General features: G+C 64.3%; 38 protein-coding genes, 1 tRNA gene, 1 pseudogene and 1 riboswitch. Of the genes and pseudogenes, 20 read left to right on the top strand and 20 right to left on the bottom strand.

Features of this window, described 5'->3' with window-relative positions; genetic code table 11:
• Positions 1–231 precede the first annotated feature (231 nt).
• The 10 genes from FHS02_RS30680 (at position 232) to FHS02_RS30635 (ending at position 12747) form a co-directional block, all read left to right on the top strand.
• Positions 232–1503: an efflux RND transporter periplasmic adaptor subunit gene (locus FHS02_RS30680; protein WP_137315733.1), complete on the top strand. Its 1272-nt coding sequence runs from the start codon at positions 232–234 to the stop codon at positions 1501–1503.
• A 49-nt stretch (positions 1504–1552) separates the two neighbouring features.
• Positions 1553–2245, top strand: coding sequence for an ABC transporter ATP-binding protein (locus FHS02_RS30675; RefSeq protein WP_137315732.1), 693 nt, complete (start codon positions 1553–1555; stop codon positions 2243–2245).
• 11 nt (positions 2246–2256) lie between these two features.
• Entirely contained in the window at positions 2257–3567 is a 1311-nt protein-coding gene (locus FHS02_RS30670; protein ID WP_137315731.1) for an ABC transporter permease, read from the top strand.
• A gap of 10 nt (positions 3568–3577) precedes the next feature.
• Positions 3578–4819 (top strand): FtsX-like permease family protein, encoded by a 1242-nt coding sequence (locus tag FHS02_RS30665; protein WP_137315730.1) that lies wholly within the window; start codon positions 3578–3580, stop codon positions 4817–4819.
• A 44-nt stretch (positions 4820–4863) separates the two neighbouring features.
• A complete protein-coding gene (locus tag FHS02_RS30660) occupies positions 4864–6210 on the top strand; it encodes a sigma-54-dependent transcriptional regulator (protein ID WP_137315729.1) in 1347 nt (448 codons plus the stop codon).
• A 50-nt stretch (positions 6211–6260) separates the two neighbouring features.
• Positions 6261–7598 carry a sensor histidine kinase gene (locus FHS02_RS30655; protein ID WP_137315728.1) on the top strand — a complete coding sequence of 446 codons (1338 nt, stop codon included), beginning with the start codon at positions 6261–6263 and terminating at the stop codon, positions 7596–7598.
• Positions 7599–7723: 125 nt separating this feature from the next.
• Entirely contained in the window at positions 7724–8272 is a 549-nt protein-coding gene (locus tag FHS02_RS30650; RefSeq protein WP_137315727.1) for an FxDxF family PEP-CTERM protein, read from the top strand.
• 301 nt (positions 8273–8573) lie between these two features.
• Positions 8574–9059, top strand: coding sequence for an FxDxF family PEP-CTERM protein (locus FHS02_RS30645; RefSeq protein ID WP_137315726.1), 486 nt, complete (start codon positions 8574–8576; stop codon positions 9057–9059).
• Between the two features lie 72 nt (positions 9060–9131).
• Complete coding sequence (locus FHS02_RS30640) at positions 9132–9890, top strand: spermine/spermidine synthase domain-containing protein (RefSeq protein WP_137315725.1); 759 nt, start codon at positions 9132–9134, stop codon at positions 9888–9890.
• Between the two features lie 400 nt (positions 9891–10290).
• Positions 10291–12747 carry a TonB-dependent receptor plug domain-containing protein gene (locus FHS02_RS30635; RefSeq protein ID WP_137315724.1) on the top strand — a complete coding sequence of 819 codons (2457 nt, stop codon included), beginning with the start codon at positions 10291–10293 and terminating at the stop codon, positions 12745–12747.
• 24 nt (positions 12748–12771) lie between these two features.
• Here the strand turns inward: FHS02_RS30635 and pdxR are convergent, their stop codons facing one another.
• Positions 12772–14319 (bottom strand): MocR-like pyridoxine biosynthesis transcription factor PdxR, encoded by a 1548-nt coding sequence (gene pdxR / locus FHS02_RS30630; RefSeq protein WP_137315723.1) that lies wholly within the window; start codon positions 14317–14319, stop codon positions 12772–12774.
• Positions 14320–14409: 90 nt separating this feature from the next.
• Between pdxR and FHS02_RS30625 the strand changes: the two genes are divergently transcribed.
• The 3 genes from FHS02_RS30625 to FHS02_RS30615 all read left to right on the top strand — a co-directional run bounded on the left by FHS02_RS30625 (position 14410) and on the right by FHS02_RS30615 (position 17274).
• The gene (locus FHS02_RS30625; protein ID WP_137315722.1) at positions 14410–15093 is read left to right on the top strand and encodes a pyridoxamine 5'-phosphate oxidase family protein; all 684 of its coding nucleotides are present in this window, start codon (positions 14410–14412) and stop codon (positions 15091–15093) included.
• Between the two features lie 155 nt (positions 15094–15248).
• Positions 15249–16055, top strand: a complete 807-nt coding sequence (locus FHS02_RS30620) for a class I SAM-dependent methyltransferase (RefSeq protein ID WP_137315721.1) — start codon at positions 15249–15251, stop codon at positions 16053–16055.
• Between the two features lie 550 nt (positions 16056–16605).
• A complete protein-coding gene (locus FHS02_RS30615; RefSeq protein WP_229422311.1) occupies positions 16606–17274 on the top strand; it encodes a PEP-CTERM sorting domain-containing protein in 669 nt (222 codons plus the stop codon).
• A 106-nt stretch (positions 17275–17380) separates the two neighbouring features.
• Here the strand turns inward: FHS02_RS30615 and FHS02_RS30610 are convergent, their stop codons facing one another.
• Positions 17381–19021: a serine hydrolase gene (locus tag FHS02_RS30610; RefSeq protein WP_137315720.1), complete on the bottom strand. Its 1641-nt coding sequence runs from the start codon at positions 19019–19021 to the stop codon at positions 17381–17383.
• A 23-nt stretch (positions 19022–19044) separates the two neighbouring features.
• Positions 19045–20892: a M1 family metallopeptidase gene (locus FHS02_RS30605; RefSeq protein ID WP_137315719.1), complete on the bottom strand. Its 1848-nt coding sequence runs from the start codon at positions 20890–20892 to the stop codon at positions 19045–19047.
• A gap of 114 nt (positions 20893–21006) precedes the next feature.
• Positions 21007–21202: riboswitch (yybP-ykoY riboswitch) on the top strand.
• Positions 21203–21214: 12 nt separating this feature from the next.
• On the opposite strand from FHS02_RS30605, the gene FHS02_RS30600 reads away from it, so the two are divergent.
• Entirely contained in the window at positions 21215–21790 is a 576-nt protein-coding gene (locus tag FHS02_RS30600) for a TMEM165/GDT1 family protein (RefSeq protein ID WP_137315718.1), read from the top strand.
• Positions 21791–21850: 60 nt separating this feature from the next.
• On the opposite strand, the gene FHS02_RS30595 is transcribed toward FHS02_RS30600, so the two are convergent.
• Both FHS02_RS30595 and FHS02_RS30590 read right to left on the bottom strand, forming a co-directional pair.
• On the bottom strand, positions 21851–30523 hold the full coding sequence (locus tag FHS02_RS30595) for a GH36-type glycosyl hydrolase domain-containing protein (protein WP_371861429.1): 8673 nt from the start codon (positions 30521–30523) through the stop codon (positions 21851–21853).
• A 194-nt stretch (positions 30524–30717) separates the two neighbouring features.
• Complete coding sequence (locus tag FHS02_RS30590; RefSeq protein WP_137315717.1) at positions 30718–32634, bottom strand: aminotransferase class V-fold PLP-dependent enzyme; 1917 nt, start codon at positions 32632–32634, stop codon at positions 30718–30720.
• Positions 32635–32733: 99 nt separating this feature from the next.
• Here FHS02_RS30590 and FHS02_RS30585 point away from each other — a divergent pair, with 99 nt between their 5' ends.
• Both FHS02_RS30585 and FHS02_RS30580 read left to right on the top strand, forming a co-directional pair.
• Positions 32734–33222, top strand: a complete 489-nt coding sequence (locus FHS02_RS30585) for an Lrp/AsnC family transcriptional regulator (protein ID WP_137315716.1) — start codon at positions 32734–32736, stop codon at positions 33220–33222.
• Between the two features lie 7 nt (positions 33223–33229).
• Positions 33230–34408, top strand: coding sequence for an HPP family protein (locus FHS02_RS30580; protein ID WP_137315715.1), 1179 nt, complete (start codon positions 33230–33232; stop codon positions 34406–34408).
• A 6-nt stretch (positions 34409–34414) separates the two neighbouring features.
• Here the strand turns inward: FHS02_RS30580 and FHS02_RS30575 are convergent, their stop codons facing one another.
• Entirely contained in the window at positions 34415–35095 is a 681-nt protein-coding gene (locus tag FHS02_RS30575; RefSeq protein ID WP_137315714.1) for a PEP-CTERM sorting domain-containing protein, read from the bottom strand.
• 180 nt (positions 35096–35275) lie between these two features.
• Positions 35276–35944, bottom strand: coding sequence for a PEP-CTERM sorting domain-containing protein (locus tag FHS02_RS30570; RefSeq protein WP_137315713.1), 669 nt, complete (start codon positions 35942–35944; stop codon positions 35276–35278).
• Positions 35945–36201: 257 nt separating this feature from the next.
• Between FHS02_RS30570 and FHS02_RS30565 the strand changes: the two genes are divergently transcribed.
• The gene (locus FHS02_RS30565; RefSeq protein WP_137315712.1) at positions 36202–38016 is read left to right on the top strand and encodes a DUF885 domain-containing protein; all 1815 of its coding nucleotides are present in this window, start codon (positions 36202–36204) and stop codon (positions 38014–38016) included.
• Positions 38017–38139: 123 nt separating this feature from the next.
• On the opposite strand, the gene FHS02_RS30560 is transcribed toward FHS02_RS30565, so the two are convergent.
• Positions 38140–38598 (bottom strand): acyl-CoA thioesterase, encoded by a 459-nt coding sequence (locus FHS02_RS30560; RefSeq protein WP_137315711.1) that lies wholly within the window; start codon positions 38596–38598, stop codon positions 38140–38142.
• 202 nt (positions 38599–38800) lie between these two features.
• On the opposite strand from FHS02_RS30560, the gene FHS02_RS30555 reads away from it, so the two are divergent.
• On the top strand, positions 38801–40231 hold the full coding sequence (locus tag FHS02_RS30555) for a sensor histidine kinase (RefSeq protein ID WP_137315710.1): 1431 nt from the start codon (positions 38801–38803) through the stop codon (positions 40229–40231).
• A 60-nt stretch (positions 40232–40291) separates the two neighbouring features.
• On the opposite strand, the gene FHS02_RS30550 is transcribed toward FHS02_RS30555, so the two are convergent.
• Positions 40292–40900 carry a winged helix-turn-helix domain-containing protein gene (locus tag FHS02_RS30550; RefSeq protein ID WP_137315709.1) on the bottom strand — a complete coding sequence of 203 codons (609 nt, stop codon included), beginning with the start codon at positions 40898–40900 and terminating at the stop codon, positions 40292–40294.
• A 95-nt stretch (positions 40901–40995) separates the two neighbouring features.
• Between FHS02_RS30550 and FHS02_RS30545 the strand changes: the two genes are divergently transcribed.
• Both FHS02_RS30545 and FHS02_RS30540 read left to right on the top strand, forming a co-directional pair.
• Positions 40996–43773 carry a M16 family metallopeptidase gene (locus FHS02_RS30545; RefSeq protein WP_137315708.1) on the top strand — a complete coding sequence of 926 codons (2778 nt, stop codon included), beginning with the start codon at positions 40996–40998 and terminating at the stop codon, positions 43771–43773.
• Positions 43774–43910: 137 nt separating this feature from the next.
• Entirely contained in the window at positions 43911–44090 is a 180-nt protein-coding gene (locus FHS02_RS30540) for a hypothetical protein (protein WP_137315707.1), read from the top strand.
• 93 nt (positions 44091–44183) lie between these two features.
• On the opposite strand, the pseudogene FHS02_RS30535 reads toward FHS02_RS30540, so the two are convergent.
• From FHS02_RS30535 to FHS02_RS30485, 11 genes and pseudogenes are all read right to left on the bottom strand, one after another.
• Positions 44184–45028, bottom strand: a pseudogene (locus FHS02_RS30535) (DNA-directed RNA polymerase subunit beta'); the annotation flags it as partial.
• Positions 45029–45103: 75 nt separating this feature from the next.
• Positions 45104–49345 carry a DNA-directed RNA polymerase subunit beta' gene (gene rpoC / locus FHS02_RS30530; protein WP_137315706.1) on the bottom strand — a complete coding sequence of 1414 codons (4242 nt, stop codon included), beginning with the start codon at positions 49343–49345 and terminating at the stop codon, positions 45104–45106.
• A gap of 69 nt (positions 49346–49414) precedes the next feature.
• Positions 49415–53524 (bottom strand): DNA-directed RNA polymerase subunit beta, encoded by a 4110-nt coding sequence (gene rpoB, locus FHS02_RS30525; RefSeq protein WP_137315705.1) that lies wholly within the window; start codon positions 53522–53524, stop codon positions 49415–49417.
• Positions 53525–53880: 356 nt separating this feature from the next.
• Entirely contained in the window at positions 53881–54255 is a 375-nt protein-coding gene (gene rplL, locus FHS02_RS30520) for a 50S ribosomal protein L7/L12 (protein WP_130186596.1), read from the bottom strand.
• A gap of 60 nt (positions 54256–54315) precedes the next feature.
• Complete coding sequence (gene rplJ, locus FHS02_RS30515; protein WP_131149375.1) at positions 54316–54846, bottom strand: 50S ribosomal protein L10; 531 nt, start codon at positions 54844–54846, stop codon at positions 54316–54318.
• A 271-nt stretch (positions 54847–55117) separates the two neighbouring features.
• Positions 55118–55813 carry a 50S ribosomal protein L1 gene (gene rplA / locus FHS02_RS30510; protein WP_137315704.1) on the bottom strand — a complete coding sequence of 232 codons (696 nt, stop codon included), beginning with the start codon at positions 55811–55813 and terminating at the stop codon, positions 55118–55120.
• A 2-nt stretch (positions 55814–55815) separates the two neighbouring features.
• Complete coding sequence (rplK, locus tag FHS02_RS30505) at positions 55816–56247, bottom strand: 50S ribosomal protein L11 (RefSeq protein ID WP_130186598.1); 432 nt, start codon at positions 56245–56247, stop codon at positions 55816–55818.
• Between the two features lie 100 nt (positions 56248–56347).
• Positions 56348–56974 (bottom strand): transcription termination/antitermination protein NusG, encoded by a 627-nt coding sequence (gene nusG / locus FHS02_RS30500; protein ID WP_131148136.1) that lies wholly within the window; start codon positions 56972–56974, stop codon positions 56348–56350.
• Complete coding sequence (gene secE / locus FHS02_RS30495) at positions 56975–57358, bottom strand: preprotein translocase subunit SecE (protein WP_137315703.1); 384 nt, start codon at positions 57356–57358, stop codon at positions 56975–56977. It lies immediately after the preceding gene.
• A 36-nt stretch (positions 57359–57394) separates the two neighbouring features.
• Positions 57395–57470, bottom strand: a tRNA-Trp gene (locus tag FHS02_RS30490).
• A gap of 84 nt (positions 57471–57554) precedes the next feature.
• Positions 57555–57671 (bottom strand): EF-Tu C-terminal domain-related protein (locus tag FHS02_RS30485; protein WP_503826885.1); only part of this gene is annotated, 117 nt, incomplete at its 5' end.

Raw genomic sequence — 57671 nt, 5'->3', positions numbered from 1 at the left:
GTCACCGTGCCTGGCACCGGGACATTGCTGAGCTCGTGTCACCGTGCCTGGCACCGAGACACGAACTCAGCGTTGGACGGTCGGAAGTTCCGGACGCTGCCGGACGCTGCCGGACGCTGCCGGACGGCGCCGGACAGCGGACACCCAGCCGCGAAACCCTGCCAAAACAACCACTTAGCATGTGGCATGGTTCCTGCACTGTAACGAACACATTACTTTGCAGGCCCGACCATGATACGCGACACCTCTCATCAAGATACCGTCATCGCCACGCCCCGGCAGCGGCCGTGGCAGCGGCACGCGCTGCTGGCAGCGGGCGCCGCCGCACTGCTGGCAGCCGCCGTGTTCACGTTCGGCAACTGGGCCGGCAGCGAACATTCGGTCAGCGCGGCGCGCCTGCGCATCGCCGAGGTCACGCGCGGCACGCTGATCCGCGATGCCGCCGTCAACGGCCGCATCGTCGCCGCCGTCAGTCCCACGCTGTACTCGACGGCGCCCTCCTCCACTGTGACGCTGAAGGCACGCGCCGGCGATACCGTGAAACAGGGCGACGTGCTGGCCGTGCTGGAATCGCCCGACCTGACCGACGAGCTGAAGAAGGAGCAGTCGACTTACCAGGAACTGGCCGCCGAGGTGGCGCGCCAGCAGATCCTGGCACGCAAGCAGAAGCTGCTGGCGCAGCGCGATGCCGACACGGCCGAGATCGACCGCCTGTCGGCGCAGCGCACGCTGGAACGCTACGACGGCGTGGCCAACGAAGGCGTGGTCGCCAAGATCGATTACCAGAAAGCCAAGGACGCGCTGCGCGCCGCCGAGATCCGCGCCCGGCATGCCATCGAGGCCTCGACACTGGAGAAGGACGACGTCGACCTGGCGCTGCGCACGAAAAGCGCGCAGCTGGAACGCCAGAAGCTGGTGCTGGCCAATGCCCAGCGCCGCGTCGACGAGCTGACCGTGCGCGCGCCCGTCGACGGCTTCATCGGCACGCTGAGCGTGGCCAACCGCAGCGTGGTGCAGGCGAACACGCCGTTGATGACGCTGGTGGACCTGTCCGCGCTGGAAGTCGAACTGGAAGTGCCGGAAACCTATGTCAACGACCTGGGCCTGGGCATGCGCGCCGAGATCACGGTGAACGGCGCCACCACGGTCGGCAAGCTGTCGGCCCTGTCTCCGGAAGTGGTGAAGAACCAGGTGCTGGCACGCGTGCGCTTCGAGGGCAGGCAGCCCGAGGGCCTGCGCCAGAGCCAGCGCGTGCAGGCACGCCTGCTGATCGACGAGAAGGCCAATGTGCTGCTGCTGCCGCGCGGGCCTTTCGTGGAATCCGAGGGCGGCCGCTACGCCTACCTGGTGCAGGACGGCGTAGCCGTGCGCACGCCGATCCGCATGGGTGCCACCAGCATCAACGCCGTGGAAATCCTCTCCGGCCTGAAACAGGGCGACAAGGTCGTCGTCGCCGGCACCGAAACGTTCGAGAACGCCAAGAGCGTCGCCATTAATCATTAACTGAGCATTAACCGAGCAGTATCCACTTCACTTCCGACAAGAGGCCGCCATGCTGCGCATGCAAAACCTGAGCAAAGTCTACCGTACCCACATGATCGAAACGCACGCGCTGCGCGGCTTCGAGATCCACGTGAAGCAGGGCGAGTTCGTCACCGTCACGGGCCCGTCGGGCTCGGGCAAGACGAGCTTCCTGAACATCGCCGGCCTGCTGGAGGAATTCACCGCCGGCGAATACATCCTCGATGGCGTCAACGTGAAAGGCATGGACGACAATGCGCGCTCGAAGCTGCGCAACGAGAAGCTGGGCTTCATCTTCCAGGGCTTCAACCTGATCCCCGACCTGTCGCTGTTCGATAACGTCGACGTGCCGCTGCGCTACCGCGGCTTCAACACCGCCGAGCGCAAGGAGCGCATCGAGGATGCGCTGGCCAAGGTGGGCCTGGCGTCGCGGATGAAGCATTATCCGGCCGAACTGTCCGGCGGCCAGCAGCAGCGCGTGGCCATCGCCCGCGCGCTGGCCGGCACGCCGAAGCTGCTGCTGGCGGACGAACCGACCGGCAACCTCGACACGCAGATGGCACGCGGCGTGATGGAGCTGCTGGAAGAGATCAATGCCCAGGGCACCACGATCCTGATGGTCACGCACGACCCCGAACTGGCCACGCGCTCGCAGCGCAACGTGCACATCATCGACGGCCAGGTGTCGGACCTGGTGCGCAAGTCGCCCACGCTGGTGGCATGAGGAGCGGCAGCATGTTCGCCTATTACTTCAAACTTGGCCTGCGCAACCTGCGCCGCAACCCGGCGCTGACGGTACTGATGGTGCTCACGCTGGCCATCGGCGTGGCGGCCAGCGTGTCGACGCTGACGATCCTGCATGTCATGTCCGGCAACCCGATGCCGCACAAGAGCGAACGGCTGCTCGTACCGGTATTCGACAACGGGCCGCTCGAGGGCTACTCGCCCGGCGACGAACCGAACGACAGCCAGCTCAGCTACCGCGATGCGATGAACCTGCTGGCGGGCGGACAGGGCGCGCGCCGCACCGCAATGATGGGGCTGGGCGGCTCGGTGCAGCCGGACCGCAAGGATATCGCGCCGTTCGCCGTCAGCGGCGGCGCGCCGACCCGCGACTTCTTCGCGATGTTCGAGATTCCGTTCCTGTACGGCCAGGCGTGGACCGACGCCGACGACAAGTCCGGCGCGGACGTAATGGTACTGACCAGGGCATTGTCCGAGAAGTTGTATGGAAACGCCAATCCGGTGGGCCGGCGGCTGCGCTATAACGGTTTCGACTACCAGATCACCGGCGTGATCGACACGTGGAAGCCGGTCCCCAGCTTTCACCGCATCATCGGCACCGGCCCGTTCGACGAAGTGGACGAGTACTTCATTCCGATCTCGTCCGCCGTGCGCCACGAGTCGAACAACAGCGGCAGCACCAACTGCACCAGCAATTCGGGGCCGGGCTACCAGGGCTTCCTCGACTCCGAGTGCACATGGCTGCAATTCTGGTTCGAGGTGCATTCGGCCGCCGACCGGCCGGCACTGCAGGACTGGCTGGACGGCTACGCGGCCGAACAGCGCAAGCTGGGCCGCCTGCAGCGCAATACCCCGAACCGGCTGTACGACCTGGCCGAGTGGCTGGAGCACCTGAAGGTGGTGGGCAATGACAGCAAGCTGTCGGCGTGGCTGGCATTCGGTTTCCTGCTGCTTTGCCTGATCAACACGATCGGCCTGCTGCTGGCCAAGTTCTCGGTGCGTGCGCCGGAAGTGGGCGTGCGCCGCGCACTGGGCGCCTCGCGCAGGGAGATCTTCCACCAGTTCCTGACCGAGACGGCGGTGATCGGCCTGGCCGGCGGCCTTCTCGGCCTGCTGCTGGCGCTCGGCGCCTTGGGATTGATCTCGATGCAATCGGCACAGCTGGCGATCGTGGCCCGGATGGACTGGGTCATGCTGATCGCGACATTTGCGATGGCGGTCGCTGCGGCAGTACTCGCCGGCCTGCTGCCCACCTGGCGTGCCTGCCAGGTGACGCCGGCCCTGCAATTGAAATCCCAATAAAGGAACTCTCATGGAAATCCGTCCTATCCTGTCTGCGCTGATGCGCAACAAGACCGGCCCGCTCCTGGTCGCCGTGCAGGTGGCGCTGAGCCTGGCGATCCTTGCCAATGCCCTGCACATCGTCAGCGAACGGCAGGCCGTTGCCGACCGCCTGTCCGGTGTCGAACGCGAAGAAGACATCTTCCACCTGCGGGTCAACGACCTGCAGACCGAAAGCACCTTCAACGAAATGGTGGCGGCGCAGGTGCGGCAGGGCGAGCTGCTGCGCGCCGTGCCCGGCGTGCTGTCGGTGGCGCAGACCAACCAGGTGCCGCTTTCCCGTTCCGGCAACAACACCAGCATGGCAGGCGTGCCCACCCAGTTGAAGCCCAGTACCGGCGCGGCGTTCTACGTGTCGCCCGATTCGCTGGTGAAGACGTGGGGCCTGAAGCTGGTCGAAGGCCGCGACTTCCTGCCCACCGAGGTCGTAAACCTGGACAGCACGAAAGGGGTGTACGAGACCGACGTGATCATCGTCACGCAGGCGCTGGCGCGCAAGGTGTGGCCGGATGCCGCCTCGTACGTCGGCAAGTCGATCTGGTTCGGCACCGGCAAGGATGCCACCTCCGCACGCGTGGTCGGCGTCGTCGAGCGCCTGCAATCGACCGGCGCGGAAGTGGGCGAACGCGGTGAAATGTCGATCATCCAGCCACTGCGCCGTATCAGCAGCCCGCGCGCCATGTTCACGGTGCGGGCCGAACCGGGCCAGCGCGAGCGCGTGATGAAGGAAACTGAAGCGGCGCTGCGCAAGGCGGCCAACAACCAGATCATCGTGCGCTCGAAAACGCTGGAAGGCGACCGCCTGGACCGTTACCGCGCCGACCGCGGCCTGGCGTGGATGCTGGTCACCGTCAGCGTGCTGCTGATGCTGGTGACCGCCAGCGGCATCGTCGGCATGGCCAGTTTGTGGGTCACGCAGCGGCGCAAGCAGATCGGCGTGCGCCGCGCGCTGGGGGCGCGCCGCGTGGACATCCTGCGCTACTTCATCACCGAGAACGTGATGATCACCAGCGCGGGCGTGGCCGCCGGCCTGGTCGGCGCGCTGGGCCTGAATCACCTGCTGGTGACAAACCTGGAACTGGCGCGGCTGCCCGGCACGTACCTGGTGGCCGGTGCCGCGATCTTCCTCGGCCTGGGCATCGCCGCCGTGTATGGCCCGGCATGGCGGGCGGCCAGCATTTCTCCGGCCACCGCCACCCGCGGAGTGGTTTAGGCAAATGCCGCAATGAAGTACAGCAATGTTATGCTGACGCCACCATGCCGACCGTACTGATCATCGACGACAATGCCGCCATCACGATGGCGCTGGAAGTGCTGTTTTCACTGCACGACATCGCCGCCCTGAGCGCGGCTTCGCCCGGCGAGGGCCTGGCCCTGCTCGAGCAACACGCCGCCGCGGTCGACCTGGTCATCCAGGACATGAACTTCAGCGCCGATACCACGTCCGGCGAGGAAGGCGTGGCGCTGTTCCGGGCGATCCGCAAGCGCCACCCCGACCTTCCGGTGATCCTGCTCACGGCGTGGACGCACCTGGATGCGGCGGTGGACCTGATCAAGGCCGGCGCCGCCGATTACCTGGCCAAGCCGTGGAACGACGGGCGGCTGGTCGCCACCGTCAAGAACCTGCTGGAACTGGGCCAGGCCAACCGCGCGCTGCGCCAGCGGCTGCAGGGCGAGCTGCGGCAGCGGCGCGAGCTGGAACAGTACGACCTGCGCGGCATCGTCTGGCAGGACCCGGCCACCGAGCGCGTGCTCCACCTGGCCTGCCAGGTGGCACGGGCCGACGTGGCGGTACTCGTCAGCGGGCCGAACGGTACCGGCAAGGAACGCATCGCCGAGATCATCCAGGCCAACTCGCCGGTGGCGGACGGCCCGTTCGTCGTGCTCAATTGCGGCGCGCTGCCGGCCGAACTGATCGAGGCGGAGCTGTTCGGCGCCGATGCCGGTGCCTACACCGGCGCGTCGAAAGCCCGCGAAGGCAAGTTCGAAGCGGCCGACGGCGGCACGCTGTTCCTCGACGAGATCGGCAACCTGCCGCTGGCCGGCCAGATGAAGCTGCTGCGGGTGCTGGAAACGGGCCGTTTCGAACGCCTGGGGTCGAACCGCGAACGCAAGGTGGCAGTGCGCATCGTCAGCGCCACGAATGCCGACCTGCCGGCCATGATCCGCGCCGGCACCTTCCGCGAAGACCTGTATTACCGCCTCAACGTGATCGAACTGAAGCTGCCGGCGCTGGCGGCCCGTCCGGGCGACATCCTGCCGCTGGCGCGCCACTTCCTCGGTACCGGCAAGGCGCTGCGGCCGGATGCGGAGGCGGCCCTGCTGGCGCACGCCTGGCCGGGCAATGTGCGCGAGCTGAAGAACGTGATGGCACGGGCCCGGCTGCTGTCCGCCGGCCCGGACGTGTGCGCGGCCGACCTGGGCCTGCCGGCCGCGGCGGCCGCTGCCCCCGGCAGCGCGCCGGACGTGGAACCGGACCGCGATGCGATCAGCACGGCGCTGGCGCGCGCCAACGGCATCGTGGCGCAGGCGGCCGCCGAACTGGGCCTGTCGCGCCAGGCCCTGTACCGCCGCATGGAGCGGCTCGGCATCGCGCGGCCCTGATGGCGCGCCCGCCAGGCGGCGAACCGGCCGGCAGCGGCGATCGTTCGCCCATGCCCGCCCCCATCCGCCTATCCCTGCTCACGCGCTGGTCGGCCCTGGTAGGAACCTTGCTGACTGTCGGCATCCTGATCGCCCTGGCACTCGACCATTATTTTCCCGACCGGCCATGGCTGGTGCTGGCCGTCTGCCTGCTGTGCGTGGTGCCGCTGTCGGTGATCACGATCCGTTCGCAGCTCAAGCCGATCATCTCGCTGTACCGCGCGCTGGCCGGCACCGTCACCAGCTATCGCGACGGCGATTTTTCGTTCAGCCTGCATTGGCCGCAGAACGACGAACTGCGCGAGCTGGTCGAGGCCCACAATGCGCTGGGCGAAGTGTTGCGCGAACAGCGGCTCAACCTCGTGCAGCGCGAGTTGCTGCTCGATACGATGGTGCAGAACACACCGGTGGCGATGCTGCTGGTCGCCGATGCGGGTGCGATCGTGTATGCGAACCTGGCGGCACGGCACATGCTGCACGATGGCCGCAAGCTCGAGGGGCACCGGCTGGACGATCTGCTGGAACGGTCGACGATGCCGCTGCGCGACGCGGTCGCCCGCGGTGGCGATGGCCTGTTTACGACCGGCGAAGGCGACGACGAGGAAGTCTTCCACCTGGCGCGACGCCGCTTCAACCTGAATGGCCGGCGCCACGAGCTGCTGCTGCTGCGCCAGCTCACGCTGGAATTGCGGCGGCAGGAAGTCCAGACCTGGAAAAAAGTGATCCGCGTGATCAGCCATGAGCTGAACAATTCGCTGGCGCCGCTGGCGTCGCTCGCCCATTCCGGCGCCGAACTGGTGCGGCGCGGCCAGACCGAACGGCTGCCGCAGATCCTGGCCACGATCGAGGAGCGCACCCGCCACCTGGAAGGCTTCATCCTCGGCTATGCCCGCTTTGCCAAGCTGCCGGCGCCGCGCAGGCAGGCGCACCCCTGGTCCGGCTTCGTGGCCCGCCTCGGCGAACAGGTGCCATTCCGGCTGGCGGGCACGCTGCCGCCCGAGCCGGCGGCATTCGACGCCGCCCAGCTGGAACAGGCGCTGCTGAACCTGCTGAAGAACGCGCATGAATCGGGCTCGCCACCGGATGCCGTCGCGCTGGCAATCCGCCACGTGCAGGATACCGTGCGCATCGAGGTGCAGGACCGCGGTCCCGGCATGAGCGATACGGTGCTGGCGAACGCCCTGGTGCCCTTCTATTCCACCAAGCGTAGCGGCACCGGCCTGGGCCTGGCGCTGGCGCGCGAAATTGCCGAAGCGCACGGCGGCCGGATCACGCTGGCGAACCGCGCCGGTGGCGGCCTCGTCGTGACGCTGCTGTTGCCGGCGGGCCTACCGGCGGAAGCCATCTAACCACCGTCGGCATTCTTGACGGCTTGAACGGGCGCAGACGCCACCCACAAAGCGCTGGCAACTGAACCCGGCAGTTCTAATGTGTCCCTACACGGCCCGTCGGGCCGTACTTTTATCGGGGATCCATGATGAAACTGTTATCGCACTTACCGGGCGTGGCGCTGGCGGCCGCGCTGGCCGTCGCGGGCACCGCGCTTGCCGACGATACCGTCACCAATGTCAACCTGGGTGGCAATGCCGATGGCACGCTGTCGGCGCACTTCGGCGTGACGCACATCCAGACCGGCGCCTTCACCGACACGTTCAACTTCTCGCCATCGGACGGTGCCTGGTTCGTCGACTCGAGCCTGGTGACGATCGGCTTCCAGCCGCTGTCGAACATCAACTTCAATTCGGCCAGGATCAACGGGCACAACATGACATTGACGGCGCACGGCGTCTTCGAATACGGCTGGCTGGTCAATGAACCGATCCTCGGTCCGCTGGTGCTGACCGTGCTCGGCGACGTGGTCGGCCAGGCCGGCGGGGCGTCGGCCAGCTATGCGGGCACCATCAACATCAGCCCGATCCCGGAACCGGAAACCTACGGCATGCTGCTTGGCGGCCTGGGCATCCTTAGCTGGCTGAGCCGTAGAAAACCATCAGTCGACAATAAAAATTCCAATCGGAATTAAATGTTTCGTCGAAATAAATTCCATGTGGAATTAATATTTCCTGCTAATATCAAATTTTGAAAGTTATTAACGCTTTCCTGTCGATAATTTATGTATTACTGGAATTATTAATTTCCTTATGAAATCAAATTTCCTAAAATACACTTAAGATTCAGCAACTTACGTTCAATCATTCCAAAGACGCTTAGGCGTCTTTTTTTTGTAGCCAAATGTAACGAAGCTAATAAATTATTGACAACACCTTAAAGCTGGCTTAACTTGTCGTCTCCTTATAGTTAATAACTCTTAGACGAGGTAAAGCATGAAATTGAAATCTCTCGTATTGGCAGCCGCACTGCTGCCGGCCTTCGGCTCCGCGTTTGCTGAAGACATCACCATCGACCTGATCGGCGGCCCGAACGTCTACTCGGCACTCGTGGGCAACACCCACACCGAAGGCGCTTTCAGCGATACGTTCACCTTCACCGGCTTCAGCGGTGCAGGCACGGTCTTCGCTGGCCTGATCAACAACGCCGCCCCGTGGAGCGACGTGTCGTTCACCGAAGTCACCCTGAACGGCGTGGACGTCAACACGGCCGATCTGGGCCCACTGTCGATCGCCGCCATCCTGGGTCAGGATGTCACCGGCCCGCTGACGCTGGTCGTGTCGGGCACCGTGACTGGCGACGTTGCCACCTACGGCGGCAACTTCACCGTGACGGCAGTTCCGGAACCAGCAACCTACGGCATGCTGGCCGGCGGCCTGGGCGTGCTGGCCTTCGCAGCACGTCGTCGCAAGCAGCAGTAATAGAATTCAGCAGTAATGCACCCCAAAAAAGGCGCTTCGGCGCCTTTTTTTCATGGCTGGTAAACTTCCAGGATGCAAAAGACCCGTTTCGACCAGCCTGGCCACCCTCCGGCCACGATCACCGAATTCGAAGGCGTACGTTCGCTCCACCTTGGCACCTCGTGGGTGCAGGGCGCGATGCGCCTGTCGAAACCCGATGCCATCGAGCTCGAATACGTGCAGATGATGATGATGTGGATGCTGTTCCTGCAACATCCCCGCCATATCGCCCAGCTCGGCCTGGGCAGCGCCGCGCTGACGAAGTTCTGCTACGCACGCTTTCCCGGCGCGCGCGTCTCGGCAGCCGAACTCAATCCCAACGTGATCGCGATCTGCGAGGCCATGTTCGGCCTGCCTCCGAACGATGCCAGACTGCATGTGCACCGGATGGATGCCTGGGATTTCGTCAACGACCGGGCCAACCGCGGCGCCATCGACGTGCTGCAGGTCGATCTCTACGACGAAGAGGCGCGCGGCCCTGTGCTCGATACGCCGGAGTTCTACCAGGCATGCAGCGACTGCCTGACGGAACACGGCATCATGACAGCCAATGTGTTTGGCGAATTCGACAACTACGAGCGCAACCTGCAGCACATGGAACTGGCATTCGACGCCGTCGTGTGGCTACCCGAAGTGCACGATGCGAACATCGTCGCAATCGGTTTCAAGACTGCACCGGTGCTGGACTTCTCGGTCCTGTACGAACGCGCGGCGGCGATCAGGAAAACCTTCAACCTGCCAGCGAAAAAATGGGTGGATGGATTGAAGGAATGGATGCTGGACCAGCAGTAACACCGGCACCTCGGCGCAAAGCCTGATCGAGCGGCACGCCGCCGCCCTTCCCTTGGCCGACCTCCCCGGTCAGCCCCCCACCGTCCCGCTCACCAGTGCCAGCCATTGCACTTGTCGTGATGCTGGCGGACGCCCCGTCAGCACATTGCATCCGAGAACTGTCGTAAAAATGTCGCACCCTGGTGGGGAAATTGTCGGGTTCGGCGGATGGGGGGCAACAGCGTAAGCGAGCCAGGTACCGGTTTGCAATGGGTTTTTCATACTGATCACGCAATATTTTCAAGACGTTCACACGGCGCAACAGCGCGTTACAACTTTGTTACGCGCTTGGGTAGACTCAGCGCGGGACAACCCCATCCATGCTTCGCCCTCCATCCAACCAAGAGACGATAAAAGACACATGAAGCAGAACAACTTCCGCCGCACCGTACTCGCCAGCGCCGCGCTGCTGCTGGCCGCGCATGCCGGCGCGCAGACTGCCGGCGATGCCCAGCCAGCCGGGCAAGCCGCCGAACCGCAAGCCGAGCAGGCAACCGTGGTCGTGCTGGGCTCGCGCTCCGCCGCCCGCACCGCCCTCGACACCGCTGCGCCGGTCGGCCTGATCAACGTGAAGGACATGCAGACCGCCGGCCCGCTGGAACTGGGCAAGCTGCTGCAGTCGCTCGACCCGTCGTTCAACTTCTCGTCCACCTTCATCAGCGACGGTACCGACATCATCCGCCCCGCCACGCTGCGCTCGCTGGGCCCGGACCAGCTGCTGGTGCTGATTAACGGCAAGCGCCGCCACCAGCAGGCACTGGTCAACGTGCAGCAGACGGTGGGCCGCGGCTCGGCCGGCACCGACATCAATGCGATCCCGCTGTCCGCCATCCACCACATCGAGGTGCTGCGCGACGGCGCCGCCGCCCAGTATGGTTCCGATGCGATCGCCGGCGTGATCAACATCGTGCTGAAGTCGAACGTGAACGAAACCCAGGTGTCCGGCCAGGTCGGCACCACGTCCGAAGGCGACGGCGACATGATTTCCGGCAGCGTGAACCGCGGCTGGGCGCTGGGCACCGACGGCGGCTTCATCAACGTGTCCGTCGAAGGCCGCCGCCGCAACGAAACCAACCGTGCCGGCCTCGATACCGCGCGTACCGATCCGCCGCGCGTGACGCAGCGCATTGGCGACAGCGACGCCAAGGATGCCTACTTGTGGGCCAACGCGGCACTGCCAGCCGGCCGTGGCGGCGAGTTCTACGCCTTCGGCGGCGCCTCGAAACGCAAGGGCGATTCGTCCGGCTTCTTCCGCGCGGCCGGCGACGACCGCACCGTGCCCGAGGTGTACCCGGAAGGCTACCTGCCGAACATCCGCACCACGGTCAAGGATGCTTCGCTGGCCGTCGGCTACCGGTTCGACCTGCCGAGCGAATGGAAGGCGGACGTCTCCGTCAACCATGGCCGCAGCGAGCTGGCATTCAATGAAAAGAACACCATCAACGTCAGCTACTGGTACGAGCCGCGCCCGACCGGCGGCGGCATCTACGGCGAGTCGCCTTTGGCGGCCGATACCGGCACGCTGAAGTTCAACCAGACCACGTTCAACGCCGACCTGAAGGGTCCGGTCGCCAAGGGCGTGTTCTTCGCCACCGGCTTCGAATGGCGGCGCGACGGCTACGAGATCGAAGCAGGCGACCCGGTGTCGTACCAGTACGGCCGCACCAACAACCCGGCGATCCAGATCCTCACGCCGGCCGGCACGGTGGCCGCCTCCGGCACGCAGGGCTTCCCCGGCTACACGCCATCGACCGCGGTCGACGAAGGCCGCCACAACATCGCGCTGTACGGCGACGTGGAATGGCGCGCGCTCGACACGCTGCTGCTGACCGGCGCGGTGCGCTATGAAAAGTACTCGGACTTCGGCAACACCACCACCGGCAAGGTCACCGCGCGCTGGGATCCCAGCAAGCAGGTCGGCGTGCGCGGCAGCTTCTCGTCCGGCTTCCGCGCGCCCGGCGTGCAGCAAGCGTTCTACAGCTCGGTATCGACCAACCTGAATGCCGAGGGCGTGCTGACCGAAACGCTGACCGCGCGCCAGGACAGCCCCGTCACGCGGGCGCTCGGCATCGCGCCGCTGAAGGAAGAAACCTCGCGCAACGCCAGCTTCGGCCTGGTACTGCGCCCGGTGCCGAACTTCTCGCTGACGGCCGATGTGTACCAGATCAAGATCAAGGACCGCATCGTGTTCTCCAGCACGATCGCGCCGGAAGCCGGCGGCGGCCCGATCGCCAATGTGCTGGTTCCGCTGAAGGTGGGCCAGGCGCAGTTCTTCACCAATGCCGTCGACACGAAGACCAGGGGCATCGACATCGTGGCCGAGCACACGTCGCGCTGGACGGGCTCCACGCTGGTGCTGTCCGGCCAGCTGGGCTTCAACAAGACGGAAGTCACCGGCCGCCATTCCACCTCGTCGATCCTGACCGGCGAACAGCTGTTCGATGCGTCGCAGGTCACGCTGATCGAGCATGGCCAGCCGCGCAAGCACCACGTGCTGTCGGCCGACTACACGATGGGCAAGTGGAACGGCAACGTGCGCGCCAATTACTATGGCGAGGTGCAGGGCCAGGGCTTCACGCCCGGCTTCATCCAGACGTGGGAAGGCAAGTGGATCGCCGACATGACGCTGCGCTACAACTTCACGAAGAAGCTCGGCCTGCAACTGGGCGTGAATAACGTGTTCGACACTTACCCGACCGAGTGGGACAAGACGCGCGCCGCGCCGTTCCCGCAACTGGGCTTCACGCACTGCTGGGAAACCTGCCCGTTTGGCATCAACGGGCGCAGCATGTACGTGCGGGCTGACTACGCCTTCTGACGCAATCTGCCGGCCCGGCCGGAGTCAGGCGCCCTTGAAGGGTAGCCGGCTCCGGTTTTTTTTCGCCGTCGCGGACACGCGCCCGGCTTCATAGGCGGCCAGGTGGATCACCGCCGCCAGCCGCTTCACCAGGCCGTCCATCACGGCGGCAGGTACCTGCGCATAGCCGAGCATCAGCCCATTCCATGCCGCGCCATCCTGCACGGCGTGCGTGGACAGCGCATTGACGACGATCCCCTCCTGCCGCGCCCGGTCACGGATCGCTTCGTCCGGCAGCCAGTCCGGCAGGCGCAGCGACAGGTGCATGCCGGCCGATGCGCCGTGCACGGTGGCGATGCGGCCCAGGTGTTTTTCCAGTGCCGCGACGAGCGCATCGCGCCGCTCGCGGTACAGCCGCCGCATGCGGCGCAGGTGCAGCAGGAATTGCCCGCTGGTGACGAATTCGGCCAGCGCCAGCTGCTCGGCCACGCGGCCCGCCGCCGCCGACTGGGCACGCAGCAGCGCCAGTTGCGGCGCCAGGCCGGGCGGCACCACCAGGTAGCCGATGCGCAGCCCGGGGAACATGGTCTTGCTGAATGTGCCGCAGTACAGCACCGGGGCATCCGCCGCCAGGCCCTGCATCGCTGCCAGCGGCGGGCCATCGTGGCGGAATTCGCTGTCGTAATCGTCCTCGATGATCAGCGCGCCGGCACGGCGGGCACCGTCGATCAGCGCCAGCCGCCGCGCCAGCGACAGCACGGTGCCCACCGGATACTGGTGCGACGGCGTCGTGTAGATCAATGCCGGCCGGCGTGCCTTCCAGTCCTGCGCCGATGGCGCCATGCCGTCTTCGTCGACCGGAATGCCTGCCACCGCCAACCCGGCGTGGCGAAACGCCGCCAGTGCGCCGCCATAGCCGGGATTTTCATGCCACACGGTGTCTCCTTCGTCCGCGCAGGCTCGCGCACACAGGTCCAGCGTGCTCTGGCTGCCATCGGTGATGAACACCTGCTCCGCTTCGCAAACAACGCCGCGCGAAGCGCGCAGGTAATCCGCGATCGCGGTCCGCAATGCCCATGCGCCGGCCGGGTCGCCGTAGTTCAGCTGCGCCGCATCGAGGCCGCGCCAGGCCCGGTCCAGCAGCCGGCGCCACAGCGCCAGCGGGAACGCGTGCAGGTCCGGCACGCCCGGTACGAAAGCCTGGGCGTCGCTGGCGCCATTCGACAGCGGGCGCAGGTTCATCGCGCGGCGCGACAAGCCGGCGGGCCCGGCCGGTGGCGGTCCGCGGCGTTTCTGGCCAAGCCCCGGCCCGGCTTCCGGTACCGGCGCCGGGCTGACCCGGGCGACCACGGTGCCGCGGCGGTCGGGCACCACGAAGCCTTCGCTGGCCAGTTGCTCGTAGGCGTACAGCACCGTGTTGCGGGCCACGCCCAGCTCGGCCGCCAGCGCGCGCGTGGCCACCAGCCGGGTACCGGCTGCCAGCGTACCGTCGCGGATCGCATGGCGCAGGCATTCGTGCAGCAGCCGCTGGCGCGGCCAGCTGTGGTGACCGTGGTTGCGGTCGAAGTTCGACAGCAGCAGCGCGTAGTCCATCCTGGCTCCATGAGAATGCTGGCTCCTGGACCTGTTCCAGGGGCCAGCAGCGCCATTATAGTGCGCCCTCAACCCACCGAAACGGAGACCATGAACACTTCCTCTTCCGCAGCCCCTTCCGCGCCCCCTTCCGCAGCCCCTTCGCCCCGCACGCAGGTCAAGCGCGCCGCCAACCGCGCCAGCCACGATCCGGCCGTGCTGCACGCGATCATCGACGCCGCCTGGGTCTGCCACGTGGCATTTCGCGATGAACACGGGGTGCACTGCATTCCCACGGCATGCTGGCGCATCGGCGAGCACCTGTACATCCATGGTTCGAACGGCAGCCGCATGGTGAAGCGCCTGGCGGACGGCGAATGCTGCGTGACGATCACGCACGTCGACGGCCTGGTGATGGCACGCTCCGCGTTCAACCACTCGATGAATTACCGCAGTGCGGTGATCTATGGCCGCTTCGAGACGGTTGGTGAATACGGCAATGAAGTGAGCAAGCGCGCCGCGATGGAAGCGTTCATGGAACACCTGGTACCCGGCCGGCAGGAAGAGATCCGGCCAGGCAACGACAAGGAATATGCCGCCACGACGGTGCTGCGCATCGCCTTGGCCGAGGCGGCATGCAAGACGCGCAGCGGGCCGCCGGAAGACGACGAGGAAGACATGGCGGTGGCCGCCTGGGCCGGCGTGCTGCCACTGCGCGAGGCGCGCGGCACGCCGGTGCCGGATGCCGGCTGCCGCATCCCTGCGCCGGACTACGTGCGGCGCTGGCAGGAGTAGGCCGGGCACTCCAGGGCGCGGCGTTCATGCGCGCGCCGGCTGGGCATCGTTTGCACTCGTCTGGCCTCATTTGCCTTGACCGGCTTGCCTTTATTGCACATCATCGCCGGGTCGCGGCCAATCTCGCGCCGCGCATATGCTCATAAGGAGATCGCATGAAACGAATCCTCGCCGCCGCCATCCTGGCAGCGACCTTCAGCGCGCCGGCGCTGGCCGACGACGCGCTGAAGGCCGCCATCGGCGGCAGCCAGCGCAGCCCGGAGAATGTCAAACGGGATACGTACCGCCACCCCTACGAGACGCTGACCTTCTTCGGCATCCGGCCCGACATGACGGTGGTCGAACTGTCACCCGGCGCCGGCTGGTACACGGAAATCCTGGCACCCTACCTGCGCGAGCGGGGCAAGCTGATCGCCGCCGGCGCGACGCCGGATTCGAAGGCGGCCAACGTGGCGCGCGCCGGCGAACGCTTCAAGCAAAAGCTCGACGCCAACCCGGCCGCGTTCGGCAAAGTGCAACTGGGCGCCTTCGAACCCGGCAACGGTGTGTTCAGCTATGCGCCGAAAGGCAGCGCGGACATGGTGCTCACGTTCCGCAACGTCCATAACTGGACGGATGAAGGCGATGCACGCCTGAAGGCGGTGTTCAGGAGCGTTCACGACGCGCTGAAGCCGGGCGGCGTGTTCGGTGTCGTCGATCACCGCCTGCCGGCATCGACGACGCAGGATGCGACGGCGTCGAGCGGCTATGTGCATGAAGCCCATGTGATCCGGGTTGCCGAGGCGGCCGGCTTCAAGCTGGCGGCGAAATCGGAAGCGAATGCGAACCCGAAGGATACGGCCGACCACAAGGGTGGCGTATGGGCGCTGCCGCCAACCTATGGGAACAAGGACGTGGATCGTGAAAAATACGCGGCGATCGGCGAAAGCGACCGGATGACGCTGAAGTTCGTGAAACAGTGACGGCGCGGATCGGAAAGAGCGAAGCCGACGAATCAAGCTGAAAAATCAAGCTGACGAATCAAGCTGAAGAAATCAAGCCGATGAATCAGGCTGAACCCGGGCTGGCGAACAAGCTGGCTTCACAGCCGCCGGTCGATGCAGTCCGGCGGCTGGCGGACTCTATTTGCGCTGGAGGCGGCTCATGAAGCTGCAAAAGGCAACGAAGCCTACCACCATGGATCCGCAAACGGCGGCCACCGACAACATCAGCTCATTCATGCGAGGAAACTTTCACTTTATGACAACCGCGTGATTATGCTGCATTTGCACATGAAACAGTCTCACTGAAACTCACTGTTACAACAACAATGTTTGGTCGCTCCCTCCGGGTGCGCACCCGGCAGTTTCCTAGCTTACCCTCCAGGCAGCCGGTAGGACAACATCTACTGTTGTTTATTTTTATACTATATAAAATAATTTTTCCGGCTCATCCGCAGCAGAAGGTGCTAGCGCTATCATCAACTGACCGCTATCGCGGTACAACATTCCCTCTCTTACCAGGAGCTACCCCATGCGCAAAGCACTTGTCGGGCTGGTACTGGCGGCGACGGCACTCACGTCGCACGCCAGCGGTTACTTTACCGAAGACGCCGTACCGTTCGATATGCTCATCGGCAGCAATGCCCAGCACCAGGACTTTTCCGGCCCGTTCGTCCGCGATGGCTATTCGTGGAGCTGGGGCGACGTGACGTTCACCTGCAATGCCGTCCAGTGGTGCAACAACGAAAGCTTTGAATTCGGTGGTTACAACGACCGCTTCAACTTTGTCGAGGGCAATTTCGTTTACTACGCGCCACCAGATAGCGCTACCTTCACCTTTGCCCAGCCGATCATCGCGTTCGGCGTGGACGTCTATGGTGTCGGCGGCGGCCTGTACTCGCCCGGCGGCTCGCTGCAGCCGACGCCGATGATCGTGACCTTCGACGACGGGTCGCACGTCTTCTTCGAGGATTACGTGCACAACTACAACATTTCCGTCCCCGTCTTTGCCGGCATCCTGTTCGACCGGCCGGTCACGTCGATTACCGTCTCCGGAGAATGGGAAAACAACGGCATGTTCTTCACGAACCTGCGTTACGTGACGGCGCCGGTGCCGGAACCGTCGACTTACGCGATGCTGTTCGGCGGGCTGGTCATTCTGGGGGCAATCGCGCGGCGGCGCAGCAAAGCGGTTGGCTAGTCGCGAGAACTTCCAGAGAACAGTTGCCGAGAATCGGGGCGGCCGAGCGCTTCAGCGCCCGACCGCTATTCTGGCAACATCGTCGGCAGGCAAAGCCAGGGAACCGCTAGTCGGCCTTCCTTGCTTTTACCGGCGTCAGCGCAAGATCGTGGAAGTCATAGCTGAAGTCGGTTTCGTCGGAGATGGCCGCCATCCTGGCGCGCTCGATCGAGCCGTCAGGATTCAGCGCAAACGTCACGTAGGCATCGGCGTTGAAGTTGCGTTCCTTCCACCGCACGATGAAGGTGTCGTGCTGGAAGTGCTCCATCTCGCCAACCAGATCCGGCGTGCGCGTGAACTGCATCAGCTGCTTCTTCCCTTCGTGCCGGATGACGACCTTGCCGTACCACGGGTCGCTGTACTCGCCGTCGTACGACGTGCGCGGCAGTGACGGCTTCGAGCCGGCGGCGCGGGCGGCCTTGGCCTTGCCGGTCTTCTCCTGGTCCTTGCGAAGCCGTTCCTGTTCCTCGGCGGCGATGACGCCGATCCAGTCCGTCGGTGCCGCGCCCAGGTAGTGGTCGAGGATGCGCCATTGCAGCGACGTCATCGATCCGCCGTTCTCGGCGTTCGTGAAGATCGCGATGCCCAGCTTCTCTTCCGGCACCATCAGCACGCGCGAATAAAAGCCCTGCAGCGCGCCACCGTGCAGCACCAGCTTCTTGCCGCGGTAATCGCGGATGTTGAAGCCCAGCCCATAGGCATTGAAGTTCGCCCGCGTGGCGGCCAGTGCTCCTTTCGGCTCGGCGATCTTCATCGGTGTCACGGGCGTCCAGATCTCCTTCGACTGCGCGGCGGAGAACAGCCGCTGTCCGCCCGGCACTTCGCCGCCGGCCAGCAGCACGTTCATCCATTTCGCGATGTCCTCGGCACTGGTGTTGATGCCGACGGCGCCCACCGCGTTATCGACCGGCATTGGCTTGACGACCGACTGCCTGCCATTGATCTTGCTGTGCGGTGCCGAGTAATCGGCCGTTTTCAGCATCGCGGCAACGCTGGTGGTGGTGTTCGTCATGCCCAGCGGATCGAGGATCTGCTGCTGCATCGCATCGCCCCAGCTCCTGCCGGACTTTTGCGCAATGATGCGCCCCGCGACGATATACAGCAGGTTGTCGTAGGCATAGTCGGCGCGGAAGCTGGTGGCCGGCTTTACGTGGCGCAGGTTATGGATGATCTCGTCGGTGGAAAACGTCGTCGTCGGCCACCACAGCAGGTCGCCCGCACCGAGTCCCAGGCCGCTGCGGTGCGTCAGCAGGTCGCGCACCGTCATTTCCTGGGTCACGTAGGCGTCGTACATGCGGAAGTCCGGCAGGTGCTTGATGACCGGATCGTCCCATGCGAGCTTGCCCTCGTCGACCAGTTTCGCCAGCGCCACGGCGGTGAAAGCCTTCGAGTTCGACGCGATCTCGAACAGCGTTTTCGACGTGACCGGTGCCGGGTCGCCCAGCCTGCGTACGCCGAAACCCTGGGCGGCGATCACCTTGCCGTCCTTGACGATGGCGATCGCGATACCTGGCACGTCGAAGGTCTTCAATGCGCGGTTGACGTCGCGCGCCAGGTCGAAGGCCGGGGCGGTGGCACTCGTGTCCGGGACATTGACTGCGGCCACATTGACTGCGGCGGCATCGAAAGCCAGCGCCGGCGCGCTGACGGTGGCAAACGACGCGCAGGCGCACAGCACCAGCGCGGCGGTGGTTTTCTTCAACAGCATCCTTGCTCCCTTGCTTTGCTCGATTATTTTTTCAGCAGCCTGTCGACCGACTTCTGCGTTTCGGGGTGATAACGGGGCCGCGCCTTGGCAAACACGCTTTTCGCCCACGCCGCATCCCTGGCGTTTTTCAGCAGCGCGGCGTACAGCGGCACCACGAACTTCTGGCGGCCCACGCTCATCAGGAAGGTGTCGAGCTGTTCGCGCACGTCATAGCCGGCATGCACCGACGCCAGGTAGAAGCGGTAGGCGATCTCGTTGTTCTTGCTGGTCTTCAGCGCGAAGGTCTGGTCGAGCTCACGCAACTGGTCTGCGCTGGCCTTGTTGTCGATGTCGTTCAGGAAGTGCATCCACTCCGGAGCGCTCCAGCTGCGCGCGGTCAGGTCGGCCGTCGCCTGTTCGCCCTTCAGCCACGCGGTGCGCTGGGCATCGACTGCCTGGAAGCGCTGCGATACCACGCGCTGCGCGGTGGCGGGGATGCCCGGGCCGTAAAGCCATTCGTCGAGCTCCGCCTGGGTCATCACGTTCGGATGCTTGTCCAGCAGGTTGGCGCGCAGGTAGGCCAGGAACTGCTCGGTGGTGGCCGACTGGAACGCGTGCTGGTCGAACCAGCCGCGCAGGAACGGGTCGAACACTTCCCGGCCGGCACGCTGCTCGAGCGTGCGCAGCAGCCAGGCGCCCTTCGGATACGCCAGGCCTTCGTCCGTATAGGTGTCCGGATTGACGTCCGGGTCGCGCGTCAGCAAGGCCTGCTTCGCCGCCGGGATGTCCTTCAGCGACGCCAGCGCTTCTTCCTGCTCCACCTGCAGGTACATCTCCGCGACTTCGCGGCCGTAGAGAATCTCGATGATCCGCGTCGTCACGTAGGTGGTGAAACCTTCGTTCAGCCACCAGTGCTTCCACGATGCGTTGGTGACCAGGTTGCCGGACCATGAATGCGCCAGTTCGTGCGCGATCAGGTCGTTCAGGCTGCGGTCGCCGGCGATCATGGTCGGCGTCAGGAACGTCATGCGCGGGTTTTCCATGCCGCCGATCGGGAACGACGGCGGCAGCACGATCATGTCGTAGCGCCCCCACCGGTAAGGACCGTACAGCGATTCGGCGGCGGCGATCATCTTCTCCGTATCGGCCAGCTCGAACGCGGCGGCCTCGATGCGGCCTGGTTCCGCGTACACGGCCGACCGCGGGCCGACATTGCGCACATCGATCTCGCCGATCGCGATCGCCAGCAGGTAGGACGGCACCGGCTGCGGCATGCGGAACTTCCAGCCGCCGGCGCCGGTGGCCTGCGGGTCGTTCTCGGCGCTCATCACCACGCGCATGCCGGCCGGCGCCTCGATGCGCGCGCCGTAGGTGAAACGCACCGCCGGCGTATCCTGTACCGGCGCCCACGAGCGGGCTTCGATCGCCTGCGACTGGCTGAACATGAACGGGCGCTTGCCGGATAGCGTCTGCACCGGCGTCAGCCATTGCAGTGCCCCGGCGGTGGGCGCCGTGTGGTAGTACACGCGCACTTTCTTCGGCTGGTTGCGCAGCGAGATGCGCAGCGCCTGGCCCTTCTTCGGATCGGGACGGTCCAGCAGGTAGGAGGCGGGCACCCAGCGGCCGTCGTCGTTCTGCACCTGCACCCGCGCGATCTTCAGCTGGCGCGTATCGAGCACCAGCGTGCGCACGTTCTTGTCCAGCCAGTTCAGGGTCAGCTCGGCGTACCCGGTCAGCGTCTTGCGGGAGAAATCGGCCTTGAGATCGAGGTACAGGTCGGTCGTGCGCACCTCGTTGTAGCGGGCGTAGCTGAGCGGGTCCTGGGCGTGGGCCGCCGTTGCGAGCATTGCCAGCGCGGCGGATAGCGCCAGGCGCAAAGAAGGTTTTCGCATGTGCTTCCTTAGAAAGAGTCAGGCAGGCACCGGGATCGCCGGTGCGGGCGCGGTGCAGAATAGCATATGGAATGGCATTTTCACCCGCCCCGTGCGCCGACTCTGCTATCATGGCGCCCGTTCTTTGGGGAGTAGCCTCCTGCCGGTTTTACCGGCAGAACCTGTGTCAACACGATCGGCCCGCAGGCCGTGGCACAGGTGGCCGGCGCGGATGTTTACGGCGCGGGCCTGGCGAGACCAATGATCCAAGGGCGGCCGCATATATCAAGGGGCCGGGACTGCCCATGGATCCTTGGTTAACATCCGGCCCCCAGCCACCTACATGGAAGCCTTCCTCGTCTCCACGGGCATCGTTGCCCTCGCCGAAATCGGCGACAAGACCCAATTGCTCGCCTTCGTGCTCGCCACCCAGTTCCGGCGCCCGCTGCCGATCGTCGGCGGCATCTTCGTCGCCACCATCGTCAACCACTTCTGCGCCGCCGCCGTCGGCACCTGGCTGACCGAACTGCTGGGCCCCAATGCATTGCGCTGGATCCTCGGCCTGGGCTTCATCGCCATGGCCGCCTGGATCATGGTGCCGGACGAGATCGACGAAGACGAGACGCCCGCCAGCCGCTATGGCGTCTTCACCGCCACGCTGATCGCCTTCTTCCTGGCCGAGATGGGCGACAAGACGCAGATCGCCACCGTGGCGCTGGCCGCCCGCTTCGACGCGCTGATTCCCGTCGTGGTCGGCACCACGCTGGGCATGATGCTGGCGAACGTGCCCGCCGTGTACCTGGGCAAGCGCGCCGCCACCGCCGTCAACCTGAAGGTGGTGCACGGCATTGCCGCGGTCATCTTCGTCGTGCTGGGCGTGGCCACGCTGATGGGAGCCGGCACCGCGGTAGGCTTATAAACAACGATTAAGCTATGGTTCCTGAAAAATGGGGTACGTCCCCATTTTCCAGGCAACTTTTCAGGGCACGCGCAATTCGACGGCGTGCTCGCGCCCGTCGTCGACCAGTGCGATCGCGCCGTCTTCCTGTGCGGCGCCGTCGACCGTGAGCCCGGCCGCGCCGCGCGACACGCGGATCGCATAGTTCGCCGAACCGTAGCGGTATGACAGGCTGAAACCGTCCCAATCCTCGGGCATGCGCGGCGTGAGCGACAGCCGGTCGCCATTCCGCGCCACGCCCAGCAGCGATTCGAGGATCAGCCGGTACATCCAGCCGGACGATCCCGTGTACCAGCTCCAGCCGCCGCGTCCCACGTGCGGTTCGACGGCGTAGATGTCGGCTGTGACCACGTATGGCTCGACCTTGTAGACGGCCACGTTGTCCGCGCTGGACGCATGCTGCACCGGGTTGATCAGCCGCATCAGCTCCCAGGCCTTCGCGGTGTCGCCCATGGCCGCGAAGGCCATCACGGTCCACACCGCGGCGTGCGTGTACTGGCCGCCGTTTTCGCGTACGCCCGGCACGTAGCCCTGGATATAGCCGGGATTCGGGTCGGCCTTGTCGAACGGCGGGTCGAGCAGCTGGATGAAGCCGCCGTCGCGCCGCACCAGCCGCGCGTCCACCTGGGCCATCGCGCCTTTTACCCGTTCAGGATCGGCGGCGCCGGACAGTACACCCCAGCTTTGCGAAATCGAGTCGATCTGGCATTCGTCGCTTTCGTGCGAGCCGAGCGGCGTGCCGTCGTCGAAGTACGCGCGGCGGTACCACTGGCCATCCCACGCGTTCTGCTCCACGTTCGCCGCCAGCCTGGTGGCCTCGGTCCGGCACTCGCCGGCAAACCCGGCATCGCCGCGCCGCTCCGCCACCACGGCGAACTGCCGCAGCACGTCGACCAGGAACCATGCCAGCCACACGCTCTCGCCCTTGCCTTCCGCGCCGACTTTATCCATGCCGTCGTTCCAGTCGCAGGAACCGATCAGCGGCAGGCCGTGCTCGCCGAAGCGCAGGCCATGGCGGATCGCCCGCACGCAGTGCTGGTACAGGTTTTCCGCCAGCGGCGAGCGGCCCGGCATGTCGTAGTACGAATCCTCGTCCGGCTTGACCGGCCGGCCTTCCAGGTAATGCGCCTGCTCGTCGAGCACCGACATGTCGCCGGTCACCGTCACGTAGCGGGCGGTGGCCAGCGGCAGCCACAGGTAATCGTCCGAACAGTGCGTGCGCACCCCGCGGTCGGTCGGCGGATGCCACCAGTGCTGCACGTCGCCTTCGGCGAACTGGTGCGCCGCGCACAGTACCAGGTGCTCGCGCAGCAGGTGCGGCTCGGTGTGCACGATCGCCATCGCATCCTGCAACTGGTCGCGGTAGCCGAACGCGCCGCCGGACTGGTAATAGCCGCTGCGCGCCCACAGCCGGCAGGCGATGGTCTGGTACATCAGCCAGCCGTTGGCGATCACGTCCAGCGCCGGATCCGGCGTGGCGATGCGCACCGCCCCCAGCGTGGCCTCCCAGTGCGCGTGCACGGCGGCCAGCGCATCGCGTGCGGCCCCGGCACCGCCGTGCTTCTGTACCATCGTGCTGGCGTCGGCATTGCGGCGCCCGCCCATGCCGAGCACGAACACCAGTTCGCGCTCCTGCCCCGGCAGCAGCTCGAATGGCACCTGCAGCGCCGCGCAGGCATCGAGTGCCGTTCCTACCTTGCCGGACAGCCGTTGCCGGCGCAGCGCGGCCGGGCTGGCCAGCGTGCCGTTCCGGCCCAGGAATTCGGTACGGTCCGCCGTCACCGTGCGCGTCGTCGCGTCGACATTGAAGAACGCCACGCGGCCCGAGAATTCCGTGTTGTACGGGTTGCGGGCGAACAGCGCGCCGCTGACCGCGTCGAGTTCGGTCACGATGTGCATGCCGGATTTGGCGCGCATCTCGCCCAGCACCCATTCGACATACCCGGTGGCCGACAGCTTGCGCGCCACCTGCGAATCGTTGCGCACTTTCAGCACGGTGTAGCGCACCGGCGCGTCGTTCGAAACATAGGTCGTCAGTGCCGACATGATGCCGGCCTCGGTGTGCTCGAAGGTGCTGTAGCCGAAGCCGTGGCGCGTCACGTAATCGCCGCTGCCGCGCGCCGGCAGCGGCGTGGGCGACCAGAAATGGCCGCTGGCTTCGTCGCGCAGGTAGAACGCCTCGCCGCCGGCATCCGTGACCGGATCGTTGTGCCACGGCGTGAGCCGGAATTCATGGGCATTCTCGTGCCAGGTATAAGCCTGCCCGCTTTCCGAGATCACGCTGCCGAACTGCGCGTTGGCCAGCACGTTCGACCACGGTGCCGGGGTGACGCGGCCACGGCCCGTCACGATCACGTACTCGCGGCCGTCCGGCGTGAAGCCGCCGAAGCCGTTCCACAGGATCAGGTCGTGCGGGACGTGCGTGGCCGGGCCGGCATCGTCGTATTCGCCGCGCGGGTCGGCCAGCAGCGGCGGCATGCGCAGCCCCGGCGGGGACGTCCGCTTGACCTGCTCGCCCAGCGGGCCGCGGGCATCGTTGACGATCATCCGGGCCACCGTCTGCAGCAGGACCCGGTCTTCGCTCGAGATCTGTTCCAGCGGCCGCACGAAGATGCCGCCCGGCCGGTCGATCGCCTGCGCATCGATGCCGGACGCGATCATGCCGATGATCTGGTCGTACAGCGCCTGCCGGTAGCCGGAGGTGTCCTCGAACCAGATCACCAGGTCGACCGTCAGGCCTTTCAGGCGCCAGTACGCGTGCGCCTGCACCATCTGCCGCGCCACCTCGATGTTGGCGGAATCCTTCACCTGCAGCAGCACGATCGGCAGGTCGCCGGAGATCGCATACGGCCACAGGTTCGACTGGCCGCGCTGGTTCTTGATCAGCACCGAAGGATCGGCGCGCAGCGCGGCATTCGGATAGATCACATGGTTCGCCAGCCGGCTGTACAGCTGGCCATCGGCCTCGCTGGCGTTCAGCTGCCGCAGTACGACCTGGCTGTGCGTCCACGCCAGCTCGAACACGCGGTCGGCCATGTGGCGGTCCTGGTACTTGTCGATCAGGTGCCGCGCCGCCTCGCGCGTTTCGGTCATGCCCGTGGCGATGTCGACGGTCGCCATCTGGTCCGGCTGCAGCGTGATCCGGTAGCGGATCGCCACCGCCGGGTCCAGCACGGAGCCGTGGGCGCCGGAGAGCGCGCCCGGCTCGATCAGCGCGCGCGGTGCGCGCAGCGTATTGCCACGCCCGATGAAGTGGGCCCGGTCCGTTTCATACGATACCTCGACCACCTGCGCGTCGTGCACCGTCATCACGTGCAGCATGCACGGCGATTTCTCACCCTTGCCGCGCGGGCGCCGCGTGCACAGGATGGCGCTGTCTTCGCCGAGGATCTCGGTCTGCACGAACAGTTTCGAGAAGGCCGGGTGCGCGGCATCCGCGGCGGCCGGCGCCATCACCACCTCGGCGAAGCTGGTCAGCTCGATCGTGCGCGGCCGGCTCGAATGGTTCGTCACGCGCAGCCGGCGCATCTCGATATCGTCTTCCGGCGATACCACGATCTCGGTGTACAGCTCGATGCCGCGGTCGCTGCGGCGGTACTCGGCCCGGCCCTCGGAGAAGATCACCTCGTAGTTTTCCGGCTCGGCCAGCGTCGGCTGGTAGGTATTCGACCAGAAATGGCCATCCTCGTCGCGCACATAGCAGAACTGGCCCCAGTTGTCGCGAGTCGTATCCTCGCGCCAGCGCGTCACCGCCAGGTCGTGCCAGCGGCTGTAGCTGCCGCCCGCCGCCGTCACCATCACGTGGTAGCGGCCGTTCGACAGCAATTGCACTTCCGGCACCGACGTGTTCGGCTGCGTCAGCACCCGTACCGGCGCGGCCTGGTCGTGCGACGTCGAACCCACCGCGGCGGCCTGCTCGGAAGCGGTGGAGAAGAATGCGCCGATGCGCGGGCTGCGTTCCTGCAGCATCAGCAATGCCGATTGCAGCATCGGGTCGGATTCGAAGCGGCGCTGCATCGGCCGGTCGTGCAGCAGGTAGGACAGCGCCAGGAATCCCATGCCCTGGTGGTGCACCATGAACGATTTGACGACGGCGAACGACTGGCCGCGCGGCAGCCGCGCAGGGGTGTAGTCGATCGCTTCGTAGAAGCCATAGCGGCCCATGAAGCCGAGGCCGGCCATCTTCTGCAGGTTCTGGCACGCCGCTTCCGGATCCACCATCAGCGCCATCATCGACGCATAGGGCGCGATCACCAGGTCGTCCGCCAGGCCGCGCTTCATGCCCAGTCCGGGCACGCCGAACGCGCGGTACTGGTAGTTCATCGACGCATCCACGGTCGTATAGCCGGATTCGGATACGCCCCACGGCACGTTGCGCTGGCGCGCGTACTCGATCTGCGCCGCCACCACCGAGTGGTAGGTCTGGTCGAGCAGCGTGCTCGGGTAAGTCGGCATCACCAGCAGCGGCATCAGGTACTCGAACATCGAGCCGCTCCACGACATCAGTACCGGCTGGCCATGCACGATGGCGAGCTGCCGGCCCAGTGCGAACCAGTGCTCCTGCGGCAGCTGGCCCTGCGCCACGGCCACGTAGCTGGCCAGCCGTACTTCGGAGGCCAGCAGGTCGTAACAGCTGGCGTCGAGCCGCCGTTCCGTGACGTTGTAGCCGATCGCCAGCAGCTTGGTGGTGCGGTTGAACAGGAAGCCATAGTCGACCTGGGCGAAGCCGCAGGCCTGCATGGCCAGTTCGTGCAAGTGCGCCATGCGTTCGCGCGCTACGGCGGCGCCCTGCTCCACCAGCACGCCGAGCTGTTCGCGGCGCTCGCGCTCTCCCGGCGCCAGGTCCGACAGCGGCGCACCGGCAGGCGGATACGATGCCAGTTCGCGCAGGGTCGGAATCTTCAGCAGGCCGGTATCGAGCACGCTGCCGGTGCCGCCGGCGATCCACGGCGCCAGCAGGTTCAGCTCGTCGAGCGCGGCGCGGCACTGGGCCGCCAGCGCGCCGGCCCACATGTGCGCCGTGGTGTCGTTCGCCAGTCCGGCGCTCGCGGCAAAGGTCTCGGCGGCGGCGGTGGCGCGCTCCAGGTACGCGCGCACTTCCGGCAGGTTCGACGGATACTGCGCTTGCGATGGCGTCACCGCTTCGCGCAAGGCCGCCATTGCCGCGGGATCGATGCCGGCGGTTCCACCGGCGCCGGCGAGCGCTTCCTCGAGCACCGCCAGCGTGGTTTCCAGGCCCGCCACCGTCCGCGGCCCGGCGATCGGGTCGTCCGCCGCGTTCAGCAGCGCGGCCTGCAGCACCAGCAGGTGGCCGGCCAGGTTGCCGCTGTCGACGGTCGACACATACATCGGATGCAGCGGTTTCAGCGACTGGGTGTCGTACCAGTTGTAGAAGTGGCCCTGGTAGCGTTCCAGCCTGGCCATCGCATCGAGCGTGTTGCGGGTGCGCTGCAGCACCTGCGCCAAGGTCAGGTAGCCGAAATCGTAGGCGCTGACATTGGCCAGCAGCACCATGCCGATATTGGTGGGCGACGTGCGGTGCGCGATGACGGTGCCGGGGTGCTCCTGCACGTTATCGGGCGGCAGCCAGTTGTCGTCCGGCCCCACGAACGTGTCGAACCAGGCCCAGGTCTTGCGGGCCACCAGGTGCAGGAAGCGGCGCTGGTCGCTGTCCAGCTGCGCTTCCAGGCGCTCGACCGGGCGGCTGATCCACCAGGCCACCACCGGTGCCACCAGCCAGGCGACGAGGAAGATCGCGGCCGCCTCGAATGCCGGCACGCGCCACAGTGCCAGCACGGTGCCGACCGCCAGCGCCAGCGCCGGCGAGACCCACATCGCGCGCCAGTTGGCACCCAGCCCGCCATTGGCGCGCGACAGCGCCGACGGACGCCACTGCAGCAGGTGTTTTTTCGACACCAGCAGGCGCCATGCCGTACGCACGATCGCATCGAGGCCGATGTAGGCCTCGTACGGCAGGAACACCAGCGACAGCAGGCCGTGCGCGAATTGCAGTCCACTGCGACGCAGCGAATTCGGCAGGTGCTGCCGCCACAGCGTGTCCGGCGATTTGTGCGACAGGTCGTACAGCGCGGCGGCAATGGCGGGCACGAAAATGATGGCCAGCACCATGCTGGTATAGAACCACGGATGCGGCAGCACGGCGAAGGCGAACAGCAGCGACAGCGTGAGCGCCGGCGCCACCAGGCTGCGGCGCAGGTTGTCGAACAGCTTCCAGCGCGACAGTGCCGACAGCGGATTCTTCTCGCGCCCGCCGATCGCCGTGCGCACCCGGCCGAACAGCCAGCCGGCCAGTTGCCAGTCGCCGCGGATCCAGCGGTGGCGGCGACTCACGTCGTCGCGGTAGCGCTGCGGATACTGTTCGTACAGCTGCGCGTCGGACAGCAGGCCGGCGCGCAGGTAGCAGCCTTCCAGCAGGTCGTGCGACAGGATGCGGTTTTCCGGAAATCGCTCGCCCAGTACTTTCTCGAACACGTCCAGGTCGTAGATGCCCTTGCCGATGAACGAACCTTCGGCGAACACGTCCTGGTATACGTCGGACACGGTACGCGTGTACGGGTCGATGCCCGGTTCTCCGCCGCACAGCCTCTCGTACAGCGAGGCATCCGGGCTGGGCAGGCTGACGGCCACGCGCGGCTGCAGGATGCCGTAGCCGGAGACCACGCGGTTGATGCGGGCATCGATCCTGGGCTGGTTCAGCGGATGGCGCATCGTGGCGATGAACTGGCGCGCCGAATCGCGCGCCAGCTGCGTGTCGGCATCCAGCGTGATCACGTATTTCACGGTCGGCAGCCGGCTGCTCTCGCCGACGACCAGCATGAAGCGGTCGCGCGCGCCGCCGCGCAGGAAGCGGTTCAGGTCGGCCAGCTTGCCGCGCTTGCGCTCATGCCCCATCCATGCGCGCTCGGCAAGGTTCCACTGGCGCGGGCGGTGCAGCAGCAGGAACGGGCACGAGTTGTCGTCCTGGCCGTACTTGCGGTTCAGGTCTTCGATGTGGGCGCGGGCCCGTTCCAGCAGGCCGGCATCGGTGGGCAGCGTTTCGGCCTGCGCATCGGCAAAGTCGGACAGCAGGCAAAAATGCAGGTTCGGATCGCGGTTGGCGAGGTAGCGCACCTCGAGCTGCTCGCACAGTTCGTCGACGTTCTCCAGACTGTAGAACAGCGACGGCACGACGACGATCGCACGCGCATCGGACGGAATGCCTTCCTTGAAATCCATGCGCGGCAATGGGCTCGGCCGCGTGACCAGCGTGGCGAACCAGTTCACCAGCGCCAGCGCCAGCTGGCTGCTGCCCATCAGGCCCAGCACGGCCAGCACGACGACTTCCCAGCCGGCCACGCCGTCGCGCAGCGCGCGCTCGATCATCAGCGCGGTAGCGATCACCGACAGTGCGGCAATCGCCCCCAGGTACGACGTCAGCGGCGCGGCGCGCACGGTGGCGCGCAGCGATTCGCGCAACGAGCGGCGCCGCGCCACCTTTTTCTCCAGCAGCAGCACACCCTTGTCGACCAGGTAGAAGCCCACGTGGCCATGCCGTGGATCGTCGCTTTCCGTGTGCGCGCGCGCCAGTTCCACCGCCTCGCGCACCACCTGTGCTTCGGACAGCGTGCAGCCGCGTGCGATCTTTTCCACCACGTGGCGGTAATGGTCGCGGGTGACGAAGTCCATCGCCCCGTAGATACCGGACGGATCCTCGCGCAGTGCCGCTTCCACGAGGCTCATCGTTTCGACGAATTCCTGCCAGTCCATCGTGCCCAGGAAGCGCAGGCTGCCGATGGTGTTGGCGATCGACACCTGGTCGGCCGCCTGCTGGCCGATCTCGGTCTGGATCTGCTGCTCGATCGTCTGCCCCGTTTCGGCCAGCCGGTACGTGACCCACGTAAGCGCCAGCGTCAGCGCCGGGCTTTGTCCCTGCAGCCGCCGCGCCAGCTCGGCCACGAAGCCGCTCGTGATGGGCGGGTTCGACCGCGCCATGTCGGCCACCAGCAGGATCAGGCCGGACGGGTTCTTGTCGGCGATTTCCATCATCTGGTCGGCCCAGCTGTTCGCCAGGTCCCGCTGGTAGCGGTTCTCGGCCACGCGCGCGGCCACGCGGCGCAGGTTTTCCAGCAATGCCAGGCGCAGCATGATGGGGATTGCCCACAGCTCGCCGAGCGTCAGCGGCGCCAGTTCCTGGTAAGCCTCGACGAAGCGGCACAGGCTTTCCGGATCCACGCGGCCATCGCCGTGGGCGATCACTTCCAGCGCCAGCCGGTAGACACGGGGCGTGCCGTCGGCCGCGCCTTTCTCGAGGCGCGGCAATTCCTTGCTGTAGTCCTTGGGCAGGTGGCGCCGGGCAATGCGGACCTGTTCTTCGATCAGGTAATAATTATCCAGCAGCCACTCGGACGCTGGCGTGATCTGGCGGCCCTCCTTGACGGCCACCGTCAGTTCGTCGGCGGTGGTGCGCAATACGCGGGCGTTGTCGCTCAGGCGCGCCAGCAAGCGGTCGGGTCCGCCACGCTTGCTCAGCACATGCATTTCGGCCAGCGTGCGGCCATGGTGGGCCATCTGTTGAGCGCTGTAGAGCTCGGCGCGGAACGGCAGGTCTTCTTCGGGACCGGATGCGGCGGAACCGGACGAGGCTTCCTGGAATCCGGCAGTCAAGCCGGGCCACAATTTGAGGTGCAGTGTCAAGGGAGCCTCGCTTTGGGGCAGCAGGCAAGGAGGCCCGCCACGGCTGGGAGTATGTTGCAGGAAATATTATTCCGGCGCACGTCACACCACTGTACGCTAGCGTACATAGCAATGATGCAGTGCAAAAAACTCCCCGGCACGTGGTCCAAACAAAAGGCGGCCCGCAGGCCGCCTTTTGTTCGCGCGATGACTCGTCAGGCCAGCGCTACGCCACCGTGCACGTGGTAAGCCTGCGGATATCCCAGGCTGCGCAGGCACCCGGCGGCCCGCGCACTGCGGTTGCCGCTGCGGCAGTAAAACACCAGCGGCACCTGCCCGGCCTGCGCCATCCAGCGCGGCAATTCGCCGGCCAGCCGGCTGAGCGGAACGCTGGCGGCCGGCACGCCGAGGAATGGTACGGCGACCGCGTGCTCATGCGGCTCACGCACGTCCACCAGGACCGCATCCGGGCGCTGGCGCAGCAGGGCCGCCAGCCCGGCGGCATCGAGGTCGATGTCGCCGGCCGGTGCCGGGTGGGCACATAGCGTGGATAACGCCTCCGCGGCCGGGCAAAGCAATGCCTCCGGCGGCACGTGTCCGGCCAGGCCGGACGGGGCGGCGTCGCCGATGAACGCATGGCGCGGCCGTTCGCCCGCGGGCCCCAGCAGATAGCACGGCGTGCCGGCCCCGATCATCACCCGGCGCAGGCTTTGCCTGCCCAGTTCGATGCTGTCGCCGCTGGCCGGCCAGCCGGCACCGTTGCGCGTCGACAGCCGTGCCGCCACGCGAAAACCGTGCGTGCGCAGCAGCGCATCGATGCGCTCGGCCAGGGCCGGTTGCGGATCGATCACGGCGCAGGTGCCGCTGGCGGCGTCGAGCACGAGCCACGTATGGCGGCCGCCGTCGCTCAGTTGCAGCAAACCGTCCGGCCGTGTCGTCGCCGGCTCGCCGAGCATGCCCGCCAGTCGCAGCGCGCCGCCGCAGCGGGCAATCCGCGCGCACGCATCGGCCACGGTGGCGTCATCCATCAACGGGCCGAACGACAGCCGCACGGCATTGCTGCTACGCCATTCGGGCAATCCCATGGCCGCCAGCACGTACGACGGCTGCGCCTTGGCGGCGGAGCAGGCGCTGCCGGCCGACACGCGCACGGCGGCAGCGTCGAACAGATCCAGCAACTCCTTGCCGGACACACCGGGCACGGAAAAATTGAGCGTGGTCGGCAGCGCGTCGTCGAACGGCGCGTTGAAGACAATGCCGGGCAGCGCCTGGCGCAACGCGGCCGCCAGCCGTTCGCGGAACATGCACTGTTCGGCGTGCGAGGCAAATAAGGTTCCGTCCTCCAGCGCTGCCAGCACGGCACCGAGCGCGGCGATGCCGGCCATGTTCTCGGTACCGGAGCGCCACCCGGTTTCCTGGCCGCCTCCTTTCATCAGCGGCGTGAACGGTGCCCCGGCCCGCACGTACAGCATGCCGATGCCTTTCGGCGCATACAGCTTGTGTCCTGAGAACGGCGCGTAATCGATGCGGGTAGCGGCCAGGTCGAGCGGCAGCTTGCCCAGCGCCTGCACGCAATCCACCATCCACAGGGCGGGGCTACCTTCCAGGGCGGCGGCGATGCCCGTCAGGTCGGAGATCACGCCGGTCTCGTTGTTGGCGGCCATCGTGCAGACGAACGCCGCCGCGGGTGCCAGCCGGCGCAGCGCCGCCAGGTCGTGGCGGCCGTCCGTCCCGACCGGCAACGCCACCAGTTCCAGGTCCAGTCCCAGCAGCGCATTCCAGTGCGCCAGGCTTTCCGGCACGGCCTTGTGCTCGGTGGCGCCGTACACCAGCAGCGTGCCTGCCAGTTCGCCGGCCAGGCGGCGCGCGCGCACGGCACACAGCGCGGATAGTACGGCCGTCTGGATGCCTTCGGTGGCGCCGCTGTTGAACATCAGGCGGCCGGGGCCGACGCCAAGCAGGCGGCAGGCCCGCGCCCGCGCGGCATCGAGTACCGCTTTTGCTTTCAGCCCGGTGGCGTGCGTGCTGCTCGGATTGCCATAGCACTCTTCCATTGCCAGCAGGGCGGCCCGCAGCGCGGCAGGCAGGACGGCCGTGGTGGCATTGCCGTCGAGGTAGATTTCATTGTCCATCCTGCCAGATTAAAGGACGACGGCGGAGCAGGCATGCTAAAAATGCTTATATTCACCGCATAATGAGGACATCCATTCTTATATGTGACGGAAAACAGCATGAACGATCTCGACAAATTCGATTACGCGATCCTGGGTGCCCTTCAGGTGGACGGCACGCTGTCCGTGGCCGACCTGGCCGACAAAGTAGGGCTGACCAGCACGCCGTGCTGGAAACGGCTGAAGCGCCTGCAGGATGACGGCTACCTGGACCGCCGGGTAGCGCTGGTGAACCGCCGCAAGGCCGGGCTGCCGGTCACGGTATTCGTCAGTGTGCGCACCAGCCGGCATGACGAACAGTGGCTGGCGAAGTTTGCTGCCGCCGTGGTCGCACTGCCCGAAGTGATGGAATTTCACCGGATGAGCGGCGACGTCGACTATCTGCTGAAGGTGGCCACCACCGACATCGACGGCTACGACCGCTTCTACAAGAAGCTGATCCGCGCGGCCAACCTGACGGGCGTGTCGTCGGCTTTCTCGATGGAACAGATCAAATACACAACCGCCCTGCCGCTGGATCTGGTCGCGCATGGGGTCGCCATGGGATAATCGAAACATGCGTGTAAGATCTTTGTTTAGCGTTTTGCTCCCGGCCCCCAGCACGGCCAGTACCACCGAGCGCCTGCGTGCCAGCGCCGGCGCCTTGCTGGGACTCCTCGTCACGGGCACCGTGGCCCACCTGATGCTGGGTGAAGACGCGATCTGGCTGGTGGCGCCGATGGGCGCCTCGTCGGTACTGCTGTTCTGCCTGCCCGCCAGTCCGCTGGCACAACCTTGGTCGGTCATCGGCGGCAATGTCATTTCCGCCCTCGTCAGCGCCGCCTGCGTGCGCTGGCTGGGCCACCTGCTGCCGCTGCCCGCCCTGGCAGCACTGGGCACGGCGCTGGCGATCGCCGTCATGTTCTTTACGCGTTGCCTGCATCCGCCGGGCGGTGCGGCGGCGCTGACCGCCGTGATCGGCGGGCCCGCGGTGCATGCGGCCGGCTTCTCGTTCGCGCTGGGTCCGGTGCTGGTGGATTCGATGCTGCTGGTGGCGGCGGCGGTCGTCTACAACAACCTGACGGGGCGGCGCTATCCGCACGCGCAGACGCTGTCGCATCCGAATCCGCATGCCACCCGGGATGAGGTGCCGACGGTACGGCTGGGCTTCAAGCCGGAAGACCTGGATGCGGTGCTGCGGCGCTACGGCCAGGTGCTCGACATCAGCCGCGACGACCTGGAGGCACTGTTCCTGCAGACCGAAATGCGCGCTTACCAGCGCCGGTTCGGCGTGATCGCCTGCGGCGACATCATGTCGCGCGACGTGGTGACGGCGGAGTTCGCCACGCCGTTGACGGAGGCATGGCACGCAATGCGGGGCCGTCATATCGCCGCCCTGCCCGTGCTCAATCCGGCCCGGCGCGTGATCGGCATCGTCACGCAAAGCGACTTCCTGAAGCACAGCGGCCTGGACGACTACCGCGGCATGCGCGAGAAGCTGAAGGATTTCCTGAAGCCGACCGGCCTGTCGCATACGGAAAAGGCCGAGGTGGTCGGCCAGATCATGACGGCACGCCCGCGCGTGGCGCAGACCGACACCCCGATCGTGGACCTGGTGCCGCTGATGGCCGACGCCGGCCTGCACCACATCCCCATCGTCGACGCCGAGGAACGCTTCGCCGGCATCGTTACCCAGTCGGACGTGGTGGCGGCGCTGTACGAGCACCGGCTGACCGAAGCGTCGTCCCCGGCCTGAGTGCCGTTATGCCGGCCGCGTGAACTTGCCGGCGGCGCGGCGGCGGCCTGCCAGGGCCAGCACCAGGCCGCCGGCCATCAGCATGCGCCAGGTGCCCGGCTCCGGCACGGGGCTGACGGCGGCACCGCCGATCGCGGCGCCATACCAGTTTTCAAAGACAGGCGTGGTGAAGTAAAGGTCGGTGAAGGTGCCGTTCAGTCGCACCACGCCATTGCCTTCCTTGCCGGACACGGTATTGCCCACCACCGTCAGTTCGCCGTCGCCCCACGATCCCTGGCCTTCGCTGAGCAGGTCGATACTGGCGACATCCTGGAAGGTGAAGCTGGCGGCCTGGCTCGATGCGCCCAGGCTGATGAACGCGATATAAGGGTTCACGACGGCCGACGAAAAGTGCACGTGGTGCTGCTGTGCATACGTGCCGCCGGAAAGGTGCAGGAAGCCATTGGTGCCGGGGCCATTGCCGACCTCGTCGCTGAGATAGGTACCGGGAAAGCGCGTGAAGTAATCGGTGTGCGGTGTGCCGGCGGCACCCGTGTACGCGACGTCGATCGTCTTGCCATCCTGGACCATGGTGCCGTTTTTCGCGACGTTGCCGTTCCAGTTGATCCAGCTGACCGGATCGGCGGCCGCATGCAGTGGGGCGGACAAGGCGGCGGCCAGCAGGCCGAGACCGAACAGTTGCTTCATGTTTGCTCCTGATTGTTTGCGTTAGATAACTTTTAATTGCCTGTTTGATACAAGCTTTACGTTAGTCTAATGACATTACTATCGGAACAACACTGATATGACAAAGCAATACAATTGATCTGAATGCGCAGACATTTTCGCGGTCCGGCCAGCGCCCCCGCACCAGCCGGACGAGCAGGATCAGGCGGACTGTTCCAGCTTGTCGTTCTTGCGGCGACGGCCCAGCATGCCGAGCATGGCGCCGCCGACGGCCAGCATGCCCCAGGTACTGGGTTCCGGCACCGCCACGACCGGGATGCCGATCGACGCGCCATACCAGTATTCGTTCTGAGGGGTCGTGAAATACAGGTCCGTAAAGCTGCCGTTCAGGCGCACCACGCCATGGCCTTCCAGGCCGGTGACGGTACCGCCGGAAATACTGAGTTCGCCGTCGCCGAAGTAGCCATCACCTTCGCTGACCAGCGTGATGCTGGCGACATTGGAGAACGCGAACGATGCGGGGCTGCTGTCGCGGCCCAGGCTGACGATGGCCAGGTAGGGATTGAGGACTGCTTCAGAGAAATGCAGATGATGCACGACATTGGTTCCGCCGACGAAGCTGAACATGCCGTCGGTGCCGGGGCCGTTGGTGACTTCGCTGCTGATGTAGGCCGCCTCGCCAGTGTAGTAGTCGGCATGGGTCAAGCCCAGCGAAGTGTCGCTGAACGTGACGTCGACGGTGTTGCCGTTCTGGACGGCCGTACCGGCCAGGCCGGTCCAGTTCACCCAGTCGACGGTGTCTGCGGCAGACACGTGCAAAGGCGCGACTACGGCCGCGGCCAGCAGGCCGGAACCAATCAGTTTCTTCATTTTATTTTCCTTAGTTCGAGGTTGAGATTCGAGGTTGAGATCAACAATGAATCGAACGCTGAATCAGCGTGATGAATCCGATGAGGTGGTCAGCCCGGGCCCAGACTGAAAGTTAGTTTAAATGCATTGATTCGCCATTCCTACCGTCGCGACAAATCAATACAGTTTCCCGAACCGTTGGCGACAAATCCGTTCCGCCGCCGCGACAGATCGCTTATGCTTGCGCCGTTTGAATCATTCATATTCGGAAATCACGCATGACATCTCGCATCACCCTGGGCGCCCTGGCCGCCGCCCTGCTGCTGGCCTTTGGACCGGTCCACGCCGCCCCCGCAGCGGCGCAGCCCGCCGGCAAGGTATCGGCAGCCGTATCCGACGCCGAAAGCCGTAAATTCCTGGCGCTGGCGGACGAGTACTACGACGCCATCGCCCGCTTCGAACCGGTGTACGCGACCGACAACGGCGACAACCGCTTCGACGACCAGATCGGCATGGCCATCGCGCCGGCCGAGCGCGCCAGGCAGTTCGCCCGCTACCGCGACTACACCCGCCGCCTGGGAACGATCGACCGCAACAAGCTGACGCACCGCGACCGGATCAACTACGACGTGCTGGCGTTCGAACTGAAGACGCTGCTGTCGTACGAACCGTATCCAGGCCATCTGCTGCCGGTCAGCCAGATGGACAGCCTGCCGGTGACGCTGGCGAACTTTGCCAGCGGCGAGGCATCGCAGCCGCTGACCAACGTCAAGCAATACCGCGCTTACCTGAACCGGCTCACGCAACTGCCGGCATGGATCGACCAGGCCGTCGCCAACATGCGGGAAGGCATGCGCACCGGCGTCACGCAACCGAAGGCCATCATGGTCTCGGCGCTGCCGCAGTTCCGGAAGCTGGTCAGCACGGTACCGGAAGACAGCATTTACTACTCGCCCGTCAAGCGCATGCCCGCCGGCTTTTCCGCTGCCGACAAGGCGCGGCTGACCGCCGATTACCGCGCCGCCGTCGCCCGGCTGCAGCCCGCGCTGGCGAAGCTGGCCGCGTTCATCGAGAACGACTATATTCCGGCCTGCCGCACCTCCACCGGATTTTCGGCAGTGCCGAACGGCAGCGCCTGGTACGCCGTGCGCGTGGCCGAGTCCACCACGACCGACCTGGCACCCGAGGCCATCCACGAGATCGGCCTGAAGGAAGTGGCACGCATCCAGGCCGAGTTCGCCAAGCTGGGGCCGCAACTGGGCTATGACGGGCCGCCGGCCGGTTTGCCGGTGTGGGTTTCGCAACAGCCGCGTTTCTTCCCGTTCAAGACCGAGGACGAGGTGCAGGCTGTCTACCGCAAGCTGGACGGCGTGCTCGACGAGAAGCTGCCGGCCATGTTCACGCTGCTGCCGAAGGCCAGGCTGGACCTGCGGCTGGAGCCCGAACTGTCGCGCGATACGGCATCCGACCATTACACGGCGCCGGCGGCGGACGGTTCGCGGCCAGGCGTGTTCTGGTCCGTCGTCACCGATCCCGCCAAATACGGCAGCACGGGCATGACGACGCTGTTCCTGCACGAAGGCAAGCCGGGCCACCACTTCCACATCGCGCTGATGCAGGAACTGGGCTTGCCGAACTTCCGCAAGTTCGGCGGCAACACGGCATTCACCGAAGGCTGGGCGCTGTATGCGGAAACGTTGGGGCGTGAGATGCGCCTGTTCGACGATCCGGCCCAGTACTTCGGCCACCTGAACGATGAACTGCTGCGTGCGACGCGCCTGGTGGTCGATACCGGCATGCACGCGAAAGGCTGGACCCGCGAGCAAACGATCCAGTACATGAAGGACACGCTGGGTTACGACGCGGTGGCGCGCAGCGAAACGGAACGCTATATGGCGTGGCCGGGCCAGGCACTGGCGTACAAGATCGGCGCGTTGAAGATCATGGAATTACGGCAGCGGGCGCAAGCGGCGCTGGGTGACAGGTTCAGCCTGCCGGCGTTTCACGAGCAGGTGCTGGGTGACGGCACATTGCCGCTGAGTTTGCTTGAAGAGAAGATCGACGGTTGGATCGCGCAGCAGCGCGTGCCGTGATCGACACTACCTGGGCAATACGCTGCATTGTTTGGGCGCGCGTGTTTTTGCCAGGATAAGATCGATGCCTGCTGTCCGGCCGGTGCGGCGAAAGTCGCGCCGGGACAGTGGCTGGTCCCACCGTTATTTTCCGCCCTTGTTTTTCAATGCGTAACGTCCGATGCGTTTCAGGACCAGTTCCGGCAATGCCTTGATCTGCTTGGTGTGACTGGCGAATACGAGTTGCTGGCGCCCTCTGGCCACCAGTTCGCCGTTGGCATGGAAGCGGAATTCGAGCCAGAACGAGCAGCGCTTGATGTCGTAGCTGTTGACTTCGCAGGTGATGTCCTGGAAGGGGAAGGTTTCCTGCAAAAAATCCTGCTCGGCATGCTTGGTGATGAATACCCCCTCCTGCTGCAACATGTCGCGTGAAATGCACTCGTAGAACCATTTTTCGCGGCAGATGCCCTGCCACTCGAAATAGCGCGCAAAATACGTGTTTCCATAAGCATTCGAGTCTTTGAGATAGATCGACAGCTGATGATGGAACGTCAGCTCTGCATTCATGCTGGCATCGTTCGCGACATTGGCATGCATAAACATAACCTTCTCCTGAGTAGTGGGCGCCGGGCCGCCGGCAGGTGCTCGACACGATGCCGAACACCTCTACTTTTTGCCGTAAAGCATTATTCGCTTTTGACTAAACGCAATGTTTAGCTACTTACGGGGAACACGGTACGCACTTCGCTATTTTCTGTTGCTAAGATCGCTTGCCTGTTCACTGTAATCGCCCCAAGGAGCGCGCATGTATTCGATCTTGCCGGGATTGGTATCGCTGGTATTCATCAGCTACGGCGTATATGTGCTGAATTCGCGCGGCGTCAATCGTGCCAGCCTGACCTTCTTCCTCATTTGCATTACCACGTTCTGCTGGCAGGCCGCATGGGCGTTGATGTTCCAGGTGACGAATGCCGACACGGCGCTGATGCTGGTGCGCCTGGGTTACCTGCCGATCCTGTTCCTGCCTACCACGCTGTACCACTTCATCGCGGAACTGACGGGCCGCCGCAGCGAGCGTCCGTTCGTGCAAGCCAGTTATGCTCTGGCCGGCGTGCTGGCGTTACTGATCCCCACGACCGACTGGCTGCTGTCCGGCCTGTATCCCTATTTCTACGGCTTTTATCCGCGCGCCGGCTGGCTGCACCCTGTGCACCTGGTCCAGACGGCGGCCGTGATCCTGCGCGGACTGTACCTGCTGTACCGCCGCCAGCAGGTGGCGCTGTCGACGGAAAAGGCGCGGCTGCGCTACTGCCTCGTCAGTATCCTCATCTACGCCGTGGCATCCATCGATTACCTGTGCAATTACGGCGTCGAGTTTTACCCGCCGGGCGTGCTGTTCATTGCCGCCAGCCTGGGGCTGATCGCCCAGGCCATGGTGCGGCACAACCTGCTGGCCGATCCGCTGGCCACGGCGGCCAGCATCGCGCACGAGGTGCGCACGCCGCTGGCGACGATTCGCAGCCAGTCGCGCGTGCTGGCGCGCAGCCTGCCGGAACTGATTGCCGGCTACCGGCGCTCGCAGGCTCCCGGCTTGAACGAGGAGCAGCTGGAATACCTGAGCGAGATCGCGCGGCACATCGAGGCGGAAGTATCCCGGTCGAATTTCATCGTCGACATGCTGCTGGCATCGGCCCGCGTGGGCTCGCTTGAACGCGACAGTTTCTCGATGCATTCGGTAAAAAAAGTGATCGACGAAGCACTGGCCTGCTACCCGTTCGCGGAGCGCGAACGGGCCAGGGTCAGCGTGCGGCTGAGCGACGACTTCCGCTTCCATGGGTCGGACACGCTGCTCGTCTACGTGCTGTACAACCTGCTGAAAAACGCGCTGCACGCGCTGAAATCCAAGGGCGAAGGTGCCGTGGTGATCGAATGCTACCGGGACTTCGACCAGAACATGCTGGTCGTTACCGATACGGGCCACGGCATTGCCGCCGACGTGCTGCCGCATGTATTCGAGCCGTTCTATACGACGCGCAAGACCGGTGGCGGCACCGGCATGGGCCTGGCGTTTTGCCACAAGGTGGTGACGGCATTCGGCGGCACGATCTCCTGCGAATCCGAGGTGGGCCGGTATACCCGGTTCGCGGTGGGTTTCCCGCTGGAGCGCGCGTTGCCGGCGCAGGCCACGGGCCAGCGCCTGGCCGACGACCTGCCGCTGCCCGACCGGGCCAAGTGAGCGTCCAGCGCTTTTTGCTATTTGTCTGGTTGCTGCCTGCTCGTCTGCCTGCCTGTCTGTCTATATGTCCGCCTGCGCATCCTGCACGATGCGATCCAGGTCCGTTTCATCTCCCAGCACGAACATCTTGCGCTCTTCCAGCACGTTCAGGATGAAACCCTGCTGTTCGCGTACGCGCCGCTTGAAATCGGGCAGTGAATACAGATTGGGATTGATCTTGCGGCGCAATAGCCGCTCCGCCACCGGCATCCGGCTCAGCAGCTCCCCATACGTGGTGTTTTCGCCGATCAGCAACAGCTCGACGGCATCCGATGTCGGTTCGTGTTCCCTGGCCGTTTTCCCGTACACAAAAGCCACGTTCAGCGACTTGCGCAGCGGCCCCAGCGTGGAGTGCAGCACGCTGAGCAGGCCAAAGGTTTTCTTGACGATGCTCGTCAGTTCTTCATAAACGGGACTGTCCTTGTTCGGCCGGAACTGGCGCACATTGCCGATCCGTTCCGACACAATCAGGCCGGACTCGTGCAGCCGCTTCAATTCGCGCTGCGCCGATGCGCTGCCGAGCCCCGTCTGGCGCATGATTTCGTTCAGGTGGAATCCTTCGTTTACGCGCACAAACAACAAGCCCAGCAGTTTTTGCTGGGCGGGAGTAAACAGGGCCGATGGGATCATGGACCAAATATTAGCATGATGACCGCAGGCGATCGGCGCGTTATTGCCGTTTCGACACGCTACAATGCCCCTGGTCCGTCACCTCGGGGAGCCCCATGAAACGCACGCTTATCTTCGCCTTGCTGGCGGCTTGCATCAGCGCTGGAACCCTGGCCGCACCGCCGGCTATCAATACCCCGGCTGCTGCGCCCTATCAACGGCAGGCTTATGTCATCCCCCACAAGAAATTCGTGCTGCAGAACGGCCTGACGCTGATCGTGCATGAAGACCACAGCGTGCCGGTGGTCGGCGTGAATATCTGGTACCACGTGGGCTCGCGCAACGAAAAGCGCGGCAAGACCGGCTTTGCGCACCTGTTCGAGCACTTCTTCTTCAACGGCTCGGAAAACCATCCGCACGGCTTCCGCGAAGCGATGGATGACCTGGGTGCCAATAACCGCAACGGCACCACCAATACCGACCGCACCAATTTCTTCGAGGACGTGCCCGTGTCCGCGCTCGAACGCACGCTGTACCTGGAAGCGGACCGGATGGGTTTTCTCGGCAATTACATTTCCAAGGAAATGCTGGAGCGCGAACGGGGCGTGGTGCAGAACGAAAAACGCCAGGGAGAGAACCAGCCGTATGGCCGGGTGCACCTGGAAAAGTCGGCCAAGATGTACCCGTATTCGCATCCCTATTCGTGGCCGGTGATCGGCAGCATGGACGACCTGGCAGCCGCATCGCTGGACGATATCCGCGAGTGGTACCGCACCTATTACGGTCCGAATAACGCGGTCATTTCGCTGGCCGGCGACATCACCCCGGAACGCGCGCTGGCGCTCGTGAAGAAATACTTCGAGTCGATCCCGCCCGGGCCGCCGCTGCCGCGCCTGGAGGCGTGGATTCCGCGGCTCGAGCGCACTGTGCGCGACGAAATGGAAGACCGCGTGCCGCAGGCGCGCATCTACCGCAGCTGGCATGTGCCGGGCTGGCGCGACCGCGACGTGGTGAAGCTCGGCATGGTGTCCGACGTGCTGGCCAATTCGAAAAATGCCCGGCTGAACCGCCGGCTGATCGACGAGAAGAAGCTGGCAACGGGCGTGTCGGCAGGCGTCGACGTCAGCGAACTGTCGAGCACGTTCGACATCGCCGTCACGGTCACGCCCGGTGTCGACCCGGCATTGGTGGAACAGGAACTCGATGCGGTGCTGGCCGAACTGCTGGACAAGGGGCCGACCGCGCCGGAAGTGGCGCGTGTCAAGGCCGGCACGCTGGCGGCATTCGCACGCGGCATCGAACGCCTGGGCGGTTTCGGCGGCCGCTCGGACGTACTGGCCGAAAGCATGACCTATGGCGGCACGCCGGACGCCTACCTGAAGCAGCTCGACACATTGTCCGCCGCCCAGCCAGCCGCGCTGAAGGCGGCCGCGGCGCAATGGTTGCGCGCGCCCTACTACGCAATGACGGTGAAACCGTTCGCCAAGGTGTCCGCGGCGGCCTCCACGGTCGATCGCAAGGTGCTGCCTGCACTCGGTGACGCGCCCGACGTGAAGTTTCCCGCAATGCAGAAGGCCACGCTGTCGAACGGCCTGAAAGTGGTGCTGCTGGAACGCCACTCGGCGCCGATCGTCAACGTGGCGCTGGCGATCGATGCCGGCACGGCGGCCGATACGCCCGAGAAAGCCGGGCTGGCCTCGCTGACGCTGGAATTGCTCGACAAGGGGACCCGCATCGGCAACAAGACACGCGACGCCTACCAGATGTCCGATGCGCTCGAATCGCTGGGTGCGCGCCTGTACACCGGCACGGGCCCGGACATGTCGGCGGTACGGCTGCACGCCACCGCCGCGAACCTGGCGCCATCGCTGGCGCTGCTGGCCGAAGCGGTACTGGCGCCGGCTTTCCCGGCCGACCAGTTCGCGCTGGCAAAGCAGCGCCGGCTGGCCGGCATCGCGCAGGAAAAGGCGCAGCCGAATGCGCTGGCGCTGCGTACCTTGCCCGCCATCCTGTATGGCGCCGGCAGCAGCTACGCGCTGCCCGCTTCGGGCTTCGAAAGCTCGGTGGCGAGCCTTTCGCGTGACGATCTCGTTCGCTGGCATGGCGCATGGTTCCAGCCCGGCAACACGACGATCGTCGTCACCGGCGACACCACGCTGGCGCAGGTGGTGCCGCTGCTGGAAGCGTCGTTCGGCAAGTGGCGGCCCGGCAGCGCTCCCGCGAAAGCTGCCGCCACGGCACCCGCGGCGGCTCCAGCGAAGAAGATCTACCTGATCGACAAGCCCGATGCGCTGCAATCGACCATCCTGGCCGGCCACCTGTCGCTGCCGCCGGGCCAGCCGGAAGACCTGGCGATGGAACCGGTGATGCAGAACTTCGGCGGCATGGCGACGTCCCGCCTGAACCGCAACCTGCGGCTGGACAAGCACTGGAGCTACGGCGGCTTCGGCCGGCTGACCAGCGTGCGCGGCCCGCGCAATTTCTTCACGCTGATCGCCGTGCAGTCGGACAAGACAAAGGAATCGCTGATCGAAGTGAACAAGGAAATCCGCGACATCGCCGGCAAGCGGCCGATCGCCGGCGACGAGTTCACGAGCATCATGCGCAATATGACGTCGCGCCTGGCCGGGCGCTTTGAAACCATCGGTGCGCTGGAATCGGCGGCGCTGGAGACGATCAACCTGGGGCTGCCGGAAGATTACTGGGCGAACTACGCCGCCAATATGCGCGCCTTGCAGGCACCGCAATTGGCCGGCGCCGCCGGCAAATTCATCCGGCCGGACGACGTGGTGTGGCTGGTGGTAGGCGACCTCAAGAAGATCGAGCCGGGAATCCGCGCGCTGGGCTGGGGAGAAATCGTGGTGCTGGATAACGACGGCAACCCGGTGCGGTAAGCGGGCACATTAATGATGATGGGCAATGTTTGCGCCAGATCAAAATGGCGGCTTGCCGGCTGACTAGGATGGCGTTTCCTGCTGGCATTAATAAGCTTCATGCCCAGCAGTATCCGATAACGACAGGGGGAGTATCCATGAACCGCACGCACTGGCAGGCCATTGCCATCCTGATGGGAACGATCGCAACGATGGTCATTGCCGCCGAGTGGCGCTGGGAGCCGGCAAGTGCCGGGAATTACCTCGTCCTCGTGGAGACGAATGCCGCGGCGCCCCCGGACGAGAATGCTGCCAGTGCGGTGCAGCAGCGGCGCTAGCCGCTTTCGTAGTCTGGCGGCAGAAACCCAGGCGAAAAAAAACGGCACCTTGCGGTGCCGTTTTTGTATGCAGCCCGAAGGCTACAAGGAGGATCAGCCTTCGCCGCCCTCGTGGTGCTGTTCGGCCGGGGTTTCCAGCGCTTCCAGCTCCGTGCTCGCCTGGGCTGCGCGCTCGGCTTGCAGCAGGGCGTTGCGTTCTTCCGCTTCCCAGACTTCCTTCTCGCGACGGGCGCGGTGGAAGGCCAGGCCGGTACCGCCAGGGATCAGGCGGCCGACGATCACGTTTTCCTTCAGGCCGCGCAGACCATCGCGCTTGCCCATGATCGCAGCTTCGGTCAGCACGCGGGTGGTTTCCTGGAACGATGCGGCCGAGATGAACGAGTCCGTCGACAGCGATGCCTTGGTAATACCCAGCAGCACGCGCTTTGGTATCCTGTACGTGGCCGGCAGCTTCGCCACGGCATTCATCTTGTCGTTCTCGTCCAGCAGTTCCGAACGTTCCACCTGCTCGCCGACGATGTAATCGGTGTCGCCGGCGTTGGTGATCTGGACGCGGCGCAGCATCTGGCGAACGATCACCTCGATGTGCTTGTCGTTGATCTTCACGCCCTGCAGACGGTACACGTCCTGCACTTCGTCGACGATGTAGCGAGCCAGCGCTTCGATACCCAGCAGGCGCAGGATGTCTTGCGGATCGGCCGGGCCGTCCACGATCATCTCGCCCTTGTTCACCACCTGGCCGTCGTGCACCAGCACCTGCTTGTCCTTCGTGATCAAGAACTCATGCTTGTGGCTGACCATGTCGGTGATTTGCAGGTGCTGATTGCCTTTCGTCTCTTACCGAACGCCACCGTACCGGTGACTTCCGCCAGCATGCCAACATCCTGCGGCGAATGGGTTTCGAACAGTTCGGCAACGCCCGGCAGACTGCTGGCAATGCCGCGGCTGACAGTTAAAAAAAACGGCACCTTTCGGTGCCGTTTTTGTATGCAGCCCGAAGGCTACAAGGAGGATCAGCCTTCGCCGCCCTCGTGGTGCTGTTCGGCCGGGGTTTCCAGCGCTTCCAGCTCCGTGCTCGCCTGGGCTGCGCGCTCGGCTTGCAGCAGGGCGTTGCGTTCTTCCGCTTCCCAGACTTCCTTCTCGCGACGGGCGCGGTGGAAGGCCAGGCCGGTACCGCCAGGGATCAGGCGGCCGACGATCACGTTTTCCTTCAGGCCGCGCAGACCATCGCGCTTGCCCATGATCGCAGCTTCGGTCAGCACGCGCGTGGTTTCCTGGAACGATGCGGCAGAGATGAACGAGTCCGTCGACAGCGATGCCTTGGTAATACCCAGCAGCACGTTTTCGTACGTTGCCGGCAGCTTCGCCACGGCATTCATCTTGTCGTTCTCGTCCAGCAGCTCCGAACGTTCCACCTGCTCGCCGACGATGTAGTCGGTGTCGCCGGCATTGGTGATCTGGACACGGCGCAGCATCTGGCGAACGATCACCTCGATGTGCTTGTCGTTGATCTTCACACCCTGCAGACGGTACACGTCCTGCACTTCGTCGACGATGTAGCGGGCCAGCGCTTCGATACCCAGCAGGCGCAGGATGTCTTGCGGATCGGCCGGGCCGTCCACGATCATCTCGCCCTTGTTCACCACCTGGCCGTCGTGCACCAGCACCTGCTTGTCCTTCGTGATCAGGAACTCGTGCTTGTTGCCGTCCATGTCGGTGATTTCCAGGCGCTGCTTGCCCTTCGTCTCCTTACCGAACGCCACCGTACCGGTGACTTCCGCCAGCATGCCGGCGTCTTTCGGCGAACGTGCTTCGAACAGTTCGGCAACGCGCGGCAGACCACCGGTAATGTCGCGGGTCTTCTGCGATTCGGTCGGGATACGTGCCAGCACTTCACCCACCGACACCTGCTGGCCATCCTTCACCATGATCAGCGCGCCGACCTGGAAGCCGATCGCCACGGCGTGTTCGGTGCCGGCGATCTTCACTTCCGCGCCTTCTTCGTTCAGCAGTTTCACCTGCGGACGAACGGTCTTCGTCAGCGAACCGCGGCGCTTCGCGTCGATCACGACGAGCGTTGCCAGACCGGTCACTTCGTCCACCTGGCGAGCCACGGTCACGCCTTCTTCGACGTTCTCGAAACGCACGGTACCGGCGTATTCCGTAATGATCGGACGGGTCAGCGGATCCCACGTTGCCAGCGGCACGCCGGCCTTGATGGTCATGCCATCCTTGACGATCAGCGTGGCGCCATACGGCACCTTGTGGCGCTCGCGCTCACGGCCATGGTCGTCCGTGATCAGCACTTCGCCGGAACGCGAAATGACGATCTGGGCGCCCTTGCCGTTGGTGACGTAACGCATCGTGGCGGTGAAGCGCACGGTGCCGTTCGACTTGGCTTCGACGGACGAGGCCACGGCTGCGCGCGATGCCGCACCACCGATGTGGAACGTACGCATCGTCAGCTGGGTACCCGGCTCGCCGATCGACTGTGCCGCCACCACACCGACGGCTTCGCCGGTGTTGACCAGCTGGCCGCGGCCCAGGTCGCGGCCGTAGCACTTCGCGCACAGGCCGAAACGGGTGTCGCAGGTCAGCGGCGTGCGGACCTTGACTTCGTCGATGCCCATGCGTTCGATGTCTTCGACCATGTCTTCGTCCAGCAGCGTGCCGGCTTCGTACACGGTTTCCTGGGTTTCAGGATTGACCACGTCGTTGTTCGCCACGCGGCCCAGGATACGGTCGCGCAGTGCCTCGATGACTTCACCGCCTTCGACCATCGCCTTCATCAGCGTGCCGTTTGAGGTGCCGCAATCGTCTTCGATCACGACCAGATCCTGCGTCACGTCGACCAGGCGGCGCGTCAGGTAACCCGAGTTTGCCGTCTTCAGTGCCGTATCCGCCAGGCCTTTACGAGCGCCGTGGGTCGAGATGAAGTACTGCAGAACGTTCAGGCCTTCGCGGAAGTTCGCGGTAATCGGCGTTTCGATAATGGAACCGTCCGGCTTCGCCATCAGGCCGCGCATACCGGCCAGCTGGCGAATCTGCGCTGCGGAACCGCGGGCGCCCGAGTCGGCCATCATGTAAATCGCGTTGAACGATTCCTGCGTGGTGTTGGTGCCGTCGCGCTTGACGACGTCTTCCACCTTCAGCTGGTCCATCATCGCCTTGCCGACTTCGTCCGAGGTCTTGCCCCAGATGTCGACGACCTTGTTGTAGCGCTCGCCCGCGGTCACCAGACCGGAAGCGTACTGCTGTTCGATCTGCTTCACTTCCGACTCGGCGGTCGCGATCAGCGTCTTCTTCTCCAGCGGCACCAGCATGTCGTCCACGCAGATCGAGATACCGGCGCGGGTTGCCAGGCGGAAGCCCGACTGCATCAGCTGGTCGGCGAACACCACGGTGGCGCGCAGGCCGCACTTGCGGAACGACGTGTTGATCAGCTTCGAGATCTCTTTCTTCTTCAGCGGGCGGTTCAGCACGCTGAACGGCAGGCCTTTCGGCAGGATCTCGGACAGGATCGCGCGGCCGACCGTCGTTTCATAACGGGTCAGCGTGCGGACGAACTCGCCCGTCGCCGGATCGCGTGGATTCTCGACGATACGCACGGTGATGCGGGTGGCCAGCTCGACTTCCTTGTTGTCGTACGCGCGGATCACTTCCGACACGTCCGGGAACAGCATGCCTTCGCCCTTGGCGTTGATCGCCTCGCGGGTCGCGTAGTACAGACCCAGCACGATATCCTGGGACGGCACGATCGACGGTTCGCCGTTCGATGGGAACAGGATGTTGTTCGACGCCAGCATCAGCGTGCGCGCTTCCATCTGTGCCTCGATCGACAGCGGCACGTGGACTGCCATCTGGTCACCGTCGAAGTCGGCGTTGAACGCGGCGCAGACCAGCGGGTGCAGCTGGATGGCCTTGCCTTCGATCAGTACCGGCTCGAATGCCTGGATACCCAGGCGGTGCAGCGTCGGCGCACGGTTCAGCATGATCGGGTGTTCGCGGATCACGTCTTCCAGGATGTCCCAGACGACCGGCTCCTGCTGCTCGACCAGCTTCTTGGCGGCCTTGATCGTGGTCGCCAGACCCATCAGTTCCAGCTTGTTGAAGATGAACGGCTTGAACAGCTCGAGGGCCATCAGCTTCGGCAGGCCGCACTGGTGCAGTTTCAGCTGCGGACCCACCACGATGACCGAACGGCCCGAGTAGTCGACGCGCTTGCCCAGCAAGTTCTGGCGGAAACGGCCGCCCTTGCCCTTGATCATTTCAGCCAGCGACTTCAGCGGACGCTTGTTGGCGCCAGTCATCGCCTTGCCGCGACGGCCGTTGTCCAGCAGCGAGTCCACTGCTTCCTGCAGCATGCGCTTTTCGTTACGCGTAATGATTTCCGGTGCGCGCAGTTCCATCAGGCGCTTCAGGCGGTTATTACGGTTGATGACGCGGCGATACAGGTCGTTCAGGTCGGACGTGGCGAAACGGCCGCCATCCAGCGGGACCAGCGGACGCAGTTCCGGCGGCAGCACCGGCAGCACTTCCATGATCATCCAGTCCGGCTTGATGCCGGAACGCTGGAACGCTTCCAGCACTTTCAGGCGCTTGGCGTATTTCTTGATCTTCGCTTCGGACTTCGATTCCTTCAGTTCCACGCGCAGCGTTTCGGCATCGCGGTGGATGTCGATCGAGCGCAGCAGTTCACGGATGCCCTCGGCACCCATGAAGGCGGTGAAGTCGTCGCCGTACTCTTCGTACTTGGCGGCGTAGTCGTCTTCCGACATGATCTGGCACTTCTTCAGCGGCGTCATGCCCGGATCGGTCACGACATATGCCTCGAAGTACAGCACGCGTTCGATATCGCGCAGCGTCATGTCCAGCACCATGCCCAGGCGCGACGGCAGCGACTTCAGGAACCAGATGTGGGCGACCGGCGAAGCCAGTTCGATGTGGCCCATGCGCTCGCGGCGCACCTTGGCCAGCGTGACTTCCACGCCGCACTTTTCGCAGATCACGCCGCGGTGCTTCAGGCGCTTGTACTTGCCGCACAGGCACTCGTAGTCCTTGATCGGGCCAAAGATCTTGGCGCAGAACAGGCCATCACGCTCGGGCTTGAAGGTACGGTAGTTGATGGTTTCCGGCTTCTTGACTTCGCCGTAGGACCACGAACGGATTTTTTCAGGCGAGGCGAGACCGATCTTGATCGCGTCGAAGGTCTCGTTCGTCTGTACTTGCTTGAATAAATCGAGCAGGGCTTTCATGTATCACTCCAGGTAGTGATGAATTCTTGAAGTTGCCCGACCAGCCAGGCTGGTCGGGCGGCGTGCGGCTTAGGTGCGTTCCAGGTCGATGTCGATACCCAGGGAACGGATTTCCTTCACCAGCACGTTGAACGATTCCGGCATGCCGGCCTCGATCACGTGATCGCCCTTGACGAGGTTTTCGTACACTTTGGTACGGCCATTCACGTCATCGGACTTCACGGTCAGCATTTCCTGCAGCACGTACGATGCGCCGTACGCTTCCAGTGCCCACACCTCCATCTCACCGAAGCGCTGGCCGCCGAACTGGGCTTTACCACCCAGCGGCTGCTGCGTCACCAGCGAGTACGGGCCGGTCGAGCGGGCGTGCATCTTGTCGTCGACCAGGTGGTGCAGCTTCAGCATGTGCATCACGCCCACGGTGACCTTGCGCTCGAATGCTTCGCCGGTGCGGCCGTCGTACATCGTGACCTGGTTCTTGGACGGGGTCATGCCCAGCTTCGCGGCGATGTCGTCCGGATACGCCAGGTCCAGCATGCGGCGGATTTCCGATTCGTGCGCACCGTCGAACACCGGCGTCGCGAACGGCACACCCTTCTTCAGGTTGGCCGCCAGCTTCATGATCTCGTCGTCGGACAGCGAGGCGATGTCTTCCTTGGCGCCGGACTCGTTGTACACGGTCGTCAGGTACTTGCGCATCTCTTCGACCTTGATCTGCTGTGCCAGCATTTCGCCGATACGGATGCCCAGGCCCTTCGCTGCCCAGCCCAGGTGGGTCTCGAGGATCTGACCCACGTTCATACGGGACGGAACACCCAGCGGGTTCAGCACCACGTCCGCCGGCGTACCGTCGGCCATGTATGGCATGTCTTCCACCGGCACGATGCGCGACACCACACCCTTGTTACCGTGGCGGCCCGCCATCTTGTCGCCCGACTGCAGGCGGCGCTTGACGGCCAGGTAGACCTTGACCATCTTCTGCACGCCAGGCTGCAGTTCGTCGCCCTGCGTCAGCTTCTTGCGCTTCTCTTCGAAGGCCAGGTCGAACTGGTGGCGCTTCTCGTTGATCGATTCCTTGATCGCTTCCAGCGCGGTCGCCGCATCGTCGTCCGCCGGGCGGATGTCGAACCAGTGGTACTTGTCCAGGTCGGCCAGGTATTCCTTGGTGATCGCGGCACCCTTCGCCAGCTTCTTCGGACCGCCGTTGACGACTTTACCGATCAGCATCTTTTCCAGACGCTGGAAGGCATCGCCTTCGACGATGCGCATCTGGTCGTTCAGGTCCAGGCGGTAGCGCTTCAGCTCGTCGTCGATGATCTGCTGGGCACGCTTGTCGCGCGGGATGCCTTCACGGGTGAACACTTGCACGTCGATCACGGTACCGACCATGCCCGACGGCACGCGCAGCGACGTGTCTTTCACGTCGGACGCTTTTTCGCCGAAGATCGCGCGCAGCAGCTTTTCTTCCGGCGTCAGTTGCGTTTCGCCCTTCGGCGTCACTTTACCGACCAGCGTGTCGCCGGCCTGCACTTCGGCGCCGATGTACACGATGCCCGATTCGTCCAGGCGGGCCAGCTGGTTTTCCGCCAGGTTCGAGATGTCGCGGGTGATTTCTTCGGCACCCAGCTTGGTGTCGCGAGCGACCACGGACAGTTCTTCGATGTGGATCGAGGTGTAACGGTCGTCCTTGACGACGTTTTCCGAGATCAGGATCGAATCCTCGAAGTTCAGGCCGTTCCATGGCATGAAGGCCACGGTCATGTTCTGGCCCAGTGCCAGCTCGCCCAGGTCGGTCGATGCGCCGTCGGCGATCACGTCGCCCTTGGCCACGCGGTCGCCCACTTGCACGATCGGACGCTGGTTGATGTTGGTGTTCTGGTTCGAACGGGTGTACTTGATCAGGTTGTAGATGTCCACGCCGACTTCACCGGCTTGCGCCTCTTCGTCGTTGACGCGGATCACCACGCGGCCTGCATCGATGTAGTCCACCACGCCGCCACGCAGCGCCTGCACGGTGGTGCCGGAGTCGACTGCCACGGTGCGTTCGATACCGGTACCGACCAGCGCCTTTTCCGGGCGCAGGCAAGGCACGGCCTGGCGCTGCATGTTGGCGCCCATCAGTGCACGGTTCGCGTCATCGTGTTCCAGGAACGGAATCAGCGAGGCTGCCACGGAAACGATCTGGCCCGGTGCGACGTCCATGTACTGGATGCGCTCAGGGGAAACCAGGATGGTTTCGCCGGCTTCGCGGGCCGACACCAGTTCGTCGTCCAGCTGGCCTTCTTCATTGATGCGGGCGTTCGCCTGCGCAATGATGTAGCGGCCTTCTTCGATCGCCGACAGGTAATCGATCTTGTCGGTGACCTTGGAATTCTCGACCTTGCGGTACGGGGTTTCCAGGAAGCCGTATTCGTTCAGGCGGGCATACAGTGCCAGCGAGTTGATCAGGCCGATGTTCGGGCCTTCCGGCGTTTCGATCGGGCACACGCGGCCGTAGTGGGTCGGGTGCACGTCGCGCACCTCGAAGCCGGCGCGTTCACGCGTCAGACCGCCCGGGCCCAGTGCGGAAACACGGCGCTTGTGAGTGATCTCGGACAGCGGGTTGGTCTGGTCCATGAACTGCGACAGCTGCGACGAACCGAAGAATTCGCGGATCGCGGCCGAAATCGGCTTGCTGTTGATCAGGTCATGCGGCATCAGGTTGTCCGCTTCGGCCTGGCCGAGGCGTTCCTTGACGGCGCGTTCCACGCGCACCAGGCCGGCGCGGAACTGGTTTTCGGCCAGTTCGCCCACGCAGCGCACGCGGCGGTTACCCAGGTGATCGATATCGTCGACTTCGCCGCGGCCATTGCGCAGCTCGACGAGGATCTTGATCACGGCCAGCACGTCTTCGTTGGCCAGCGTCATTGCGCCGGTCAGTTCGTCACGGCCGATGCGGCGGTTGAACTTCATGCGGCCGACGGCGGACAGGTCGTAGCGGTCGGCGCTGTAGAACAGGCCGTTGAACAGCGCTTCCACCGATTCTTCGGTCGGCGGTTCGCCAGGACGCATCATGCGGTAGATCGCGACGCGGGCGGCGTTCTGGTCGGCCGTGTCGTCGATGCGCAGCGTCTGCGAAATGTAGGCACCCTGGTCCAGGTCGTTGGTGTACAGCGTCTGGATGGCGGAGATGTTGGCGTCGCGCAGGCGGTTCAGCAGCTCTTCGGTCAGCTCGTCGTTGGCCGAGGCCACCACTTCGCCCGTTTCCGGATCGACGATGTTCTTGGCCAGCACGCGGCCCAGCAGGTAGTCTTCCGGCACGGAGATGTGAGCGATACCGGCAGCTTCGATTTCACGCACGTGCTTGGCGTTGATACGCTTGTCCTTCGTGACGATCGTCTTGCCATCCTTCGGATTGACGATGTCGAAGCGCGCGACTTCGCCGCGCAGGCGTTCGGCCACGAACTCGAGTTCGCCGCCTTCCGAGCGCAGGTTGAAGTTGTCGAACACGAAGAAGTTCGCCAGGATCTGTTCCGGCGTCATGCCGATGGCCTTCAGCAGGATCGATACCGGCATCTTGCGGCGACGGTCGACGCGGAAGTACAGGATGTCCTTCGGGTCGAACTCGAAGTCCAGCCACGAGCCGCGGTAAGGAATGATACGGGCCGAGAACAGCAGCTTGCCGGACGAGTGCGTCTTGCCGCGGTCGTGTTCGAAGAACACGCCCGGGGAACGGTGCAGCTGCGACACGATGACACGCTCGGTGCCGTTGATCACGAACGAACCGGTGGTCGTCATCAGGGGCAGTTCGCCCATGTAGACTTCCTGTTCCTTCATTTCCTTGACGACCGGCTTGGTCGGCGATTCCTTGTCCAGGATCACCAGGCGCACTTTCGCACGCAGCGGGGAAGCGAAGGTCAGGCCACGGAGCTGGCACTCTTTCACGTCGAAGGCGGGGTCGCCCAGCACGTAGGACAGGAACTCCAGGCGTGCAAAGCCGTTGTGCGAAACGATCGGGAAGATGGAAGTAAAGGCCGATTGCAGGCCTTCGTTCTTGCGGGTTGCCACCGGAGTGTGCTCTTGCAAGAAGTTTTCGTACGACTCGAGCTGGGTCGCCAGCAGGAACGGAACGTTGTGGACGTTGGCGCGCTTCGCGAATGATTTGCGGATGCGCTTCTTCTCAGTAAATGAGTAGTGCATGGACACTCCGTGAGTGACAGGAAAGGGTAGAAAATTCAGGTTTCGGCTTGTATGCTTGCAATCGGTGGAAACCGAACGGCACTCAGGCGAAACCTCAAGGCACTACCATCTCGTGTCGGGACTAGGTACTGGGACGAGGGATACTGCTTTAAACAGTGTTGCTAAACTGGTATTGCTAAAACTGGTACTACTAAACTGGTGCTACTAAAACTGATGTTGCTAAACTGCTTCTGGTAACTGCTGCTGCTAAATACTGCAGGGACGACAAAGGAGCCAAAGCCGGCCCTCCCCCTTCAAGAGGGAGGGCCTGGGCTTTGGCTCGGGCGCTAAATAGTACCGGCGCCTATGATACTAAATTACTTCAGGTCGGCCTTGGCGCCAGCATCTTCCAGCTTCTTCTTGCCGGCTTCTGCGTCAGCTTTCGACAGGGCTTCTTTCACGGTCTTCGGTGCGCCGTCAACCACGTCTTTGGCTTCTTTCAGGCCCAGACCGGTGATTTCGCGAACTGCCTTGATGACGCCGACTTTGTTCGCGCCGACTTCGGTCAGCACCAGGTTGAACTCGGTCTGCTCTTCAACAGCAGCAGCAGCAGCGCCGCCGCCAGCTGCCGGAGCTGCCATTGCAGCTGCCGACACGCCGAACTTCTCTTCGAATGCCTTGACCAGGTCGTTCAGGTCCATCACGGACATTTCGGACACTGCGTTCAGGATATCGTCTTTGCTAATTGCCATTTGAAACTCCTAATTGATTTGTATGCTACAGATTGATTACTTGACGAGAACGTTTGGCAATTAAGCCGCTGCGGTTTCTTCGGCTGCCGGAGCAGCTTCGGAGCCTTCGCTCTTCTTGGCTGCCAGTGCAGCCAGACCACGTGCAAAGCCGGAAACCGGTGCCAGCATGACGCCCAACAGCTGCGAGATGAGGACTTCACGGCTCGGGATGCTTGCCAGTGCAGTCACGCCAGCTACGTCGAGCTGCTTGCCTGCATAGTTACCTGCCTTGACGACCAGCTTGTCGTTGGTTTTGGCGAAGTCGTTGATGACTTTCGCTGCTGCCACGGCATCATCCGAGATCGAGTAGATCAGCGGACCGGTCATTGCATCGGCCAGGTTGGCGAACTGCGTGCCTTCGACAGAGCGACGAGCCAGCGTGTTCTTCAGAACACGCAGGTACACGCCCTGGGCACGCGCGGTTGCACGGAGTTTCGTCAAGTGAGCAACCTGGATGCCACGGTACTCAGCCACGACGATCGTTTGCGCAGATGCTACTTTTGCGGAAACTTCGGCGACAACGGCCTTTTTGTCATTCAGATTGAGACCCACGGTCAATCTCCTTGTGAGATGCAGAATAATTTCCGCATCGGTTTCGAACAACGGCGTCCGAGGTTAGGAGTCCAATGGACTGCAAAACTTGTTCGGGTACACCATCTGCGTTGGGAACGGGTGTTACCCCGACTATTAACCCGGTGCCTGCCTGCTGCACTGAGCCCAACGGTCTTTGATTGCCTGGCGAACCCTTGCGGATCCACCAGCCCAAAGATCTGCCCCACGCCTGCTTCAGTTACCTGGCAGGCCCGAGGACTTAATACTGTACTTAAGCAGCCAGCGTGCCGTGATCGACACGGACGCCTGCGCCCATCGTCGACGACAGCGAGACCTTGCGCAGGTACACGCCTTTCGACGAGGCCGGCTTGGCCTTGTTCAGGGCTTCGATCAGAGCGACCAGGTTGGTCTTCAGATCGGCATCGCTGAACGATTTACGGCCGATGGTCGCGTGGATGATACCGGCCTTGTCGGTACGGTATTGCACTTGACCAGCTTTCGCGTTCTTGACGGCGGTAGCGACGTCAGGCGTCACGGTGCCGACTTTCGGGTTCGGCATCAGGCCGCGCGGGCCCAGGATCTGGCCCAGGGTACCGACGATACGCATGGTGTCCGGCGAAGCGATCACGATGTCGAACGGCATGTCGCCGGCCTTCACGCGTTCTGCCAGGTCTTCCATGCCGACCACGTCGGCGCCAGCTGCGCGTGCAGCTTCAGCCTTGTCGCCGGAAGCGAACACGGCCACGCGGACGGTCTTGCCGGTGCCTGCTGGCAGCACGACGGAGCCACGCACCACTTGATCCGACTTCTTCGGGTCCACGCCCAGCTGGACGGACACGTCGATCGATTCGTTGAACTTGGCGGTAGCCAGTTCCTTGATCAGGGTGACAGCGTTGTCGAAAGCGTACACCTTGGTACGGTCTACTTTAGCCTTGATGGCTTGAGCGCGTTTGGACAGTTTTGCCATGATTAGAAGCCCTCAACGGTGATGCCCATCGAACGTGCGGAGCCAGCGATGGTGCGCACTGCGGCTTCCATGTCGGCGGCGGTCAGGTCCGGGGTTTTCAGTTTAGCGATTTCTTCCGCTTGAGCGCGGGTCAGCGTGCCGACCTTGTCGGTGTGCGGCTTCGGAGAGCCTTTTTGCACGCCCGAGTGCTTCTTGATCAGGAAGGTTGCCGGCGGGGTCTTCATCACGAAGGTGAAGGACTTGTCCGCGAAGGCGGTGATCACCACCGGAATCGGCATGCCTGGTTCCAGGCCCTGGGTCTGCGCGTTGAACGCCTTGCAGAATTCCATGATGTTCAGGCCGCGCTGACCCAGTGCCGGGCCGATCGGAGGAGACGGGTTTGCCTTACCAGCTGGTACTTGCAGCTTGATAAAGCCAATGATTTTCTTTGCCATGATGGCTTTCCTATCGTTGGATTTGAGTGGTAGCGCCCCGCCGATACTGACTGGCAGGGCTCCTCGTACGGATTGAACGCTCCGTTAGGCGGGAAGCAGGTCAGACCTTCTCGACCTGCCCGAATTCGAGTTCGACGGGAGTGGCTCGGCCGAAGATGGTGACCGAGACGCGCACTTTGGACTTCTCGTAGTTGACTTCCTCGACGTTGCCGTTGAAGTCGGTGAACGGGCCATCCTTGATGCGGACTTGCTCGCCCACTTCGTACAGCACTTTCGGCCGCGGCTTCTCGACGCCTTCCTGCATCTGCGTCATGATCTTTTCGATCTCGCGGGCCGGAATCGGCGTCGGCTTGTTCGACTTGCCGCCGATGAAACCGGTGACCTTGGCGGTGTTCTTCACCAGGTGCCAGGTCTCGTCCGTCATTTCCATTTCCACCAGCACGTAGCCCGGGAAGAAACGGCGTTCGGTCACGGATTTCTGACCGTTCTTTACTTCGACAACCTCTTCAGTCGGCACCAGGATCTGGCCAAACTGGTCTTGCATGCCCGCGCGTTCGACACGCTCGGTCAGGGCACGCTGCACGCTTTTCTCCATGCCGGAATAAGCATGCACGACGTACCAGCGCTTATTGCTGACCGGTACGCTGACAGGAGCGGCCGCGTCCTGCGCCGGCGCGTCGCCTGGCACAGGAACATCGGTTGCGTCGTCTTGCACGTTATCGCTCATTTAGTTTTTCCAGCCAAGAATCAAATCGTACAACAGGAATTCAAGCAGCTTATCCGTTCCCCACAGGAACATCGCCATCACCACCACGAAGGCGAACACGGTCAGAGTGATCTGCGTTGCTTCTTTACGCGTAGGCCAGACGACTTTCTTGGTTTCGCGAACGGCTTCTTTCGAGAAATTGATGAAATCGCGACCAGAGGTGGAGGTGTAGGCAATGCCGACGGAAATAAGCAAACCAACCACAAGCGCAGCTGCCCGCACCAGGGTTGGTTGACCTGCCAGGTAGAAGAACCCGACTACGCCTGCAATCGCTGCAACCACCGCGAGCACGACTTTCAGCTTGTCGCCGCTCGTGCTAACGGTTTGCACGGATTGATTAGACATTCGTTTTTACTTTCGGTGCCCTGCACCAGAATTCGGTGGCAGGGGCGGAGGGCATCGAACCCCCAACCTTCGGTTTTGGAGACCGACGCTCTGCCAATTGAGCTACGCCCCTACGTAAAACTTACAGTGGAATCCGTAATTCTAGCACCCAACTTTGTTGGGTGCCAGCATTACTTGGCGGACTCTTTACTACTAATTAGCCCAGAATCTTGGCTACCACACCCGCGCCGACGGTACGGCCGCCTTCACGGATTGCGAAACGCAGGCCTTCTTCCATCGCGATCGGGGAGATCAGCTTGACGGTGATCGACAC

The organism is Pseudoduganella umbonata, assembly GCF_014192225.1.
In the GTDB taxonomy this organism is placed as follows: Bacteria; Pseudomonadota; Gammaproteobacteria; order Burkholderiales; family Burkholderiaceae_D; genus Rugamonas; species Rugamonas umbonata.
The sequence above is the reverse complement of the archived record's forward strand: the minus strand, read 5'-3'. Positions and strand labels throughout refer to the sequence as shown.

What these genes read in the sequence shown, in the direction of transcription:
- FHS02_RS30680 (WP_137315733.1), top strand. Translation starts at nt 232, where the DNA reads ATGATACGCGACACCTCTCATCAAGATACCGTCATCGCCACGCCCCGG.
- FHS02_RS30650 (WP_137315727.1), top strand. Translation starts at nt 7,724, where the DNA reads ATGATGAAACTGTTATCGCACTTACCGGGCGTGGCGCTGGCGGCCGCG.
- FHS02_RS30635 (WP_137315724.1), top strand. Translation starts at nt 10,291, where the DNA reads ATGAAGCAGAACAACTTCCGCCGCACCGTACTCGCCAGCGCCGCGCTG.
- rplK (WP_130186598.1), bottom strand. Translation starts at nt 56,247, where the DNA reads ATGGCAAAGAAAATCATTGGCTTTATCAAGCTGCAAGTACCAGCTGGT.
- FHS02_RS30590 (WP_137315717.1), bottom strand. Translation starts at nt 32,634, where the DNA reads ATGGACAATGAAATCTACCTCGACGGCAATGCCACCACGGCCGTCCTG.
- FHS02_RS30670 (WP_137315731.1), top strand. Translation starts at nt 2,257, where the DNA reads ATGTTCGCCTATTACTTCAAACTTGGCCTGCGCAACCTGCGCCGCAAC.
- FHS02_RS30550 (WP_137315709.1), bottom strand. Translation starts at nt 40,900, where the DNA reads ATGATCCCATCGGCCCTGTTTACTCCCGCCCAGCAAAAACTGCTGGGC.
- FHS02_RS30565 (WP_137315712.1), top strand. Translation starts at nt 36,202, where the DNA reads ATGACATCTCGCATCACCCTGGGCGCCCTGGCCGCCGCCCTGCTGCTG.
- FHS02_RS30585 (WP_137315716.1), top strand. Translation starts at nt 32,734, where the DNA reads ATGAACGATCTCGACAAATTCGATTACGCGATCCTGGGTGCCCTTCAG.
- FHS02_RS30675 (WP_137315732.1), top strand. Translation starts at nt 1,553, where the DNA reads ATGCTGCGCATGCAAAACCTGAGCAAAGTCTACCGTACCCACATGATC.
- FHS02_RS30605 (WP_137315719.1), bottom strand. Translation starts at nt 20,892, where the DNA reads ATGCGAAAACCTTCTTTGCGCCTGGCGCTATCCGCCGCGCTGGCAATG.
- rplL (WP_130186596.1), bottom strand. Translation starts at nt 54,255, where the DNA reads ATGGCAATTAGCAAAGACGATATCCTGAACGCAGTGTCCGAAATGTCC.
- FHS02_RS30620 (WP_137315721.1), top strand. Translation starts at nt 15,249, where the DNA reads ATGAAACGAATCCTCGCCGCCGCCATCCTGGCAGCGACCTTCAGCGCG.
- rpoC (WP_137315706.1), bottom strand. Translation starts at nt 49,345, where the DNA reads ATGAAAGCCCTGCTCGATTTATTCAAGCAAGTACAGACGAACGAGACC.
- rplA (WP_137315704.1), bottom strand. Translation starts at nt 55,813, where the DNA reads ATGGCAAAACTGTCCAAACGCGCTCAAGCCATCAAGGCTAAAGTAGAC.
- FHS02_RS30570 (WP_137315713.1), bottom strand. Translation starts at nt 35,944, where the DNA reads ATGAAGAAACTGATTGGTTCCGGCCTGCTGGCCGCGGCCGTAGTCGCG.
- FHS02_RS30610 (WP_137315720.1), bottom strand. Translation starts at nt 19,021, where the DNA reads ATGCTGTTGAAGAAAACCACCGCCGCGCTGGTGCTGTGCGCCTGCGCG.
- rpoB (WP_137315705.1), bottom strand. Translation starts at nt 53,524, where the DNA reads ATGCACTACTCATTTACTGAGAAGAAGCGCATCCGCAAATCATTCGCG.
- FHS02_RS30545 (WP_137315708.1), top strand. Translation starts at nt 40,996, where the DNA reads ATGAAACGCACGCTTATCTTCGCCTTGCTGGCGGCTTGCATCAGCGCT.
- FHS02_RS30560 (WP_137315711.1), bottom strand. Translation starts at nt 38,598, where the DNA reads ATGTTTATGCATGCCAATGTCGCGAACGATGCCAGCATGAATGCAGAG.
- FHS02_RS30640 (WP_137315725.1), top strand. Translation starts at nt 9,132, where the DNA reads ATGCAAAAGACCCGTTTCGACCAGCCTGGCCACCCTCCGGCCACGATC.
- FHS02_RS30540 (WP_137315707.1), top strand. Translation starts at nt 43,911, where the DNA reads ATGAACCGCACGCACTGGCAGGCCATTGCCATCCTGATGGGAACGATC.
- FHS02_RS30660 (WP_137315729.1), top strand. Translation starts at nt 4,864, where the DNA reads ATGCCGACCGTACTGATCATCGACGACAATGCCGCCATCACGATGGCG.
- FHS02_RS30665 (WP_137315730.1), top strand. Translation starts at nt 3,578, where the DNA reads ATGGAAATCCGTCCTATCCTGTCTGCGCTGATGCGCAACAAGACCGGC.
- FHS02_RS30655 (WP_137315728.1), top strand. Translation starts at nt 6,261, where the DNA reads ATGCCCGCCCCCATCCGCCTATCCCTGCTCACGCGCTGGTCGGCCCTG.
- nusG (WP_131148136.1), bottom strand. Translation starts at nt 56,974, where the DNA reads ATGAGCGATAACGTGCAAGACGACGCAACCGATGTTCCTGTGCCAGGC.
- FHS02_RS30580 (WP_137315715.1), top strand. Translation starts at nt 33,230, where the DNA reads ATGCGTGTAAGATCTTTGTTTAGCGTTTTGCTCCCGGCCCCCAGCACG.
- FHS02_RS30575 (WP_137315714.1), bottom strand. Translation starts at nt 35,095, where the DNA reads ATGAAGCAACTGTTCGGTCTCGGCCTGCTGGCCGCCGCCTTGTCCGCC.
- FHS02_RS30645 (WP_137315726.1), top strand. Translation starts at nt 8,574, where the DNA reads ATGAAATTGAAATCTCTCGTATTGGCAGCCGCACTGCTGCCGGCCTTC.
- FHS02_RS30555 (WP_137315710.1), top strand. Translation starts at nt 38,801, where the DNA reads ATGTATTCGATCTTGCCGGGATTGGTATCGCTGGTATTCATCAGCTAC.
- FHS02_RS30615 (WP_229422311.1), top strand. Translation starts at nt 16,606, where the DNA reads ATGCGCAAAGCACTTGTCGGGCTGGTACTGGCGGCGACGGCACTCACG.
- secE (WP_137315703.1), bottom strand. Translation starts at nt 57,358, where the DNA reads ATGTCTAATCAATCCGTGCAAACCGTTAGCACGAGCGGCGACAAGCTG.
- FHS02_RS30625 (WP_137315722.1), top strand. Translation starts at nt 14,410, where the DNA reads ATGAACACTTCCTCTTCCGCAGCCCCTTCCGCGCCCCCTTCCGCAGCC.
- pdxR (WP_137315723.1), bottom strand. Translation starts at nt 14,319, where the DNA reads ATGGACTACGCGCTGCTGCTGTCGAACTTCGACCGCAACCACGGTCAC.
- FHS02_RS30600 (WP_137315718.1), top strand. Translation starts at nt 21,215, where the DNA reads ATGGAAGCCTTCCTCGTCTCCACGGGCATCGTTGCCCTCGCCGAAATC.